55 protein-coding genes and 3 pseudogenes are annotated in these 56581 nt (G+C 55.1%); 36 read left to right on the top strand and 22 right to left on the bottom strand.

Translation table 11 applies throughout. The features are described from left to right. The first annotated feature begins 619 nt into the window (after window positions 1–619). The 5 genes from AC1RM7_RS00290 (at window position 620) to AC1RM7_RS00270 (ending at window position 3455) form a co-directional block, all read left to right on the top strand. Window positions 620–1015 (top strand): response regulator, encoded by a 396-nt coding sequence (locus AC1RM7_RS00290; RefSeq protein ID WP_425989925.1) that lies wholly within the window; start codon window positions 620–622, stop codon window positions 1013–1015. Then, on the top strand, window positions 1012–1401 hold the full coding sequence (locus AC1RM7_RS00285) for a response regulator (protein WP_492838209.1): 390 nt from the start codon (window positions 1012–1014) through the stop codon (window positions 1399–1401). The genes AC1RM7_RS00290 and AC1RM7_RS00285 overlap by 4 nt, the downstream gene beginning before the upstream one ends. Before the next feature lie 11 nt (window positions 1402–1412). Continuing rightward, window positions 1413–2369: a sensor histidine kinase gene (locus AC1RM7_RS00280; RefSeq protein ID WP_492838207.1), complete on the top strand. Its 957-nt coding sequence runs from the start codon at window positions 1413–1415 to the stop codon at window positions 2367–2369. Between the two features lie 339 nt (window positions 2370–2708). Beyond that, window positions 2709–2975 (top strand): DUF3551 domain-containing protein, encoded by a 267-nt coding sequence (locus AC1RM7_RS00275; RefSeq protein ID WP_492838762.1) that lies wholly within the window; start codon window positions 2709–2711, stop codon window positions 2973–2975. 207 nt (window positions 2976–3182) lie between these two features. Next, window positions 3183–3455 carry a SemiSWEET family sugar transporter gene (locus AC1RM7_RS00270; RefSeq protein WP_492838205.1) on the top strand — a complete coding sequence of 91 codons (273 nt, stop codon included), beginning with the start codon at window positions 3183–3185 and terminating at the stop codon, window positions 3453–3455. A gap of 507 nt (window positions 3456–3962) precedes the next feature. Here AC1RM7_RS00270 and AC1RM7_RS00265 read toward each other — a convergent pair. After that, a complete protein-coding gene (locus AC1RM7_RS00265; protein ID WP_492838204.1) occupies window positions 3963–4247 on the bottom strand; it encodes a DUF3606 domain-containing protein in 285 nt (94 codons plus the stop codon). A 1171-nt stretch (window positions 4248–5418) separates the two neighbouring features. Continuing rightward, complete coding sequence (locus AC1RM7_RS00260) at window positions 5419–6147, bottom strand: Crp/Fnr family transcriptional regulator (RefSeq protein WP_492838202.1); 729 nt, start codon at window positions 6145–6147, stop codon at window positions 5419–5421. A 107-nt stretch (window positions 6148–6254) separates the two neighbouring features. Between AC1RM7_RS00260 and AC1RM7_RS00255 the strand changes: the two genes are divergently transcribed. Further along, window positions 6255–6440: a hypothetical protein gene (locus AC1RM7_RS00255; RefSeq protein WP_024576562.1), complete on the top strand. Its 186-nt coding sequence runs from the start codon at window positions 6255–6257 to the stop codon at window positions 6438–6440. Between the two features lie 43 nt (window positions 6441–6483). Further along, the gene (locus AC1RM7_RS00250) at window positions 6484–7002 is read left to right on the top strand and encodes a hypothetical protein (RefSeq protein WP_492838200.1); all 519 of its coding nucleotides are present in this window, start codon (window positions 6484–6486) and stop codon (window positions 7000–7002) included. Between the two features lie 4 nt (window positions 7003–7006). Here AC1RM7_RS00250 and malQ read toward each other — a convergent pair whose 3' ends face one another. After that, the gene (malQ, locus tag AC1RM7_RS00245; protein ID WP_492838198.1) at window positions 7007–9100 is read right to left on the bottom strand and encodes a 4-alpha-glucanotransferase; all 2094 of its coding nucleotides are present in this window, start codon (window positions 9098–9100) and stop codon (window positions 7007–7009) included. Here malQ and AC1RM7_RS00240 point away from each other — a divergent pair. The 9 genes from AC1RM7_RS00240 to AC1RM7_RS00200 all read left to right on the top strand — a co-directional run bounded on the left by AC1RM7_RS00240 (window position 9094) and on the right by AC1RM7_RS00200 (window position 27700). After that, window positions 9094–11064, top strand: a complete 1971-nt coding sequence (locus AC1RM7_RS00240) for an alpha-1,4-glucan--maltose-1-phosphate maltosyltransferase (RefSeq protein ID WP_492838196.1) — start codon at window positions 9094–9096, stop codon at window positions 11062–11064. The two genes, malQ and AC1RM7_RS00240, sit on opposite strands and share 7 nt — an antisense overlap. Before the next feature lie 8 nt (window positions 11065–11072). Beyond that, entirely contained in the window at window positions 11073–14360 is a 3288-nt protein-coding gene (gene treS / locus AC1RM7_RS00235; protein ID WP_492838194.1) for a maltose alpha-D-glucosyltransferase, read from the top strand. Beyond that, window positions 14357–16507, top strand: coding sequence for a 1,4-alpha-glucan branching protein GlgB (gene glgB / locus AC1RM7_RS00230; protein WP_024576567.1), 2151 nt, complete (start codon window positions 14357–14359; stop codon window positions 16505–16507). The genes treS and glgB overlap by 4 nt, the downstream gene beginning before the upstream one ends. Beyond that, complete coding sequence (gene glgX / locus AC1RM7_RS00225) at window positions 16507–18585, top strand: glycogen debranching protein GlgX (RefSeq protein WP_492838191.1); 2079 nt, start codon at window positions 16507–16509, stop codon at window positions 18583–18585. The genes glgB and glgX overlap by 1 nt, the downstream gene beginning before the upstream one ends. Beyond that, window positions 18582–20339 (top strand): malto-oligosyltrehalose trehalohydrolase, encoded by a 1758-nt coding sequence (gene treZ / locus AC1RM7_RS00220; protein WP_492838189.1) that lies wholly within the window; start codon window positions 18582–18584, stop codon window positions 20337–20339. Before glgX ends, treZ begins: the two co-directional genes overlap by 4 nt. 4 nt (window positions 20340–20343) lie before the next feature. Then, window positions 20344–23148, top strand: coding sequence for a malto-oligosyltrehalose synthase (treY, locus tag AC1RM7_RS00215; protein ID WP_492838187.1), 2805 nt, complete (start codon window positions 20344–20346; stop codon window positions 23146–23148). A 389-nt stretch (window positions 23149–23537) separates the two neighbouring features. Then, the gene (locus tag AC1RM7_RS00210) at window positions 23538–25982 is read left to right on the top strand and encodes a glycogen/starch/alpha-glucan phosphorylase (RefSeq protein WP_492838185.1); all 2445 of its coding nucleotides are present in this window, start codon (window positions 23538–23540) and stop codon (window positions 25980–25982) included. Window positions 25983–26771: 789 nt separating this feature from the next. Further along, window positions 26772–27035, top strand: coding sequence for a hypothetical protein (locus AC1RM7_RS00205; RefSeq protein WP_492943865.1), 264 nt, complete (start codon window positions 26772–26774; stop codon window positions 27033–27035). Window positions 27036–27157: 122 nt separating this feature from the next. After that, window positions 27158–27700, top strand: coding sequence for a DUF4142 domain-containing protein (locus tag AC1RM7_RS00200; RefSeq protein WP_492838181.1), 543 nt, complete (start codon window positions 27158–27160; stop codon window positions 27698–27700). 459 nt (window positions 27701–28159) lie between these two features. On the opposite strand, the gene AC1RM7_RS00195 is transcribed toward AC1RM7_RS00200, so the two are convergent. Next, window positions 28160–28483 carry a hypothetical protein gene (locus tag AC1RM7_RS00195; protein WP_492838760.1) on the bottom strand — a complete coding sequence of 108 codons (324 nt, stop codon included), beginning with the start codon at window positions 28481–28483 and terminating at the stop codon, window positions 28160–28162. Between the two features lie 83 nt (window positions 28484–28566). Beyond that, the gene (locus AC1RM7_RS00190; protein ID WP_492838179.1) at window positions 28567–28911 is read right to left on the bottom strand and encodes a DUF3147 family protein; all 345 of its coding nucleotides are present in this window, start codon (window positions 28909–28911) and stop codon (window positions 28567–28569) included. Between the two features lie 80 nt (window positions 28912–28991). Here AC1RM7_RS00190 and AC1RM7_RS00185 point away from each other — a divergent pair, with 80 nt between their 5' ends. Both AC1RM7_RS00185 and AC1RM7_RS00180 read left to right on the top strand, forming a co-directional pair. Further along, window positions 28992–29585: a phosphatase PAP2 family protein gene (locus tag AC1RM7_RS00185; protein WP_492838177.1), complete on the top strand. Its 594-nt coding sequence runs from the start codon at window positions 28992–28994 to the stop codon at window positions 29583–29585. Further along, complete coding sequence (locus AC1RM7_RS00180) at window positions 29566–30174, top strand: cysteine hydrolase family protein (RefSeq protein WP_006019266.1); 609 nt, start codon at window positions 29566–29568, stop codon at window positions 30172–30174. The genes AC1RM7_RS00185 and AC1RM7_RS00180 overlap by 20 nt, the downstream gene beginning before the upstream one ends. A 419-nt stretch (window positions 30175–30593) precedes the next feature. Here the strand turns inward: AC1RM7_RS00180 and AC1RM7_RS00175 are convergent, their stop codons facing one another. The 3 genes from AC1RM7_RS00175 to ku form a co-directional block, all read right to left on the bottom strand. Then, entirely contained in the window at window positions 30594–30764 is a 171-nt protein-coding gene (locus tag AC1RM7_RS00175; RefSeq protein ID WP_492838175.1) for a hypothetical protein, read from the bottom strand. A gap of 329 nt (window positions 30765–31093) precedes the next feature. Further along, entirely contained in the window at window positions 31094–31315 is a 222-nt protein-coding gene (locus AC1RM7_RS00170) for a hypothetical protein (protein WP_492838173.1), read from the bottom strand. Window positions 31316–31327: 12 nt separating this feature from the next. After that, complete coding sequence (ku, locus tag AC1RM7_RS00165; RefSeq protein WP_492838171.1) at window positions 31328–32254, bottom strand: non-homologous end joining protein Ku; 927 nt, start codon at window positions 32252–32254, stop codon at window positions 31328–31330. Window positions 32255–32880: 626 nt separating this feature from the next. On the opposite strand from ku, the gene AC1RM7_RS00160 reads away from it, so the two are divergent. Further along, window positions 32881–33273 (top strand): response regulator, encoded by a 393-nt coding sequence (locus tag AC1RM7_RS00160; RefSeq protein WP_492838169.1) that lies wholly within the window; start codon window positions 32881–32883, stop codon window positions 33271–33273. A gap of 179 nt (window positions 33274–33452) precedes the next feature. Here AC1RM7_RS00160 and AC1RM7_RS00155 read toward each other — a convergent pair whose 3' ends face one another. The 4 genes from AC1RM7_RS00155 to AC1RM7_RS00140 form a co-directional block, all read right to left on the bottom strand. Beyond that, entirely contained in the window at window positions 33453–33635 is a 183-nt protein-coding gene (locus AC1RM7_RS00155; RefSeq protein ID WP_492838167.1) for a hypothetical protein, read from the bottom strand. Window positions 33636–33689: 54 nt separating this feature from the next. Continuing rightward, complete coding sequence (locus AC1RM7_RS00150; RefSeq protein WP_492838165.1) at window positions 33690–33896, bottom strand: CsbD family protein; 207 nt, start codon at window positions 33894–33896, stop codon at window positions 33690–33692. 266 nt (window positions 33897–34162) lie between these two features. Continuing rightward, window positions 34163–34345 (bottom strand): hypothetical protein, encoded by a 183-nt coding sequence (locus AC1RM7_RS00145; RefSeq protein WP_492838163.1) that lies wholly within the window; start codon window positions 34343–34345, stop codon window positions 34163–34165. 81 nt (window positions 34346–34426) lie between these two features. Next, a complete protein-coding gene (locus AC1RM7_RS00140) occupies window positions 34427–34996 on the bottom strand; it encodes a hypothetical protein (protein WP_492943864.1) in 570 nt (189 codons plus the stop codon). A gap of 266 nt (window positions 34997–35262) precedes the next feature. On the opposite strand from AC1RM7_RS00140, the gene AC1RM7_RS00135 reads away from it, so the two are divergent. The 4 genes from AC1RM7_RS00135 to AC1RM7_RS00120 all read left to right on the top strand — a co-directional run bounded on the left by AC1RM7_RS00135 (window position 35263) and on the right by AC1RM7_RS00120 (window position 37764). Then, entirely contained in the window at window positions 35263–35613 is a 351-nt protein-coding gene (locus AC1RM7_RS00135) for a hypothetical protein (RefSeq protein ID WP_492838159.1), read from the top strand. Between the two features lie 483 nt (window positions 35614–36096). Continuing rightward, window positions 36097–36360 (top strand): LysR substrate-binding domain-containing protein, encoded by a 264-nt coding sequence (locus tag AC1RM7_RS00130; protein WP_492838759.1) that lies wholly within the window; start codon window positions 36097–36099, stop codon window positions 36358–36360. A gap of 10 nt (window positions 36361–36370) precedes the next feature. Continuing rightward, window positions 36371–36664: a LysR substrate-binding domain-containing protein gene (locus AC1RM7_RS00125; protein ID WP_492838157.1), complete on the top strand. Its 294-nt coding sequence runs from the start codon at window positions 36371–36373 to the stop codon at window positions 36662–36664. 872 nt (window positions 36665–37536) lie between these two features. Continuing rightward, window positions 37537–37764 (top strand): hypothetical protein, encoded by a 228-nt coding sequence (locus tag AC1RM7_RS00120; protein ID WP_492838155.1) that lies wholly within the window; start codon window positions 37537–37539, stop codon window positions 37762–37764. 231 nt (window positions 37765–37995) lie between these two features. Here the strand turns inward: AC1RM7_RS00120 and AC1RM7_RS00115 are convergent, their stop codons facing one another. After that, the gene (locus tag AC1RM7_RS00115; RefSeq protein WP_492838153.1) at window positions 37996–38499 is read right to left on the bottom strand and encodes a BLUF domain-containing protein; all 504 of its coding nucleotides are present in this window, start codon (window positions 38497–38499) and stop codon (window positions 37996–37998) included. Between the two features lie 127 nt (window positions 38500–38626). Further along, window positions 38627–40978, bottom strand: a complete 2352-nt coding sequence (locus AC1RM7_RS00110) for a hybrid sensor histidine kinase/response regulator (RefSeq protein ID WP_492838151.1) — start codon at window positions 40976–40978, stop codon at window positions 38627–38629. A gap of 140 nt (window positions 40979–41118) precedes the next feature. Here AC1RM7_RS00110 and AC1RM7_RS00105 point away from each other — a divergent pair. Continuing rightward, window positions 41119–41390: pseudogene (locus AC1RM7_RS00105) on the top strand (DinB/UmuC family translesion DNA polymerase); the annotation flags it as partial. Here the strand turns inward: AC1RM7_RS00105 and AC1RM7_RS00100 are convergent. The 3 genes and pseudogenes from AC1RM7_RS00100 to AC1RM7_RS00090 all read right to left on the bottom strand — a co-directional run. Continuing rightward, a pseudogene (locus AC1RM7_RS00100) lies at window positions 41391–41509 on the bottom strand (glutathione-dependent formaldehyde dehydrogenase); the annotation flags it as partial. Window positions 41510–41621: 112 nt separating this feature from the next. Beyond that, entirely contained in the window at window positions 41622–42608 is a 987-nt protein-coding gene (gene ligD, locus AC1RM7_RS00095) for a non-homologous end-joining DNA ligase (RefSeq protein WP_492838149.1), read from the bottom strand. Then, complete coding sequence (locus AC1RM7_RS00090) at window positions 42608–43240, bottom strand: alpha-ketoglutarate-dependent dioxygenase AlkB (RefSeq protein WP_492838147.1); 633 nt, start codon at window positions 43238–43240, stop codon at window positions 42608–42610. The genes ligD and AC1RM7_RS00090 overlap by 1 nt, the downstream gene beginning before the upstream one ends. Window positions 43241–43753: 513 nt before the next feature. On the opposite strand from AC1RM7_RS00090, the pseudogene AC1RM7_RS00085 reads away from it, so the two are divergent. From AC1RM7_RS00085 to AC1RM7_RS00065, 5 genes and pseudogenes are all read left to right on the top strand, one after another. Next, window positions 43754–44387, top strand: a pseudogene (locus AC1RM7_RS00085) (cysteine hydrolase family protein). Beyond that, window positions 44384–44548, top strand: coding sequence for a hypothetical protein (locus tag AC1RM7_RS00080; protein ID WP_492838145.1), 165 nt, complete (start codon window positions 44384–44386; stop codon window positions 44546–44548). The pseudogene AC1RM7_RS00085 and the gene AC1RM7_RS00080 overlap by 4 nt, the downstream one beginning before the upstream one ends. Window positions 44549–44748: 200 nt before the next feature. Next, window positions 44749–44940 (top strand): hypothetical protein, encoded by a 192-nt coding sequence (locus AC1RM7_RS00075; RefSeq protein WP_492838143.1) that lies wholly within the window; start codon window positions 44749–44751, stop codon window positions 44938–44940. Window positions 44941–45307: 367 nt separating this feature from the next. Further along, window positions 45308–46741, top strand: a complete 1434-nt coding sequence (locus AC1RM7_RS00070) for a site-specific DNA-methyltransferase (RefSeq protein WP_492838141.1) — start codon at window positions 45308–45310, stop codon at window positions 46739–46741. 13 nt (window positions 46742–46754) lie between these two features. Next, window positions 46755–47162: a DUF5681 domain-containing protein gene (locus AC1RM7_RS00065; RefSeq protein WP_492838139.1), complete on the top strand. Its 408-nt coding sequence runs from the start codon at window positions 46755–46757 to the stop codon at window positions 47160–47162. Between the two features lie 108 nt (window positions 47163–47270). Here the strand turns inward: AC1RM7_RS00065 and AC1RM7_RS00060 are convergent, their stop codons facing one another. Continuing rightward, complete coding sequence (locus tag AC1RM7_RS00060) at window positions 47271–47681, bottom strand: hypothetical protein (RefSeq protein ID WP_492838137.1); 411 nt, start codon at window positions 47679–47681, stop codon at window positions 47271–47273. Between the two features lie 77 nt (window positions 47682–47758). Further along, window positions 47759–48631, bottom strand: a complete 873-nt coding sequence (locus AC1RM7_RS00055) for a hypothetical protein (RefSeq protein ID WP_492838135.1) — start codon at window positions 48629–48631, stop codon at window positions 47759–47761. Window positions 48632–48720: 89 nt separating this feature from the next. Between AC1RM7_RS00055 and AC1RM7_RS00050 the strand changes: the two genes are divergently transcribed. The 5 genes from AC1RM7_RS00050 (at window position 48721) to AC1RM7_RS00030 (ending at window position 51786) form a co-directional block, all read left to right on the top strand. Next, window positions 48721–49005, top strand: a complete 285-nt coding sequence (locus AC1RM7_RS00050) for a helix-turn-helix transcriptional regulator (protein ID WP_492838133.1) — start codon at window positions 48721–48723, stop codon at window positions 49003–49005. Between the two features lie 70 nt (window positions 49006–49075). Further along, the gene (locus AC1RM7_RS00045) at window positions 49076–49324 is read left to right on the top strand and encodes a hypothetical protein (RefSeq protein ID WP_492838131.1); all 249 of its coding nucleotides are present in this window, start codon (window positions 49076–49078) and stop codon (window positions 49322–49324) included. A 101-nt stretch (window positions 49325–49425) separates the two neighbouring features. Beyond that, window positions 49426–49776: a DUF3489 domain-containing protein gene (locus AC1RM7_RS00040; protein ID WP_492838129.1), complete on the top strand. Its 351-nt coding sequence runs from the start codon at window positions 49426–49428 to the stop codon at window positions 49774–49776. Continuing rightward, window positions 49773–50261, top strand: a complete 489-nt coding sequence (locus AC1RM7_RS00035) for a DUF2924 domain-containing protein (protein ID WP_492838127.1) — start codon at window positions 49773–49775, stop codon at window positions 50259–50261. The genes AC1RM7_RS00040 and AC1RM7_RS00035 overlap by 4 nt, the downstream gene beginning before the upstream one ends. Continuing rightward, window positions 50251–51786 carry a recombinase family protein gene (locus AC1RM7_RS00030; protein WP_492838125.1) on the top strand — a complete coding sequence of 512 codons (1536 nt, stop codon included), beginning with the start codon at window positions 50251–50253 and terminating at the stop codon, window positions 51784–51786. The genes AC1RM7_RS00035 and AC1RM7_RS00030 overlap by 11 nt, the downstream gene beginning before the upstream one ends. A gap of 234 nt (window positions 51787–52020) precedes the next feature. On the opposite strand, the gene AC1RM7_RS00025 is transcribed toward AC1RM7_RS00030, so the two are convergent. Genes AC1RM7_RS00025 through AC1RM7_RS00015 form a run of 3 tightly spaced genes read right to left on the bottom strand, consistent with a single transcriptional unit; the run spans window position 52021 to window position 53703 of the window. Further along, window positions 52021–52278, bottom strand: a complete 258-nt coding sequence (locus AC1RM7_RS00025; protein ID WP_492838123.1) for a hypothetical protein — start codon at window positions 52276–52278, stop codon at window positions 52021–52023. Window positions 52279–52338: 60 nt separating this feature from the next. Further along, window positions 52339–52923 (bottom strand): hypothetical protein, encoded by a 585-nt coding sequence (locus AC1RM7_RS00020; protein WP_492838121.1) that lies wholly within the window; start codon window positions 52921–52923, stop codon window positions 52339–52341. Continuing rightward, window positions 52924–53703, bottom strand: coding sequence for a hypothetical protein (locus AC1RM7_RS00015; protein ID WP_492838119.1), 780 nt, complete (start codon window positions 53701–53703; stop codon window positions 52924–52926). 1423 nt (window positions 53704–55126) lie between these two features. On the opposite strand from AC1RM7_RS00015, the gene AC1RM7_RS00010 reads away from it, so the two are divergent. Both AC1RM7_RS00010 and AC1RM7_RS00005 read left to right on the top strand, forming a co-directional pair. Beyond that, window positions 55127–55597 carry a hypothetical protein gene (locus AC1RM7_RS00010; protein ID WP_492838117.1) on the top strand — a complete coding sequence of 157 codons (471 nt, stop codon included), beginning with the start codon at window positions 55127–55129 and terminating at the stop codon, window positions 55595–55597. 194 nt (window positions 55598–55791) lie between these two features. Continuing rightward, complete coding sequence (locus AC1RM7_RS00005; RefSeq protein WP_492838115.1) at window positions 55792–56508, top strand: hypothetical protein; 717 nt, start codon at window positions 55792–55794, stop codon at window positions 56506–56508. The last annotated feature ends 73 nt before the right edge of the window (window positions 56509–56581 follow it).

Below are 56581 nucleotides of genomic sequence, written 5' to 3'. Positions count from 1 at the left end.
GTCGTCCTGCCAAGTTCCTGTTTTTTTGGTTTAGTTCTTCTTTTGTACTATCCGAATACTTAAGTCGAAATGTGGAACGTCTTTGCCGACCCGGGGTTTTGAAATCGTTCTGTAGGACGAATATCCCCCATCTCCCGCGCTGGTTTGCCCCCGCTTCCCGGCGCGGGCTTTTTTTGGCGCGGCCTAATCCAAAAATTGGACTCGATTCTCATTCAGCGCACGAACTAGGATAGAGCGATCCTTGGCAGGGTGACCTCGATGCCTATAAACGAGCGCGTTTGTCCGAAGTGCGGGCGGCCCGTGAAGTTGATGCTGCCGCCGGGCGGTAAAGGACAACGCACGTACCAATGCCTCCACTGTGACCGGCCAGACCCAATCAAGTCACCTCAGGTGAAGAGCTTGCTGAAAGCGCTCTTGCACGATGAGAAAAAGTGAGGCGCCAGTACGCAGTCGTCTCCCAATGGATCGCGTTGATCGTCTTCAACGCCCACGAAGCCTGCTGAGATGGGAGAGATCAGATCGCTTCAAGGGGCTGCTCACCGGATGATTATCGCGCAGTCAGCCTAGGCGGGAACCAAAACCTTAGATCCGGCGTTTCCGATGCGGACTGGGGGAACTAATGGAAACACCTGATTTGGTTCCGGCAGATCAAGACGATGCGACCGTCGTCCTGGTAGTCGAGGATGAGTTTGTTGTGCGACTTGCCATTGCCGACGAGCTTCGATCCTTTGGCTTGACTGTTGTGGAAGCCGCGAATGCCACCGAGGCATGGCTTTATGTCAAATCAGGAGGTCGAGTGGATATTGTCTTTTCTGACGTTCAGATGCCGGGTTCAATGGACGGGGTTGAGTTCGCTCGGAGGGTTCGTGCCGACTATCCAGCCATCCCGTTCATTCTCACGTCCGGCAACGTCCCCGAGGAAAGCCTTGGAGGATTAACTCCCTTTGTGCGCAAGCCGTATCGTTTTGAGGAGGTTAAGAGGATCATTCTGGAAATCTTGAGACGAAACCAATGAAGCCATCTGACAAACACTGCATTCTTATAGTGGAATCCGATGTCCTCGTTCGGCAGCCACTAGCTGAGTATCTGCGCGAATGTGGTTATCGCGTTATTGAAGCGGTCAATGATGCCGAAGCGCGGGAGTTTTTCGCCAAAGGCGTTGCTCAAGTTGACGCTGTGCTGGCCGATGTGAACACCTCGGGCGAGGCGCGATTTTCTCTGGCCACTTGGATTCGGCATAATTACCCGGGCACGCGAGTTATGCTTGCGGGTACCCTAGCAACCGCCGCTCAAAAGGCGGGCGATCTGTGTGAAGATGGCCCGGCGCTTTCGAAGCCATATGATCATCGCCTCGTACTGGATCACATCAAGCGCATGCTGGCTACGCGAGACCGTAAGTAGCGCTGCCCATCATGACGAGTTTGCGAGATTTTCGATCAGCATGGCGCGGCGGGACGGCTCCGCTGCATCTGGTCATTTTATTTGGCGCTCTTTGCCTCCTCGTCTGCACCGGCATTCGTGCAGGAATTTCACAACTCCGGCCCGACCTGCCTTTTTCCCCCTACGTTCCAGCAACCATCCTGGTCACGATGTTTGCTGGCGTTCGACCTGGGGCAATAACTGCTTTCATAGGAGCCGTACTCGGGTTCGTTCTCGACTTTGGCCTTTCATCGCACGCGGCCACGCTACCCCTATTAGCCATTTATACTACCATCAGCAGCATTGTGATCTGGGGCATCGAGCATTACCGCTCGATGGCGAAGCAAAACCATGACATCACCGCACGCCTTATCGCCGAGGAAAAATATCGCAAGCTGGTCGTGGAAGAGTTGCAGCACCGACTAAAAAACAAATTGGCAACGATCCATGCTGTTGCCCGACATACTCTTCGCCAGCATCCCGATGCGTGGGCGACCCTGGATGGCCGAATTCGCGCGTTGTCACTTACCGACGATCTGATAGCGAAGGCTGATAACCTCACCTGCGATTTAAAGGAAATCCTGATTGCTGAGCTAGAACCTTATGGCCATGTTCGGTACACCCTGTCGGGCAACTCGGTGGCGCTCCCCCCCAAGCTGGCCGTTGCAATGGCTCTCCTGTTTCATGAGCTTGCTACCAATGCTGCCAAGTACGGCGCATTCGCCCTAGGTAAGGGCGTACTAAACGTATCGTGGACCACAGATCACAATGTCCTGCACATAACTTGGGACGAGACAGACGGCCCCCTTGTGAAGACACCTGCAAACGATGGTTTTGGATCTAAGCTGTTTCATTCGGTTCTTGCAGGGTTCGACGGAAAGGTAGACCTTCACTTTCTGGAAACAGGACTTCACTGCAAGATCCGGTGCGCTATACCGCAAAGCGAATAGCAATCAAACTGGCACCGGCCGGATTCAGCCGCTGGATACAAGCCACCTTGAGATGATGCGCCCTCGTGGCTTTGATTCCGGGCGGCCGTTACGCAGGTGAGAATGGTGCAGCTGAGTACGTCTTCACGCGCAGCCCATCACTTCCAGTTGTTAGGAGAGTTGCGCGGCGACGGCCATTAGCCGGAGCGGGCGAGTAGGCTCTCTGCCCTTTTCCAAGAATTGGGCCTATTGATCATTTCCATTCTCATTCGCGCTTAAATCACCGATTAGTTCCCATCGGAACCTGCTGGGGCCCTGTTCAGGACGAGTTTTTTGTTCTGGAACACCGCGCAAGGATCGATGTTGAGGAGGAGGCAGGATAACGGAAGAGGATCGGCCATGAAAATTCTGACAGCAGGAGTTTGCTTAGCGCTTTTGGCGTCGAGCGCGACGGCGCAAAATGCAGGTAAGCGGGAACGCAGTACCACTGGACAGGCAGCCGGATACTCGTATTGCCTCCGGACCTCAGCAGGCCCAGGCGACTGCAAGTACAAGAGCTTTCAGCAATGCCAGGCAGCGCTATCTGGCACGTTGGGATCGTGTGAACGAAATACTGGTCCCCGATAGGAAGACCTTGAAATGAAACAGCCGAGTCCATCTCCGGGATTATAGCTGCTCTGGCTGTTTTCTTAGTCGTGACACTGACTATGACAACGTCTCAAGGGAGTAAGAAAACCATTAATGAGAGCATCCCTTACGGTGCGAATGAGAAGCCGATACGTAAGTAGTGAGAAGAAGTGCGACGTGATGGGCTAGTAGTTGTCAGGAAGTGTGATGGCATCTGAATCTTGGATGACAATCCTTGGCCTCGTAGCAGCGACATTAACGTCTCTCTCTTACGTTCCCCAAGTGATTAAGGCAGTTCCCCGAGGTGCAACTGACGACATTTCGCTGAAGATGCTCATAGCCTTGCTCTCGGGCCTTCTCCTTTGGGTGTTCTACGGCCTGTTAAAAACTGACATGGTTATTGTCGCGGCCAACGGTGTCGGGTCTTTGCTTGTTGGAGCCGTGCTTGCTTTCAAGCTCCGCGACATCGCCGGCGCATAGTCGTTCGGCTGTGACCTTTGATTTGAGTCATTCAAACACGACGAAATCTCTGACACGAAGGTGAACGAAGAGAAGGCAGCAACACGAAGCTTGAACACCGTTGTGTTGCGTAAGGGCATTAACCCAAAGGCGACAGCGACCCGACAGGAAGGGGATTGGACCTCGTTGGTGTGGCTTCCTCATCTCCATCCTCGATCACTTTTCTTCAGCAAGAGGTTGCAGATAGCTTTTGTAACTGGTCGGATGCTTATTTCCGTCGAGAAGAACGGTCACTTTCCCCCTTTGCTCACGGAAATCACAGTGCCAAGCTTGTCTTTAAGTTATGGGCTGCTTTCGGAACGAAGAAGCTATCCGCCGCTATCGAATCTCTGAGAACCCTCGTTGACGGCGCAAAGAAGCCCGGAATGCCGCTAAGTGTCCTGAGCAATATTGCGCGCAAGGCGCCTCTTGGATCGCTTTTAGTCGCATTTCATGCTCAGAGTAGCCATCGGTAGGCGGCGTTAGTTCCTAAAGGGGCTGATCATCCTCAGGAGACGGTTGCGACACAAGGGAGACGATGTCGCCCCCACCAAGATCCTCCTCCGGAGGCGGCTGTTCACAGTTGGTCGCAGATCGTTTTCTCGCGTCTAGCTCTTTTCGTACTGCGCCTGCCGAATTCCCGACGCGCTCGATAACGTTCCGAAGTTCCTGTTCCGTCACGTGAAGATGTTTCATCCAAAGACGCAAGTTCTCTTTGTCGTCGATCGCGATTTGAGAGCGGCTTAGCGGGCTCCTGCTGCTGACCCGGTTCATCTGGCTTCCCTCGAAGCACGACGGTCGTGCGAGAAAACGCTGCTCCGAGATTCCCGTTCCAGCACCGGAACTTCAATTTGCCTTGTTTGTTAGTCTATCACAAAAAAGAAGGCTGACGTGGGTTTTGGTAAAGGCGTATTGCTTTGGCTGATGACGGCCAAGATCTAGATCCGAACAATCCCGGCCCCGAGAGGCCAAACAACCAAAAGCCGCGCCACCCCGAGGGATGACGCGGCCGACTCTTTTAGTTTCCGCTTCCGCGAGTTTTACTCGCGCCCGGTTGCTAGTATTGGGCCCGGCGATGTTCCGCCTTATCCACCCCAGCCGGATTAGTTTGCATTTTACCCTGGCGAGCGCGTTGAGCGAAGGCGTAGTCTGGGATCGCATTAGCCTAGAAGCGGCGCACAAAGCGCCTGATATCGTCGGTCTTCTTATCGATCTGGATAGCTACCCCTCGCCATCCCGTTTGTCGATATTGACCGCTAAATGCTAGCAAATCGACAATTCCTGCCGCGATTATCAAAACGAGCATGACCGGGATAATTCGCATCTGCCAGCCCTCACATTTGCGTGGACCTCCGACATGATGCGCGCACCGCCGATTCGTTCAAAACTAATCCGAGAAAATCTGCAGGCCGTCCACGAGGCCCGCGCAATCATCGGTTATTCGTTGCTGCGAACAGGCTCTGAGTAACATCCTGAGCGTCATGGATTATGCCGATCTGGTGCCAGTCCGGAGCGGCTCGCGGCGAAGCGCCGTCGAGCTTGTGAATATCGATCGCCGCTAACAAATGCCGCGCCACCCCTGAGGATGACGCGCCGGGGGCTTTTTTAGTTTCCGCTTCCGCCTGTTTGCTCGCGCCGGGCTGGCTAGTGTTCGGCGAACCGGGCGATGTCCCGCCTTCCCTTAGAGATCCTGAAACGGTGGGGCGATCACGATTGGAAGCCCCCGAGTCGTTCCCCACATGGCTAGGTCTTTCTCGTCGAGGCGAAACAAATCTGGATCCTTCACGTCTTGCCGCCCAAATATTTCCTCAACTGCAATGCAACCAACCTAGCCATGTTCGCGATGTCGCTAACCTTTTCGAATTGATTAGCAGCTCAAATGCTCGCGTGCCACGGATCGATATGTCTTTAATCGGCGAAAAGCTGTCAAGCGACTTGGAAACTTTCAGACCTTAGGTTGGACTTGCAGATGAAGGTATTTCGGATCGAAATCTGCTATCGAGCTTAGCTTCGGGAAATTCGCAACTACGAGCCGGCCGTTCCTCAAATCAGCCGCCCTGCTCCTTCGCAGTTTTTGCAAATGCCGATTCACCGTTGCGATCGACATACCCAATGTTTCTCCGAGTTGCATCTGACTGAGAGGCAGCGGACAAGAGCTTTTCTCGACTAACCCGTTCGCGTTCGATCTGAAATAGATCTCCGAAAAGAAATGAGCTAACCGGGTCATTCCGGCGCGGCTGCTGTTATTCGTAACAGCCTCTCTAAATATCGAAGCATCGATCAAGGTTTCGCGCCATACTGCAAACCCGACGTTCGGCCGGGCGCGAAACGTAGAAATAAGATCCTTGTGCGGTATGGCGCATAAAGAGGCCGTGTTTACCGCGCAGACTGAGTGATCCATTTCCTCTAGAAAAAGCCCTTGGGCGTCGGGCCAGTCGCCCGAGAGGTGTAGCGAGATGTATTGCCTGCCGCCGTTCGCCAGTGTGTGATACCGCGCCACCATTCCTTCCACCACAATTGCCGATTCGGTCGGCTTGTCGCCTTGCCGGATGAAGTCTTCACCTGGCTGCAACTCCCGAAACCGGCATTCCAGCGAGCGGATCGCGGCGACGTCCGCGCTATCCAGTTGGGAATGATGTTTGAGCTTCTTGATAAGGATATCTGATGGTTTCATATGCCACCAACGCGCCACAATACCGTTGGTTCGGCTTGATCAATTGATAAAGCAGCCCTGCTCCATACCTGTATTGTTCGGTTATCAACCGGGCTTTTAGGCGGGTTATGAAGAAGGACGATCTCTCTTTTGGAAACGACGCTAAAAAGCGCGCGGAGGCACTGCGCGCGGAGGCGGAAAAGCTGCCATATGGGCGCGCTCGCGACGGTTTGCTGAAACAGGCGCGTCAGCTCGATCCGCTTGCCGAGTGCGCAAAATGGGCCAATTCCCCGGCGCTGCGGCCTCCAGAGTGAGCCGTCCGTCTTTCGAGGCCGCTGGGCGCGCGCCCTTTTAAGCATGCTGCACGCAGCAGTGATCGGTTCTCAATGTCCAATCTGCCGGAAACAAGAATGGGTCGGATCACAAAAAAAACCTGGACGCCAGAACAGGAAGCCATCCTGCGGCGGCTTGCCGGCGACGGCGCTTCAGTCCTTCGTATCGCCGCAGCAGTTAGAAAGTCCACCAGCGGCGTGGCTTGCAGAGCCCGCGCGCTTGGGATCAAAATCCGATCCAATCGGGAAATCAGATCTCATCTGCGGGAGCAGCAACGAGCGTTGCAATAAATCCTCTTTGATTCAGACAAATGCCGCTTCAAGAATGATTCGGATTCAGAAGTACTTCGAACAACGCGACAACGGCCATAGAACTGGTCGGGTTCTTTATTCGGTCAATGGAAACCTGCCCGCCGCAGCTGCAGAGTGCCTTTGGGAAATTGATCCATTTTTCAAAATAGAGGACGATATAACCCATGATCCTGAGAAGCTAAATTACTACCGCAAGGCTCTGACCGATGGGTTTGTCATTATTCCAGACTAGCTGACTAGCTGTTATCATGATAACGGTCGGCGGCAGTTCGCATCAGATCGACATCGATTTCACTTTCCCAGTGTTCGATATTGATGGGAAGTCGACGCCGCCAGTTGGGATGTTCATCGACTGTCCCAGGGACGTTCGGCTGGTCTTGAACCTTCAACAGGTCTTCGATTGATAATGCGAGTATTCTGGATCTGGTTCGGGCCAGGTAACTTATTACAGAGTAAAAGTTAAGCTCGGGCAATTGGGCGTGGCCGACTGCCGCCGCCAACATGTTGACCGCATTTGCACGGCCTTGGTTATCTTCGCCCGGATCGATCCCAAGCGCCTGCTTCAACGCGATGTCGTGAGCCGAAGTCCAGCCCAGAAATGTGGGGAGATCGTGGGTATTGAACGTCACGAGCGCATCTTGCGCATAGGCGTTGGGGGAATGAAATGATCCGTCATGCCCTCTCTCGAACATCATGACGCGATACGACCATATTCCCCAGCTTGCGAGGCGTTCACGGAAACCGTCTGGTACGGTGCCCAGGTCCTCACCGATAATGACACAGCTATTTACCACGCTCGTCAGGGCAGCAACAGCCAAGAGAATTTCAGTGGGCATTTCAACGTAAGCCCCCTGGTGCGGCAAGTAGCCCTCGGGCACAAGATAGAGTCTCCTGAGGCCGAGCACATGGTCCAACCTTAGGGCGCCAGCGTACCTCATGGAGGCGTTCAGTAACTCCATGAAGGGCTGATACGAGCGCAACTCCAGGCCAGCAGCATTGAAACCGGCCAACCCCCAATTTTGCCCTGCCGTATTCAAAATATCGGGCGGCGCGCCGACGCCAAGTTTCCGGGAGATTGCAGCTTGTTCGTTCCAGGCATCAAAGCCATCCGCTTTAACCCCCACGGCAATATCCAGATAAAGACCGACCAGCATTCCCGATTGTTGGGCCATATCCCGGCACGCTGCGAGCTGCTGATCGGCATTCCACTGGATGAATTCAATAAACTCGATCTCTGGGCGATCTGGTCCGTTCCGCAGCACACTGAGGGCCGCTTCTCCCGGTGACGACCACTCCTGTGACCACGTCCACCACGGGCCCCCGTATTTCCGCCGCAAGACCTCGAAGCACGCGTAACGCGACAAAAGTTCGCCCTCGCGTTGACGATAAGTTTCAAAACTTTTTCGTCTTGTCGGCGTCGCTTTTGCCTGAAACGAATCGAACGCTTGTCGCAACGCTCTGAGCTTCAGTTTTGCGACATTCTGGTAATCCACGAATTCGGCAGACCGCAGCCGGTCGATTTCGTCGGCATGATCAATGACGAATGCGCGCGGAAGTTCAGGGACCTGCTCGACATCCAGATAGAGTGAATTCAGAAACAGCCGACTATTTGGCGAATAGGGACTGCATTCCTGTGGATGATTATCGAACAGGGCGTGCAGGGGATTCAGGCCGATGCCTGCAGCCCCGTACGTGGCCGCCCATTTGATGAGCGTAGTAAGATCGGCAAAGTCACCTATTCCCCAGTTGCGAGATGACCTCACGCCATAAAGTTGAACAGCTAAAATCCATACGCGGTCGAAGTGGCCTGCAAAGGCACGTTTCGGAGCTGAAACAAGGCTCACCTCCTCATCCCCGATCGCATCCCTGGCCTGAAGCCGATAGATACCGAATGGCAACTCCTGCAATGCAAGCAACTGATCTTGCGATATTCCGCAGGCTTTCTCATCTCCTCTTAGATCAATGACCTTCCAGATTATTGGTGGATTTGCACTGACCGCGAAAGCCTGAGGAATATCGCCACCGCCGTAACAGACGAGCGGACCGGAAAAGATGCGGAGCCGAGGTCTGTCCGGCAATGATTGGACAATAAGCGCAACCGCTTCCGCGCTGACCGTGCGGCATATTCCGGTGGCATCGACAAAGGATGTTCCGACTCCCAGTCTTGCGGCCTTTTCATGCAAATCCATGTATCCGCCGCTGTACGAAATGGCCGGGAAAACTCCAGAGGAAACTTCGTTTCCAGCAACAAGTTCCATCGGAACCAGATGCGTCCGGATCACTTGGTACAGTGATTGTTCTCGCGGCCGAGCGATGGGGCCTGATGTCATCACTTCCTCCCTTTAAAAAGACCGACGCGGAGAATGCGTTAAACGTTCTCGGATCATTTCACATCGAGGATGTCTATCCTGCGGTTGACGCTGGACGTTATCCAGTAAAGCGTCCTGCTGGCACGGCGATCGAAGTCTGGGCAGACATTTATCGCGACGGCCATGATGTCGTATCGGCCCATCTCCTGTGGCGGGAGGAAAACTCTACAGGGTGGAATTACGAGCCCATGGCTCACCATAGTAACGATCGATGGTGGGGCTCGTTTTTGCCCCGACTGCCTGGCCGTTATGTATACGCGATCGAGGCATGGACCGATGAATTTGCGACTTGGCGCCATAGTACCATCCTGAAAAGTGAGGCCGGTCAGGATGTAACGTTAGACGCGCTGGAAGGCGCGGCCATGATCACAAAATCTCGCCCGACTGACCGGCCCGCAGCGGCTGTGTTGACGGCCGCTTGCGAGAAATTCCTTGCGACGGGTGATTACGTCCCCTTGCTTCATGAGGACGTTCTCGCGGCGATGAGCCGAAGCCAGGTTCGGTTCGACACAACGCGTTCATCCAGCTTTCCTCTTGTCGTGGATCGCCTGCGAGCGACTGCAGGGGCTTGGTACGAAATGGTCCCGCGAAGCCAAGGCTGTAATCCCGGACAGCACGGCACCTTTCGCGACTGCATTTCGCGAATGCCAGATATCGCAAACATGGGTTTTGACGTCATATATTTCACGCCCATTCATCCGATCGGGCGCATCAATCGAAAGGGGCGTAACAACTCCCTCACCTCCCAACCCGGCGATCCGGGCAGCCCCTATGCAATCGGAGCGGCCGAAGGCGGCCACGATGCGGTCCATCCCGAGCTTGGAACTCTGGAGGACTTTCGCGCAGTGATCGCTGCTGCGAAGGCGCTGGATATGGAGATTGCGCTCGATTTCGCCGTACAATGCTCTCCCGATCATCCTTGGCTGCAGAAACATCCGGATTGGTTCAAAAGGCGTCCTGACGGAACGATCCGGTACGCTGAAAATCCTCCAAAGAAATACGAAGATATTCACAATCCGGACTTCCGCAGCGGGAACGCAGCTGCCTTATGGACGGCATTGCGTGATGTGATCCTGTTTTGGGTCGATCAGGGTGTGAAAATCTTCCGGGTCGATAATCCTCATACGAAGCCGTTTCCGTTCTGGGAATGGCTGATCAAAGATATCCAGCAACGAGATCCGAATATCATCTTCCTGGCAGAGGCCTTTACACGACCCAAGCTTATGAAAGGTCTCGCCAAACTCGGCTTCACACAGTCGTATACCTATTTCACGTGGCGAACCCGAAAAGCGGAAATCGAAGAGTATCTGCGTGAACTAACCGGTTATCCAGAGCGGGAATATTACCGGCCCAATTTCTTTGTCAGCACGCCGGATATTTTACCGTTTCATCTCCAAAACGGTGAACCTTGGATGTTCAAAGCGCGAGTCGCATTGGCAGCAACGCTGTCTGCAACGTACGGCGTGTACAATGGCTTCGAGCTTCTTGAACACGACCCGGTCCCGGGAAAGGAGGAATACCTCAACTCGGAAAAGTACGAGATCAAGGTCCGTGACTGGAATCGCCCCGTAAATATCAAGGATTACATTCGTGATCTAAACGTCGCACGCCGTTCAAACGCCGCACTTCTGCAGACATCCCGTCTGCAGTTCGTCCACGTCGAAAATGATAACGTCACCGGCTTCGTGAAATCCGACGCGACCAACAGCAACGTCATAGCGGTCTCGATCGCTCTTTCCCGCGACATCCACGAGTTCTGGTTTTCTCTTGATGGCATCAAAATCGGCCCGCCCGATGCGCTCAAGGATGTCGTGGCTCTCGAAAACATTATTACCGGTGAGCGGCACGCGGTGGAATGGGGCGGCGTGCGGCTACGAATTGACCCGCAGCGCGATCCAGCGCTGATGTTCCGATGCTTGGCGTGAGGGCATCGATGAACGTGATGTCGACAAACTCCTTTGCGAGCACAACCGGTGACGATCTTTGGTACAAGGATGCGATCATCTATCAACTCCATGTCAAAGCCTTCTCCGACAGCAATAACGATGGAATTGGCGACTTTGCCGGCCTGACGGAAAAGCTCGACTATCTGCAGGATCTGGGAGTGACCACGCTCTGGCTTCTTCCGTTCTTTCCATCCCCCGGGCGCGATGACGGGTACGATATTGGCGACTATGGAGCCATCAATCCCGATTTTGGCTCCATGAAAGATTTTCGCCGTTTCATTGCGGAGGCCAAGCGGCGTGGACTTAGGGTTATCATTGAACTCGTTATCAATCACACATCGGACCAGCACAGCTGGTTCAAGCGCGCGCGGCGCAGCCCGCCTGGCTCCAGCGCGCGAAACTGGTACGTGTGGAGCGACACGGATCAAAAATACCAAGGCACGCGGATTATCTTTACCGATACCGAAAAATCAAACTGGACATGGGACCCGGAAGCCGGCGCTTTTTACTGGCATCGCTTTTTCTCTCATCAACCCGATCTGAATTTTGACAACCCTCGCGTCGTCAGCGCTGTAGTGCAGGTCATGAAGCGCTGGCTCGACGCAGGCGTCGACGGTTTTCGGCTTGATGCAATTCCCTATCTTTGTGAACGGGAAGGTACTAACAACGAGAATCTTCCGGAGACTCATCGCGTCATAAAGACTCTGCGAGCTGAACTCGACGCCTATGCGAAGGGCAAGGTTCTGCTGGCGGAAGCCAATCAATGGCCAGAAGACGTCCAACAGTATTTCGGCAGCGGCGAAGAATGTCATATGGCATATCACTTCCCGCTGATGCCGCGCTTCTATATGGCGATCGCCCAGGAAGACCGCTTTCCGGTCACCGATATCCTGCGCCAGACACCGGAGATTCCAGAGAACTGTCAATGGGCGCTCTTCTTGCGCAATCACGACGAGCTTACGCTCGAGATGGTGACGGACGTGGAGCGTGATTACCTCTGGTCCACCTATGCCAACGATCCACGCGCCCGTATCAACGTGGGGATTCGTCGCAGGCTCGCGCCGCTCATGGACAATGACAGGCGTAAGATCGAATTGATGAACTCGCTTCTTCTCTCATTTCCGGGAACCCCGATCATCTATTATGGAGACGAGATCGGGATGGGCGATAACATCTATCTTGGCGACCGTAACGGCGTGCGCACGCCAATGCAGTGGACGCCGGATCGCAACGGTGGCTTCTCGCGGACAGATCCAGCTAGACTTTACGCACCAACGATCATGGACGCAATCTACGGCTATGAGTCCGTAAATGTCGAGGCGCAGTCCCGAAGCCTTTCATCCCTGTTAAGCTGGACCAAGCGTCTCATTTCCGTGCGGAAATCCACACTCGCGTTCGGCCGGGGAAGCATGACGTTTATCCGGCCTTCCAACAGGTCTGTCCTTGCATACGTTCGCCAGCATGGCGACGAGGCCATTCTTTGCGTGGCAAACTTGTCCCGCTCGGCGCAGGCTACAGAGCTGGACCTCGCACATTGGAAGGAGCGCGTGCCTCAGGAAATGCTAGGCAGAACGAACTTTCCACCGATCGGCGATCTCCCCTACCTCGTAACCTTGGCGCCGTATGGATTCTACTGGTTCAGACTGAATGAAAAGCCAGCTTCGGCCCCTGAGCAAGCCGTGCCGGTCCCGGAATTTGAAACGCTGGTTGTTCCGTTTGGCTCAACCTGGATGACGCTGGACCGGACGCGCCGAATTTTCGAACGGGATGTGCTTCCCGCTCACCTCGCGCGAACGCGATGGTTTCCGCAACGCTCTGCACGCGAAATATCAGCAAAAGTCATCGCGGCGTTGCCCTTCAGCAATGAAGATGCCTCGCGACCGTGGCTCACCATGTTTGAGTCCGAGCAAGGTGGAGAAATCTCCCGATACGCGATGCCTGTGCGCATTGATTGGGTCCGCTTCGACCGCGAACGATACAACCCGAAGGCTTTGGCCGCAGTCCGACAAGGCTCACGCGAGGGCACCCTCTTCGATATCGCGACAGACAAGGGATTCGTCGAGCACATCCTCGAGCTAATCCGGTCGTCAGCGACGGTGGCGAGCGAAAACATGACGTTGGAATTCCGACCCACCACGCGGCTTGGTCTGTTGCAGATATCGCCGATTGAATCGGTTCGTGCGGTTGAAACCGAACAATCCAACACCACCGCACTGGTAGATGAAACCCTTGTTGTGAAGCTTTACCGACGTCTGGAGTCTGGCGAAAATTCAGAAATTGAAATGGGCGTATTCCTGACGGATATCGCCAACTTTCCGAATACACCAGCCGTGCTCGGACACGTCAAACTCGTCGAAGAAGAGAAGCGGAGCGCGCTCGCGATCGTTCACGAATTCGTGCCTAACCAGGGGGACGGATGGTCGCTCAGCGCCGGATATCTCGACCGCTTCGTCGATGAGTTGCGCCTCCTTGATGTCGGCAACCAGAATGGCGAGAGCGAGGAATTGGTCGCCTACACGCGCTATGTATCGCAGATCGGAAAACGGGTCGCAGAAATGCAAATGGCGCTTGCAAGCCGCGATGACATTCCTTCATTCAAGCCAGAGAGGGCTGCTCCAGCAGATATCGACCTCTGGATCACCAATGTCGCGGAGCGCGCCGAGCACGTCATGGACGGATTGAACCGTTTTCGCGCGGAAACGAGCGACTCCGATCGGCAATTGATCGACGAGCTAGCAGCTCACGGATCGCGTTTGCGGCCTTTCATGAATTCTCTCCTTCGCGATAGCGAGGATGTGTTGAATATCCGGCACCATGGTGATCTGCATTTGGGGCAGCTCCTGGTTGCAAAAGACGATATCTTTATCATCGATTTTGAGGGAGAGCCGCGACGCAGCCTCGCCGAGCGCCGGCGCAAATCCCCTGCCGCGCGGGACGTTGCCGGCCTGATACGGTCAATCGACTATTCCACATCTGCCGCGTTCGAACGGGCCTTGCAGGTTGCACCCGATGACCACGGGCACATTGCAATAGGGCTTGAGCAGTGGCGGACAAACGCAATGGCTGCACTGCTTTCTGCTTACCATGACGGATTAAATGACGAACGCCTGTGGCCGTCCAATCCCGATGCAGCCTCGAGCCTGTTGAATTTCTTCCTGATTGAAAAAGTCTTTTACGAAATCGAGTATGAGCTCGCTTACAGACCGCACTGGTTACCAGTGCCGCTCAAAGGTGCGCTTCGTATCCTTACTAATCCACGCGGTGGCCTTGCATGACCCTATCTGCGGAAGCGTATGCAATTATAGAAGGGCGCCACTCGGATCCCTTCAGGTATCTCGGCGCTCACACTGAGGGTGACAGGAGAATCGTGCGGGCTTTTCTTCCGAACGCTACCCGCGTGGAGGCCGTCTCGGAAAATGGCGATTTTGTCGCTCTCGACAAGATTCACGAAGCCGGACTTTTCACGGGCCCAGCTCCTCGCGGGGCCAAGCATTACAAGCTTCGGGCAAAGTTCAGCGGCGCCAGCAACGCAGTCGAACTTTATGACCCCTACTCATTCCCGGCCATTCTGACCGACTTCGATCTATATCTTCTTGGCGAAGGAACGCATCAGCGGCTTTTCGATAAGCTCGGAGCGCATGTACTCAACCTCGATGGGGTGCAAGGCGTTGCCTTCGTAGTGTTCGCGCCGAGTGCACAACGCGTCAGCGTGGTGGGCGATTTCAATTTCTGGGACTACCGTCGGCACGCCATGCGCGTGCGAGGTACCGGATACTGGGAAATCTTTGTGCCGGGTGCGAAAGCAGGTGAACGGTACAAATTTGATATCGTCGGCCCTCAGGGTCAGGCGATACCCTTGAAGGCAGACCCCCTCGCTTTCGCAAGCGAACTGCGGCCGAGCACAGCGTCCATCATACTTGGCGAGCCGAGTTTTCGGCCCGCCCCCCTGCCGTCAAGCCAAGCGAATGCACTGAATGCGCCGATGTCAATTTATGAGGTCCATCTCGGATCTTGGCATCGAACACCGGACAACCGGTGGCTAACCTACCGTGAACTGGCCGAGGTTTTGCCTCGTTACGTAAAGGATCTGGGGTTCACGCATATTGAGTTTCTGCCCGTCAGTGAGCACCCGTTCGATGGATCGTGGGGGTATCAACCCACGGGCCTATTCGCGCCAACGAGCCGGTTCGGAAGTCCCGAGGATTTTGCGGCTTTGGTGGAGGCCTGTCACGAGGAAGAACTCGCGGTGCTCCTTGATTGGGTGCCGGGTCATTTTCCAGATGATCCACACGGTCTCGCTCAATTTGATGGAACAGCACTGTACGAGCATGCCAATCCGCTGCAGGGCCGGCATCTCGATTGGGGAACGCTGATTTACAACTACGGCCGGACTGAAGTTGTGAACTTTCTGGTGGCCAACGCTCTGTTCTGGCTTGAGCGATACGGTATCGATGGTCTGCGTGTCGATGCCGTAGCATCAATGCTTTATCTCGATTACAGCCGTCCTGCGGGTGGATGGATTCCAAACAAGTATGGCGGACGCGAAAATGTTGAAGCGATCGAATTTCTCAGGCGCTTCAATAAGGACGTGTTCGCTAAATTTCCGAACGCCACCACGGCCGCGGAGGAATCAACCGCTTGGCCGCAAGTATCTCGGCCTGTCGAACTTGGCGGTTTAGGCTTTGGCTATAAGTGGAATATGGGCTGGATGCACGATACCCTGAACTACATCAGCAAGAACCCTATCCATCGCAAACATCACCACGACCAGATCCGGTTTGGTCTGCATTATGCGTTCTCAGAGAACTTCATCCTTCCGCTTTCTCACGACGAGGTCGTGCATGGCAAAGGATCGATTTTAGCCCGCATGCCCGGAGACGATTGGCAGCGCTTCGCGAATTTGCGGGTCTATTTCTCGTTCATGTTCGCTCACCCTGGGAAAAAGCTGATGTTCATGGGATCTGAATTCGGGCAAGAGCGTGAATGGGACCACGATCATTCACTGGATTGGCATCTGCTAGATCAGCCCCGCCACCGAGGAATCCAGAGCGTTGTTCGCGATCTAAACAGGTTGCACCGCTCGCTGCCCGCCTTGCACGAGCTCGACTGTGATCCCGCCGGGTTCGAATGGGTCATAAACGATGATGCCGACAGCAATGTTTTTGCCTGGATCCGCAAAGGCAACGCTGCGCGAGACAGGTGCCTCATCGTGCTGAATTTCTCACCAAACGTATACAGGACCTATGAAGTGAAGGTCCCCTTCCCCGGAAAGTGGCGGGAAGTGTTCAACTCCGATTCCGTACATTACGGCGGCACGAACGTTGGAAACGTCGGCGAGATTCACACGTCAACAGAACCCATTCCACATCTCAGACTGACAATTCCACCACTCGCAGCGATATATTTGGTACCGAGTCTGTAATGCGCTTATCAACAGGGACCAACAGCCGGCTGGGAGCTACTTGGGACGGGCGAGGGACAAATTTCGCACTGTTCTCAGCGAACGCGCAAAAAGTCGAACTCTGCCTTTTCGATAGCCAAGGAAGGCGTGAAGTAGAGAGGATCGAACTGCCGGAGCGGAACGAAGATGTATGGCACGGCTATCTTAACGACGTCTCACCGGGGCAACTGTACGGCTACCGTGTTTATGGTCCTTATGAGCCGGATCACGGGCATCGCTTCAATCCTCACAAGCTCCTGCTCGATCCTTATGCCAAACGCCTTGCGAACCGTCTTGTCTGGAGTGACGCGCACTTCGGTTACCGAGCCGGCAGTTCGCGAGAGGATCTGTCCTTTGATCGCCGTGATAATGCCCGGGGGATGGTCAAGGCAGTTGTGGTCGACGAGACTTTCAATTGGGGCCGGCGTGAAAACCGCCCCAATGTCGCGTGGCAGGACACCATCATCTACGAGGCGCATGTAAAAGGGCTTACCCAGACCCGGCAGGACATCCCACCAAATCTGCGAGGTTCTTTCCGCGGACTATCGTCACCTGCCATGATCGAGCACCTAAGCCGTCTCGGTGTCACAACAGTCGAACTATTGCCCATACATGGCTTCATCGATGATCGTCATCTCGTGGAGAAGAAACTTTCTAACTACTGGGGTTACAATTCGATCGCGTTCTTCGCGCCCGAGCTGCGGTACGCGCCGGACAATACGCTCGATGTTTTACGAACAACGGTGGCAAGGCTGCATGACGCTGGAATCGAAGTCATGCTCGACGTGGTCTATAATCACACGGCCGAAGGCAACCACATGGGGCCGACCTTATCCTTTCGCGGTATCGACAACGCGTCCTACTACTGGCTGATGCCGGAAAAGCCGCGCTATTACGACGACTTCACTGGATGTGGAAATTCTCTGAACTTAGCACATCCGCGCGTACTGCAGCTTGTCATGGATTCCCTGCGTTACTGGGTTGAGGTTTGCCATATCGATGGCTTCCGGTTTGATCTTGCAAGCACTCTCGCGCGCGGGGCCAATGGCTTCGACCGCGGAAGTTCCTTTCTCACAGCAGTTCGCCAAGATCCGGTTCTCGCTTCCGTGAAACTAGTAGCAGAACCATGGGACGTTGGTCTCGGGGGCTACCAAGTCGGTGCCTTCCCTTCTCAATGGTCGGAGTGGAATGATCGCTATCGGTCGACACTGCGCCGCTATTGGTCCGGAGAAGGCAATCTGATTGGCGATGTGAGCCGCCGAATGACTGGATCGTCAGATCTATTTGATTACGATGGCCGAACGCCCCGCGCGAGCGTCAATCATGTGACGGTCCACGATGGTTTCACATTGCTGGATTTGTTTAGCTATAACGAAAAGCACAATGACGCCAACGGCGAGGACAATCGCGATGGCTCCAATGACAACAACAGCACAAACTGCGGCCACGAAGGTCCCACGGATGACGCCGAAATAGTTTCACTCAGACTTCGGCTTCGAAAAAATCAACTTGCCTGTCTGTTTCTCGCACAGGGCGTGCCGCTGTTGCTCGCCGGTGATGAAGTTGGCAACAGCCAGAATGGCAATAACAATGCGTATTGCCAGGATAACGAGATTGGTTGGGTCAGTTGGGACGGTCTTGGGAATGATAAAAACGATCTCGTTGATTTTGTCGGCAAACTTACGGCACTGCGAAGCCGCTTTCCGCAGATCAAAGCACAGCGATGGGTCGACGGCAGGAGAGCAGATGGATCCTACGGCGTTTTATGGCTGACGCCCCGAGGCGAGGAGATGTCGGAAGACGACTGGAATTTCCCGGAAGGAAGGTTTCTCGCTTATATACTTAGCCCTACGGCGGAAGGGGTTGCCGCGGCTTTCATCGTCCTGAACGCGGCCCCGGAGGCGATCCAGTTTACGCTGCCTCCAATGCCGGAATACAAGCGATGGGAGTGCGTGCTCGATACGGCGGTCGAGGGACCAAAGGATGCAAACTTCCATTCCCCAGGTGAATCCGTGGAGGCGCCGCCCCGCTCGGTACTTGTATTCGCGGGGTCAATATGACCGGGCATCGGTTCAGTGCCGAGCCAAGCGGCGATGGCGTAACATTCAATTTATGGGCGCCAGCGGCCGATACGGTTGACGTCGTCATAAGAGAACGCGCGACTGCAATGGATCGTTCAGATCATGGCTGGTTTCGTCTGCACGTCCAAGAGGCCGGACCTGGCACACTATATCATTTCCGCATCGACAACGAAGTCGATGTTCCGGATCCTGCGTCCCGTTTCCAGCCGACGGACATGGCCGGTCCCAGCGAAGTTATCGATCATTGCAGTTACAAGTGGAGATCTCGAGAATGGCGCGGACGGCCCTGGGCGGAGGCTGTTTTTCTGGAGTGCCACGTCGGCACGTTTACTAACCAAGGGACATATCTGGCGATGATCGACAAACTCGATCATTTGGCGGCGACGGGTATAACGGCGCTTGAGTTGATGCCGATCGCGGACTTTCCTGGCAGATGGAATTGGGGTTACGACGGGGTCCTTTGGTATGCACCGGACAGCACCTATGGGCGTCCGGACGATCTGAAGACCCTAATTGACGAAGCGCATCTGCGGGGACTGATGGTGTTTCTGGATGTGGTTTATAACCACTTCGGTCCAGAAGGTAATTATCTGAGCCGATACGCCCCTACATTTTTTTCCAGCTCCCAGACGCCATGGGGAAACGCGATAGATTATCGCCAACGGGAAGTCCGTCAGTTTGCAATTGAAAATGCACTGCATTGGATCAAAGATTATCGCTTTGATGGCCTTCGCCTTGATGCAGTCCACGCGCTTACTGAGCCCGGCGAGCCGCATCTCCTCAACTCGCTGAGCAGCGCGGTTGGCGACTTTGCCAAGATGAATGGGCGGCATGTTCATCTTGTTCTTGAAAACGATGACAACATCGCTGGGCTGCTGAACCCTTCGACCGACCCTCCGCGCGGCCAATACCGCGCGCAATGGAACGATGATTATCACCACGGATGGCACGTTCTGGTGACGGGCGAAACCCACGGATACTACAGTGACTATCTTGAGCCCGAGAAAGCCTTGATCCGGAGCCTCGGATCGGGTTTTGCATATCAAGGAGAAGCCTCAGTTCATCGAAACGGTGTTCCACGCGGCGAGTCCAGCGGTCACCTTTCACCGCTCGCTTTTGTAAATTTCCTTCAGAATCACGATCAAATTGGGAATCGCGCATTGGGCGATCGCCTCGGAATGGGGGCCAATCCGCGAACCATTGAGGCCGCGCTTGCAATTACGCTTCTTTGTCCCATGCCACCGCTGATGTTTATGGGCGAGGAATGGGGAGCTACTTCCCCATTTCCGTTCTTTTGCGATTTTTCAGGCGATCTGGCGGACGCTGTTCGAAGAGGACGTCGCGAAGAATTCCAGGCGGCCTATGAGCAATCCGGGGATGAGATACCCGACCCGTTGGACGAGACGACATTCAAGTCGGCGCGCCTCGACTGGTCTTTAGCGACAAAGCCCGCTGGGAAAGATCGTTTGCAACTCGTTCGCAGACTTCTAGCCGTGCGCCATGCCGAAGTTATTCCTCATCTTGCCCACTGCCAGTTCGACCATGCAAGTATCAATCAACATTTGCTCGTAGCGCAGTGGAGGCTTGGGGGCGGCAAGCTGCTATGCCTTACCGCTAACCTGTCTGACGAGGTGATCGCGTCTCCTACATCGATAACTGGACGAACGATTTGGGGGAAAATAGAGCAGCGCAGGTTGCTTCCCTGGAATGTCGTCTGGTGGGTGCGAGGCTGACAAAATGGTCCGGCCTATTCCCCTTGCGACGTATCGTCTGCAACTTACCTCGAGGTTCGGCTTCGACGAGGCTGCTGAGGTCGTACCCTATCTGAAGGAGCTCGGCATCACGCATGTTTATGCTTCACCGTTCATGCGGGCACGCAAGGGCAGCACTCACGGATATGACATTATCGATCACAACGTGCTCAACCCCGAGCTTGGCGGCGCTGAGGGATTCGAGCGGTTAAGTGATGCACTGAAGGCGAGCGACCTCGGTCTCATTCTTGATTTTGTTCCAAATCATATGGGTGTTCATTTTGCTGACAATCCATGGTGGCTGGATGTGCTCGAATGGGGCAAGGCATCGCCCTATGCTCCCTTTTTCGATATCGAGTGGGACACCCCCTCCTACCGTGGAAAAGGCGGGATCCTTGTGCCTATCCTGGGAACGTCTTATGGCGAAGCTCTCGAGAGTGGCCAGATCGAGCTTCGTTTTGATCCCGACGGAAGTTTTTCCGCTTGGTACTTCGAGCATCGTCTCCCGATTGCCCCGCAACGATACAGCGAAATCCTGCGGACAATCGTGGCAGCAGCCGGCGTCAACAAAACCGCAACTGGCGACAGGATCCATGAAATTGCGAGTCTTTATGCCGGGCTCCGGCGTCCGGACAGGTCGGAAGCCCCCGTCCTAAAAAGGCAGCTGCTTGAAACTGCGGATATTCGATCCGTTATCGATCGAGGGCTGGATGCTTATCGCGCGGGTGCGCAATCATCCTCCGCCACCCAAGCATTGCACTCCCTGCTTGAGAGACAGCACTACAAACTTGCCCATTGGCGGTTGGCGACCAGTGACATCAACTACCGGCGCTTTTTCGATGTCAACAGTCTCGCCGGGCTTCGCGTGGAGGATAACGCCACCTTCGACAGCATTCATGGTCTGACCAAACGTCTCATTTCCGCCGGTCAATTGCAGGGACTGAGGATTGATCACATTGATGGCCTGCGGGATCCTGCGCAGTACTGCCGACGATTGGCACGCCTGATTGCGCAGGCGCGGGGTCATTCATTTGACCCATTCTATCTGCTGATCGAGAAAATCCTTGGAGAGGATGAGATTCTACCTCCTTTCGAAGGGGTTCACGGTACGACCGGATACGAATGGCTGAACGCCATCACGCAAGTCTTGCTGGACACGCCAGGCCTGGAAACACTCGACGAGGTCTGGCGTCAGGCAAGCAATATCCCTCCGAACCTCGCACCGATCCTCGAAAGCTCGAAACGCCGAGTGCTGGAGACCTTGCTGGCAAGTGAGTTCACCGTTTTGTCACGCCTGCTGGTGCGAATTGCCGGTGGTCATTATTCAACACGAGACTTTTCTGCGGATAGCTTGCGCCAGGCATTCGAATTGTATGTCGTGAACTTTCCAGTTTACCGCACGTACATGACGTCCGCTGGCCCCTCGTCTGCCGACCGCGCGCTGATATCGAAAACAATCGAAAAGGCGCGGGCCCGCTGGTTCAGCGCCGATGAAGGCATTTTCGATTTTTTGCGCGATGTTCTCACAATGGACCTCGCAAAAACCGGACGCCGCGCGCCCGGCAAACCACGCATTCGCCGCTTTGCGCTCAAGGTGCAGCAGTTCACCGGGCCAATGATGGCCAAATCTCTTGAGGATACGGCTTTCTACAGATTTCACCGTCTTCTTGCTCTTAACGAGGTGGGAGGGAATGCCGGGAGCTCTGGTATGCCAATCGCATCATTTCATTCGCTGATGATCGAAAGGTCAAATTCGTCACCTCATGGCATGAACACAACCGCCACCCACGACACCAAGCGAGGCGAAGATGCGCGGGCGCGTCTTCTCGCACTGCCGGAGCTTGCGAGCGAATGGGCCGGTCTTGTCGGTCGCTGGAAGGAGTTGAATGCCCGCTATATCACTCACCAGGAGGGTTCCCGCAGCCCTTCGGTTGCGTTTGAGTACATGCTTTACCAGGCTTTGATTGGCGCGTGGCCGGAGAAAGTGGATGCGGACTTCACAAAGCGCATGCAGACATACGCCGTGAAAGCGGCCCGTGAAGCCAAACTCGAGACGAGCTGGCTCAATCCAAATGAACCCTATGAGCGGAACCTCGAATCCTTTATTGCGGCAATCCTCGATGCGACTCGTTCCAGCGCCTTTCTCGACTCATTTGAATCGTTCAGTAACAGGGCATCCCTTGTTGGTGCCTTGAACAGCCTTAGCCAGATTACACTCAAGACGATGATGCCGGGCGTACCGGATTTTTATCAGGGCACCGAGCTTTGGGAGACCTCGCTTGTCGATCCCGACAATCGGCGCCACGTCGATTTCAACGCGCGTCGATCCGCCTTGGAAGCGACGCATCTGCCCGACTGGAAAAATCTGACGGCGAACTGGCGAGATGGCCGACTTAAGATGGCATGGACCCGGCAACTTTTAAGGCTGCGCGCCCGCTTGCCCGACCTCTTCACACGGGGGGGCTATATGGCAGTACCGGTCGAGGGCCCCGACAAGGATCACGTTCTCGCGTTTGCGCGCTGTTTGGACGACCATGCGGTGATCGTCGCAGTAGGTCGGAAATTTGCAGGTATCACTGAGCAAGGAACAGTATGGCCGAGGCGTACGTTCGACGCAGCATTAAATCTGAGCGGGTATGAAATTGATTCCTCAATGACCGCACTGGAAAATGGCCGACTGTCGATCTCCGAATTATTTGCCCATTTCCCCGCAGCTACTGTGAACGCAACCGTGCTGCGACCAGGCAATGGACGGAAAAAGGCCGCCCGGGAGCATGGCCGGACGGCCTAGCGGGCGTTGTGCCGATTCGAGATCGGTTCCCTCCTACCGCAGGAGCTAGGCTAGGATTATGAGGCCGTGGCGTGCAACCTCCGGCTTACTTACTGCCCGTTTATCAACAGAACGCGGTATTGCTGAGCAGCATTCGACGCTTCACGACGACCTTGGGACGGCAGACAAACCATTCCGGTTCCAGATGCACGGTGTTCGGCCGGCGTGCGCTCCGTGCTGATAGCATGATGCTGGCGCATACCACATCAAGGGACGTCGACTATGAAGCCTCCCCTTCCAATGCGATACTTGCCAAGCACAACTTAATTGCGGGAATCGCCGGAAGAGCGATGTTAACGGGTCCGTTGAAGCCGCAGCATCGTCTTCCCTTTCGAATAACGGGCATATGAATGCATTACAGCGAGCAATTTCCGGAGGATGTCGTAGCAGATATCAAGAGCGCTCTGCTGTCAAAAATTGTTTTGATGGCTGGAAAGGATGCCAATCGAGCGACAAAACGCGACTGGTATCATGCGACTGCTCTCACGCTCCGTGATCGTATTGTTCATCACTGGCTTCAATCCAATCAGGCCTCCCACAGCGGTGGCGAAAAACATGTCTATTATCTCTCGCTCGAATTTTTGATTGGAAGATTGCTCACAGACTCATTAAGCAATTTGGCTCTTACCGCGCCCTTTCGACTAGCGCTGGAAGACTTCGGAATCGACTTCGATGAGTTGCGGGAAATAGAACCTGATGCCGCGCTCGGCAATGGTGGCTTGGGGCGGCTCGCAGCCTGCTTCATGGAGAGCATGGCGACGCTCAGTATTCCCGCTCAGGGTTATGGAATCCGATACGAGCATGGCCTCTTTCGTCAGATCATATCGAAGGGACGGCAGGAGGAATTTCCTGAACAATGGCTGCTCTCCGGCAACCCCTGGGAATTCGAACGGCCTGAATGTACCTACCGGGTTTCCTATGGCGGCCACATCGAGCGCAAAAGCGCAAATGGATTCGGTCAGGTCATCTGGATTCCTGAGGAAACCATCGAAGCTGTTGCTTACGATACACCGATCGTTGGATGGGGAAGCCACCACGTCAATGCGCTGCGTCTTTGGTCGGCGAGAGCCGTAGATCCCTTGAACCTGAATGTTTTCAACAGCGGAGATCATCTCGGAGCGATGTCGGAGATGGCGCGTGCGCAGGCCATCTCCAAATTCCTGTATCCCAGCGATGAGTCGCCCTCAGGCCGCGAGTTGAGACTTCGACAGGAGTATTTCTTCGTCTCGGCGTCGCTTCAAAATATCATTGATTATCAGTTGCAAGGCGACGGCGATCTGAGAAATCTTGCCTCCAATGCAGCTGTACAATTGAACGATACCCATCCCAGTCTCGCAATTCCCGAACTGATGCGGCTTTTGATGGACGACCACAGAATCGGTTGGGACGAAGCCTGGCAGATCACCAACAAGACGATCTCGTATACCAATCATACCCTGCTCCCAGAGGCACTTGAAACCTGGCCAATCGAATTATTTCAGCGGCTGCTACCGCGGCATCTCGATATTATTTACCGCGTCAACGAGGAAAATCTTGCCGCGGCGGAACGCCACGCGCCAGGCGATATTCGGTTTCGGGCCTCAGCGTCCCTGATAGAAGAGACGGGCGGTCGTCGTATCCGCATGGGCCATCTCGCCTTTGTCGGTTCGCATAAGATCAACGGCGTTTCCGCCATGCATAGTGAATTGATGCGTGAGACGGTATTTGCTGATCTCAACAGTCTTTATCCCGGTCGTATCACGAATAAAACCAATGGAATTACGTTCAGGCGCTGGCTCCATCAGTGCAATCCCAGGCTTGTCAGCTTATTGCGTGAGGCCTGCGGCTCGGCCGTTTTGCATGATCCGGCGCATTTGAAGGAGCTAGAGAAACTCGCCGACGACCGGGAGTTTCAGCGCCGTTTTATGGCAGCTAAACTTTCCAACAAGGTCGCACTCGCCGACATCATAGCTAACCGGTTAGGGGAACGCGTTGATCCGTCCGCGATGTTTGACGTGCAGATCAAACGAATCCACGAATACAAACGCCAACTTCTGAACGCCCTTGAAGCGGTCGCACTGTATCTTGCAATCAAGGCAGAGCCTGACCGCGGCTGGACACCACGCGTCAAAATCTTCGCCGGCAAGGCAGCCGCCAGCTATCAGCAAGCAAAACTAGTCATCAAATTCATCAACGACATAGCAGCAACGATTAATAGCGATCATGATGTTCGCGATGTTCTCAAGGTTGTATTTGTTCCAAACTACAATGTTAGCACAGCCGAGATCATTATCCCGGCGAGCGACCTCTCCGAGCAGATTTCGACAGCAGGAATGGAAGCTTCTGGCACCGGCAATATGAAGCTCGCCCTGAACGGCGCGCTAACCATTGGCACGTTTGACGGGGCCAACATTGAAATCGGCGATCACGTTGGCGCCGATAATATCTTCGTCTTTGGCCTCCGTGCGGATCAGGTCGTGCAGCGGCGCGCGCAGGGATTGGATTCGGAACACGAGATCGCCAGGTCAGCTGAACTTCGAGGCGTCATCGACGCAATTGATCGGGGTCTATTTTCGCCAGATGATCCTTCGCGGTTTGCTCCTATTACGCACAGCCTGCGCTATCTCGACCACTACCTCGTGGCAGCGGACTTCGACGATTATTACCGGACCCAGCGCATGGTCGACAACCAATGGCAAACGCCGGGCTGGGCCCGCTCGAGCATTCTCAACGTCTCTCGCATGGCCTGGTTTTCGTCGGACCGCACGATCGCCGAGTACGCTCAGGACATCTGGGATGTGCCTGTAATGCGGTGATGCGTTTAGTTCTGGAACTACAAACCTGCACGGTACGGAACAAACTCAAGTTCGAGTCCGTTAACAGTCGGGACGTTGGGCCGATTACCGTCGAAGGCAGCGCTCGTGAAGCCGAAGGACCCAGACTATTCACCGCTTGAACAGTATTCAGACGGCCTCGATGAGGAGCGAGACTATATACTCAAATGTCCGCGGTGCGGTCACTGGTTTGATAGCCGCGATCCTCCCTCTCTGATCGGGCACATCGGCCCTCTCCCACATAAGAACGAAACCAACTAACGCTGCCGCAAAGCTGCGAGCGAGAACGATCTGAACAGGAGATTCTGCGCTGAATAGTATGACCACAAGGAGTGAGTATGAGAGCGGGCGCGCTCCGCCTGCCTCCCCGTTGCTTAGCCTGCGATCCACTCGCGCGACATAGCCCTGTGGTTCGTTCGTTGGTCTAAAAACGAGCCGACTTGAAAGGTCTGATTTGATGCACCGATTCACGATCGTTAAGTGCGAAACTGGTTACATCGTGCGAAGCGAAGGCGAAAACATCCTTCAGTGCAAGACAAGAAAAGACGCTCAACGGATCGCCTCCGAAGCCGGCAAACTTATCGCGCGGCCGAAAAGCTTACTCAGTGCGTGCCGGGAAGCCACAACCGATCGCAGGTAGGCGTCGGCTGATTAGCCGCAATCACTCAGCAGTTCGGCAACGGTCGCCAGTTCCATCCTGCGTTCACATCCGTGGATAGCGGCTTCGAGGACGGGAACCGCACATGCACGAACTCGTTTCATCCGCCGAGCATGCACCTTATCGAACTGCTTTTGCCAATTCAGGACAATCACGGGACGCCGTTTCCGCGCGGCCTCTTCCGTGCCATTCAGGAGCACCTGACCGAAACTTTTGGCGGAGCGACAGCCTTTACCCGCGCTCCCGCCGAGGGAACCACGAGTGGAAACGGGGAAATCGAGGAAGACCAGATTATCGTTTTCGAGGTGATGACGGAGGAACTGGGTCGGACTTGGTGGAGGAACTATCGCTGCCAGCTCGAACAGACTTTTAGGTAGCGGCGGATCGTTATCCGGACCCACCACGTGGAAGTGCTCTGACTTCGAACCCCCTTTCGAGGTCGAGCGGGGAACACGATGAAAGTTAGAGTGTTCTATGCGCACCATGGGAGGATTTTCAAATGAAGCGTCTTGTCGTCGCAATCGCTTGCCTTTGCCTGGCAGCCTCAACAGCTTCCGCACAGTCTGTCGGTGAAAAAACAGGTATAAACTCAACACTTGGGATCAGCCCTCGCACGCCCGATTTCGTCAAGCAGGTCGCCGTAAGCGACATTTTTGAAATCGCGTCCAGCAAGATGGCGCAGGAAAAGGGCGCCCCTTCGGACAAAACGTTTGCCGCGCAGATGGTGACAGATCATACCAAGACCAGCAACGAGTTGAAGGCTCTCATCAGTTCTGGGAAAGTAGAAGCCCAAATTCCCTCCGGCTTGGATAATTCCCACCAAGCAAAGTTGGATAAGCTTAAGAGCCTGAGTGGGGCGGACTTTTCATCCAGCTTCCGATCAATGCAGGTGGATGCCCACAAGGACGCCGTTGATTTGTTTGAGCGGTATGCCAAGAGCGGAGACAATTCTGATCTGCAGAAGTGGGCGCAAAATACGCTCCCCGCTTTAAAGCATCATCTGGAGATGGCGCAGGGTTTGGAGAAGCAGAGCGCGAAGTAAGATCGTGTCACATAACTTCGAATCGGCGGCCCTCATGGCGTTCGGTACGTTCACAGCGTATGCAGCATTGATGAGAGTTCGCCTCCGCACTCCCTTGGAAGCTCTCGCCTATTCCGAGGCATTGCCGGCAATCACACAAGCGCGCCCACACTGGCAGGCAGCAATAACGGCTATGCGTAATGCCAACGACACCGAAGCCCTATTAGACAATGCTCGGGATTCATTTCGTCGGGCGCTGAGCTTGGATGGCCTCTTGGTGGATTGGTCCGAAAAAGGTGATTGGCTTTAGTCACTGCGGCCGCGACACCGAATAGAGTGGCAACGGGGGAAGGGCTGAATGGAAGCCTACCGCCTTTGAGGGGCCTGTCACATGGGTAGTCTCTGCAGTCGCAGCAGTTCTCACGATAACCGAGTTCTTTAGCCGAACTTGGGGATTTCTGTGTCACCAAGTTTGTAATGTTAAGACCGCAAAGCCCGCCACAAGCCATATGAAATCGAGGACCAAGCTATGAGGCCCGATACTAAAGAGGTAGTAGGTCGCATTGCAAACAGGAAAACGCATATCCCGAACGCCGCCAACCCTATGCCTGCGATAGCCGCGCCGTTCGAATCGAGAGCAGCTGCAAGTTTACCTCGACGCTCGCCCGTCAATCCCTTCTCGGCTTTCCTGCGTTGCTCATGCCGCTCGACCAATGAGACGCTCGCACAGAAAACTGCAGGGAAAGCAAGGAATAACCCTCCATATTCGGGTCCGAAAACGTCCGCTACAACACCGGCTAGCATCGTTGCGATTCCGCCAAGCAGAAAGCGGACCACATATTCATACCAGCGTCCCTCCTTGAGAGCGGCGACTTTGACCCTTTCGATCATAGGCGTACCGGGAAAAGCGTGAGAAGTGACAGGGATATAATGAGCCAGATGGGAAAGGAGATAAGGCTCGCGGACAGAGCGGATAGTCGCGTACGCACCAGCAGATAGCACACCATGGTGCTGTAAAAACTAAGCGCGACACTTCCAAAGATCATCGAGCGGCCTTCGATGGACGCGTAAGCCGGCTCCCTGTTAGCGAACGTAATCGAGAGGGTGACTAGAGCAACAGCCGGTGACGCCGAAAGAAGTCCTGCAAGACTTTTTGGCCGAATAATATCTGCCAACATCGCGAAAACAGACACAACCACGCCGCCGGCGAGAAAACGGACCAGATACTCCACTTTTCTGCTCCTTTTTTTAAGCTCTTGGGAAACCAGCCGCGTTTATCCGAGTTCCATCAGAAATCGGGAGAACTACCGGGATGGGACTTTTGCAGATAAAGCCCACGGATTTGGACCGGAGCATCGCCGAGTCTGTGGCTAAATATACAAATCCAGACATCGAAGCCGCCGCGCGGTTTTTGACCTGGGGCGCTGATGAACACCTTTTGTTGTTGGCGGCGGGCGTTGCTTGGCTGGCTACAAGGACTTCGACTTCGTTACCCCACCAAAAGCTCGGTTCGCACCTTCTGGTTACCAGCATCGTGGCGTCTATACTTCCCCACGTTCTTAAAGCTGGCATCGATCAGAAACGGCCTGACCGCCAGTCCTCTGAAGCACAAAGACATGGTGTTCACTTTTCCGGGCGAGCGAATGATGCTTTTCCCTCGGGACACGCGATCCATATGGGAGCGGCTGCGGGCGCGGCAACCCTGCTTCCTCCAAGGAAGCGTGACGCGGTGTGGCTCGTCGCGGGTCTTCTCTCGGCAACACGCATCGCGATTCTCGCTCACTGGGCATCAGATGTTGTGGTCGGCTTCGCCGTCGGAGCGGGAGTGGAACGCCTGATTCGCAGAATGACGAAGCCGATGCATTTGAGCGTCGAAGGCGAGCAGGATGGGAAAGCTGCGGGATAAAATCACTGAGCAAAGCATTCACCTTTGCATCGACATGCAGCGAATGTTCGGGGCAGATGGTCCTTGGGCCGCGCCTTGGGTCGAGCGCATTCTGACGCCCGTTTCTCGAGTGGCGTCGCATTCGCCAAGACGAACCGTCTTTACGCGGTTTATTCCAGCTAGGTCCGCGGAAGAAGCGCCCGGTATGTGGGCGAGATATTACAGAAAATGGGAAGCGGTCACGCTTGAGCGACTAAACCCGGAAATGCTGGAACTTATCCCTCCGCTACAGAGGCTCACGCCGCCGGCGGAAAAATTCGACCGTACCACCTACTCGGCATTTGCTGATGGACGGCTCCACAATTGGCTTAGAGGGCGCGGGGTTACCACCCTCATCATCTCGGGCGCAGAGACCGACGTTTGCGTGCTAGCAACCGTCCTCGCTGCAGTTGATCTAGGGTATCGGACGATCGTGGTACGCGATGCCTTGGCGAGTTCAGCCGACCAAACTCATGACTCGCTGCTCTCTCTTTACGATAGTCGCTTCGACATCCAGATCGAACTTACTGAAGTGGCGGAACTTAGGGAAGCCTGGCGCCCGCCCGATTAGCCGCCGCAACTGCTTCGATTTCTAACGCTACCGACGGTCATCGGGCAAGTCGAGCGGCTCCAGCGGTCGCGGGGCGGTGAAAAGACGCTCAGAAGTCCAGCGCATGACCTCTTCGTGTCAGCCGATCGGGAAGATCGGCAGCGGTGTACGCTTTGAAGCGCATCTCTCGTTCTGCGAGGCGCTCGGTGCCACCCGTTCATGTCCTCAAAGGAATAGACATAGGTGGGACACCCGCTAGGAACAGAGTGCCCGTGATTGATCCGATACCCGCTGTAAAGCTTCCGCAGAAACGGCTGGGCGTTTTGCCGCTGCAGCTGACATAGAATTGCAGGCTCTTTCAAAAAGCCTGATCGGTAGCAGCTGGCGTCAGCCCGCAAAGGGGCTGCTGATGCATTCCATAAACGCTCATTACGCGAATTTCAGCTGTGTTTTCCTGCACAGAGGTTTTTCCAAAGGTCGCTGAATTTTGAATCGTATTCATCGGCTTTAAATACAAGCGCGTTAATTTCGGAAATCATGACGAACCGTTTCATACCGCTGTAGCCTCCGAAGCCATTCTTGCCGTTAACCGCCCCGCACACCACGGTCACCTCCTTTCCTTTGTATTTTCGGTCAGTATACCCAACGCAAAGCTCAACTCCTTTTGTTGATGCTGAGATTAACTTTGATCTGCGTACGGCTGTGCCGTGGGAGGGCAAGCCCAAACAGCAACCCGTGTGGGCGGAAGCAGCGTTCCAAGCCTTCAAGAGGAGCCGGGGCACCAACTATCAAATACAAGTCGGTGTCAGATTTCCGTATGCTCACTGTAAAGAGCTTGCGCGACCGGATTCACTGAATCTCATAGAAAGAGCTTTGCTGGCCTGCGAACCCTTCGCTGCCTCAGGCAAGTAACCGGCCGGACCGCTGCATAACCTGTCCGCTAATCTGCACTTGGCAAGCGCTTCATGGTGAACTCTATCTCACCGCCCGGTAGCTCTCGCCACGTTTCTACAACGCTCATGTAAGCCTCTTTGGGGTAACGCCCGAAGAACTCCTTTGCTTTGGCGCGCGCCTCCCACCTTCTCAGAGTAAAAGTCTCACGAACAAAGCCGTCATTGCGCTGCTGGCGCATTCGATTGGCAAGGTCGCGTGGCGTCTTCATGAGGCGCTAGCCCTATCCAGCCTTCCTTGACCTCGCAGTTGAGCGCGAGGGCTTGGCAGGCTTCCGTGGTATGGCATCTTTATTACTGATGGGAAGCAGCATTTCCTTTTGACCGGCAACCCGCTTCTTGCCCTTCTTCAGTTTTGCAGCCGGGGCTTTAGGCTCACCCTTGAGGCTCTTTCTCAACGCGTCCATCAGATCGATGACATTACCAGACGTGCGGGATGCTGTAGGAGCACTGATAGTCTTCCCTGCGCGCTTCTTATTTATGAGTTCGATAAGGGCAGATTCATAATGGTCCTCAAATTTCTCAGGTTCGAATGACCCGGACTTTTGGTTCACGATGTGTCGCGCAAGGTCCAGCATTTCCTTGGTGACTTTCACATCCTGAATGTCGTCGAAGTATTCTTTCTCGTTGCGGACCTCGTAAGGATAGCGCAACAGATTTCCCATGAGCCCTCTGCCCATCGGCTCAAGCGCAATGATGTGCTCGCGGCTTGTCAGCACGACGCGCCCCAGCGCGACCTTGCCCATGTCGCGAATTGTTTCGCGGATCACCGCGTAGGCGTCGTGCCCAACCTTACCGTCGGGCACCAAGTAGTACGGTCGGATGAGATAACGCGTATCGATTTCAGATTTTGGAACGAACTCGTCAATCTCAATCGTGCGAGTGGACTCAAGCGCGATGCTTTCGAGCTCGTCCTTGCTGACTTCAATGTACGTGTCTTTATCGACCGGATAGCCCTTGATGATGTCGTCGTTTTCAACTTCATCGCCGGTTTCGGCATCCACCTTCTTGTACTTGATGCGATGGCCGGTGTTCTTATTGATCTGGTTGAAGCTGACCTTTTCCGCATCGGAAGTGGCGGGATAGAGAGCAACAGGGCAAGTCACCAAGGACAGACGAAGGAAACCCTTCCAATTGGCGCGAGGGGCCATCAGCGATACTCCGGTTACGCAACTGAACTGAATTGTGACTCAAGTCCTGCTGTGCTGCCAGGTTCCTGCCTTGGTCCAGTTCTCTTTACGTTCCCATTCGGTTGCCGATACTGGCCTGTTTTAACCCTAGTTGCCTGCTTCGAATGGAGTAGGCAGGAACGGATTCGCCAATTCCCGGTTTTTGAGTCGTTCAGTAGGACGAGCATTACCCCCTCGACCTCCCCGCGTCGGTCGCCTCCCAGCTTCCCGGCGCGGGGCTTCTTTTGGGCGCACCTAATCCAAAAATTGGACTCGATTCTCATTCTGCGCAGGAATTAAATAGGCTCATCCTTGGCCGGATGACCGTGATGCCTATAAACGAGCGCGTTTGTCCGAAGTGCGGACAGCCCGTGAAGTTGATGCTGGCGCCGGGCGGTAAAGGCCCGCGCACCTATCAGTGTATCCATTGCGACCGGCTAGACCCGATGAAGTCACCTCAGGTAAAGGGTCTGATAAAAGCTCTCCTGCATGAGGAAGAGAAGTAAGACCATCTTCGATAGCGGCAACCCCATGTTTGCCGGGAACTTTTAGTTCTCCCCGCTCTTACCGCACACGGCATCAATTCGCATGCCATGGGGGGACGAGCTTTGAACGATTTGCTGATTATTCTCGTCGTCGAAGACGAAGTTCTGATTCAAAGCATGCTGAGCGAGGCACTTCACGAGGGCGGGTTTGCGACGAAGATTGCAGACTCGGGAGAGGAGGCTATTAGGCTCCTTGACGCTACCGAGCCAAAATATCGAGCGCTCGTTACCGACATCAACCTGGGTCGCGGAAAGCTGGACGGTTGGGAGGTCGCAAGGCATGCGCGCGAAGTCGATCCAGAGATACCGGTGGTCTACATGACTGGTGACAGCGCGGCAGATTGGTCATCGAAGGGTGTTCCGAACAGCATCCTAATCACCAAGCCATTTGCCCCGGCGCAGATACTCACAGCAGTGTCACAACTCTTGAATACAGGGACGCCCCCTGCAAGCTGAGGGGCCTCAGTTGGCGGAGGCTTCCTTACAAGCGAAGCTAAAGCCATCCGTTGTCCGCGGATCGTGCTTTGAAGCATCCGCTCGGTCGCTTCAAGTCCGACAAATCCTTTGGTCGTTCGGGATGTTGGAATCCACTACCGTGCATCCCTCCCCAAACATTTATTTCCCTCCCTAGCATCTTACCGACGGCGCGCGTCTCGTTCTTTCCGGTCCTCTTTCTTGTAGAGGTTCTCGGTAGCGTCTTCTGTCATCCTCACGCCGCGCGCCGTCCGTTGACGGTTTCGCATGATGCCGAAAGCCAATGCGGCGCCGACCAGCGCGATAAAGATTGCCCAGATCCACTCGGGCGATGTGATCTGCATTGTGTTTCACCCAAACATGAAAAGGCCGCGCCGAAGCGAGGCCAAGTTTTGTTACTAACCCGGCCAGCTTGTGCCGTACCAATCGTCCACTTCCTTTTTTGTTTGATCTTTCGCGTAGCCATACCGCTCTTGAAGTTTGCCTTCGAGTTGCTCACGCTTGCCGTTGATCTCATCAAGGTCATCGTCAGTGAGTTTGCCCCACTGTTCCTTGACCTTGCCCTTGACCTGCTTCCAGTTACCTTCGACTCTATTCCAATCCATCACAGACCTCCTTGTGGGAGGAGAGAACATTCGAAGTAACGGCTTGTTCCTAAGTCGATTAGTCGCAGGCTGGCCAGTCGTCGGAGAGGCTATCAAACGCCTCATCTACGGCTTCGACGCATTTCAGCTTGCTTAGGCGTGGGTATCGGTCGTGCTCAGCGAGAGCATGTAACCGTGATCCGGGCAGGGCGCGATTGCGTGTGCATGCAATAATATTCGGATCGCCCACTGCTCGACGGTTTCCTTTCGTCGCGACATAATTAATCTCAGCCGCCCTTGATAGCTTTATTCCAGCGGTCGAGGTCGGGCTCCGGCGCGTCAGGCTCGCCCGGGTTTTGCGATTTCTGCCCGGGACGTTTCCACGGCTCGGTCGTACCTTTAGTTGGCGCGGGATCGTTCTTCTTGTCTTGAACGTGAGGCTCGCTCTGAGGGTCGTTCTTCTCTGGCATGTTTGCTCCTCCACTTGTTCAAGACGAACAAATTGAATCAGTAACAGTTCCCGCATGCCCAACCGCTAGATTGGATATACGTTAGAGCCAGCCGTTATCTCGTCCGCAGTTAATTCTTTTTGGTAGAATGAGGCTCGGCAAGTCTTTGGGGCGATCAGGATATAGAAACTCCGAACCTCTCAGCCATCGACCTTCGAACACGTCCCAAAACTGAATTGCATCCAACTGCCGTTCGAACTCATAGACGCACCACAGTCCGCCATCCGGTATCTTCTCGCCTGTGGCGTTAAAGGGAACCCCGTTCAACTTACAAGTAGTGTTAATATAGTCCCATTGCGCGCGGACGTAACAGTCTTCCAAAGCAACATGATATGGACGGCTCGCTTTCCAGCGCGCGCCTCCTCCACGTGCGTAGAAGCCCCTACGCTGCATTAGAAACTCGGGTAGCCTCGATATAGCTTTGGCGATCCGCCGCGCTTCGTCGGAGGTCAGATGCTTCCTGTAGTCGTCGAGCTGCTGCTCGTGCATATCGTCGCGGCAATAGATCGACGCCAGCACAACGCCGTTCGCATCCCTTACGACATAGCCATGCTGCGTCCTTTCCACCGGCCAAGGCGGCGGAAATCGGCGTTTTTCGTCCCTTGACTTCATGAGAACAAAATAAGAACATGCGGAGAGACGGTCAACGAGGAACAGCGGCGTGTCGCCACTTCCCGAACCAAATCCACAGACGGAAGCCGAGCACCTTGAGACCGCCGTCGATCAGGCAATCGCCGCGTGCGGTGGTGATCCCCGCGCTACGATCAGAGCGTTGATCTTGGCGAATGAGTTTCTAGAGGCAAGCGCGTCGAAGGGTTTCCGGCGCGGCATAGACTATGGAAGGCTCAAGACTTACTCGGGCTAGTGTGGAGCGTGTCATGTTTGATGTTGCGAACGACCTGAGAGAGCGGTTCGACTATGCGGCTTACTTCTATCTAAGCGCATGGGAGCGTGATCCCAATATGGTCATTGAAGGCAACACGATCATCCGAGAGGAAGATGACTTCGAAGAGATAATGATCGACACGTTTGAAGCGCTGCGAGATTCGGTTAGCGCATTGCCTGATGAACTGATCAACGAGACCCAGGAATTGCAATCCCGCATAAGCCCGGAGCGCTTTGAGCAGATCGTAGTCGAAAGTATTCAGGCGATTGGCGCGGGGTCTTTGCCACGAGACGCCACTGAATTCCTAGAAGCGCTAAACCGCTCACTACGAGGCATCCCTTAAGAGATATCGCATAAGATAGAAGACCCCAACTGCCAGGGCGAACCAGAATGCACCGCCTACTGTCTCAATCGCCTTGTTGGAGGCATCGGTTCGACCGAAAAGCCTAAGTATTCTTCGGCCGGTGCCCATAACGATCACTTCGAAGATGATAGTGATCAACAATCCAACAACCCAATCAATACCTAGAAACTTTGCTCTTTGGCCAGGCATCCATAAGTCTCCACCGCAGCCCCGTGTCAAAAATCCTGCGCTACCGAACCTTCATCAATTCCGTGACGCGTTCCACGAATTCATCTTTCGCCTTGGACGAACGCTTACGCATCCCGTTTGCGTCAGTGTCTTCGACAGTCATATCAATCGGAATTTGAAGATCAGTGCCGTTTGGCCTCCTGTTAAAGGCTACAGTGAACTTCTCCTTCGCGAGAGCGTCCAATAGCGTTTCGAATGTTCCATCTATCTTGAAGATTGTGAAGAGCGCGCCGGCTGGCAGCACGATGGCTGCTTCCGAGGCTGTTCGATTTCACCGAAAGACATCCCGACATCGAAGTCGATGTCATAACTAGTCCTGAGCTGGCTAATTTTCAAAATGACGGCATTGACCTGGCCGTGCGCTTCGGAACGGGTTCATGCGCGGGGCTGCAATCCGTGAAGCTCCTAGACGAGGAATTTTTTCCAGTATGCAGCCCGCACTTCCGGGAAAGCACACGGTCTGTGAACCTGCAGATCTCACCCGCGTGCCCTTCTTAAAGATGATTGGGTGCCCTGGGATTTCTGGTTTCGCGCTGCGGGGGTGCCGGTAACGACTCCGATACACGGAACGTCATTTAGCGACGCCAATCTCATGTTGCAGGCCGCAGCGGAAGGTCGAGGCATTGCGCTCGGCCGCGCATCACTTCTAAGCGAAGACATCGTGTCTGGGAGACTTATCAGGTTATTTCATCAGAGCGCCCGCGGAGCGGCTTGCTATTTCCTCGTGTATCCCGCCGCCTCGCATGAATTGCATAAAGTCCGACTATTTCGCGACTGGCTTCTTGAGCAATCCAAATCGTAGACGCTTGAGGCGAAAACATAACCGAGTGGATCCAGTGCGGTAATCAACGTCAGCAAATGCTACGCCGCCCGTTCCAACCCGGTTCACCGTGAGGGGGTTACTTCCGTAAACCATCCAGCGATCCCAGACCCATCCGAGGCGGCCACGCACGCTGGCGAGCCAATTGATAGACTTCACCGGCCTCGCCGTTAGCGTACCCGGATTCAATACGGTCACGACCTATGAAAACAAGATCCATGTCGGCCGCGCGGCTGTGAACTACAAGTTCTAACCGCGAAGCAAACTCTCCTTCCGTTGAACTAGAGCCCGGCCTTGTGCCGGGCTTTCTTATTCCCAGTTAGATAAAGCCTGCAGTGCTGTCATGAGCACCGTTTACAAGGGCTCTCAGTACATGGCGATTCATCGCCGGGAATGACTTCACCGGAAACCTGCAGAATTATCTGGCGATCAGCCGCAACCCGTCCGAAGCGGTGCCCGCAGCCGGTGTTGACCCCTAGGTGGTGGCCCATGTTGAGTGTATGGTGGACGTGATCTTAAACGGCTGGCTGTACTATGTGGGACGATTGGTACGAGCGCAATTTTGCACTTGTTATAGCGGGACTCGGATCCCTTACCATAGTGCTGCTCTTAGGGGTGTTACTGTCGCCCTAAAGCACCCACGGGTCCTGCGGGACGCCTATTACCGTGTGCCACCGAAATATAGGACAGCCGGTCGCCCCGTTTTTGCGCCGCCGAAATTATAATAGCAGACGTCCCGCGTGCGGAACACCTTCCCAGATCTTCTGCAAATTGAGTGAGAATTGCTGTCTTTTTATTTCTGATGGTTCCCGGTTAGATGCTGACGTCAGCATTCACGTTCAGGGGTGCCTTCGATGATTACATCCAACGCAGATCCGAGAATTCAAGTCGCGATGAAATTCGCGCTCGATCAAGCCTGTGAAGTTTTGCCTCCAACTTTGAACAATCATTGCTATCGGTCTTTCGTTGCTAAAAAGATTCTTGAACGCGCGGTGCAAGGCGACCTCAGTCAAGGCGCCCTTGTAAGAGCAGGACGTCGGGCGATCACCCAGCTCTTCGCTATGCAGGCAAAAAGTGCTTAATCTTACATAGCGTCGACTCAGCACAGACTAATTCGGGACGCTTTTGCGTCGCTTATCTCCGCCCTGATCGCTTTGATGCCGCGATTCAACGCTCGCCGCGCACGCTCGAATCATGATTGCCATTAACGGTCTGGAGGAGCGGGTGACCGGCCAGCAGCATGGTCCTCGACGGCCTGCGCCGCGGTCATCACCGATACGAAATACGTTGATTTGGCGAGAAAGCTGGCTGCCTCAGGTGCGTTCTTGCGATGTCGCCTTAGCCGTCTTAGCCTGCTTACTAAGCATCGGAGCATGGGCTCGCAGTAGGTCCGGTCCGTGACTTGAGGCGAGGGTGAGCAGGTGTTGGCGTAGCGCCCCCGCCGATGCCGCGAAGAGATCGAAACCTATGTCCCCAGGTTGAAGAAGCAGATTGTCCCTGCCTGACAGGTTGAGCGCACACATGGACCAGTTGGGGAAAAGGCGAGCGTGGGACCAACTCGTGTCGCGAATCGTTGGCAACGAGTTGCGCCGGTCCGCACAGATGCGCGAGAAACACTCCCGGACCTGCCGTTCCGGTCCCTCCAGCAACTGCACGAACGCGTAGCCGTCGCTGAGGAGAAAGCCGGTGATTCCGTCGCGGCGGTTGTTGGCATCTGATGCAACGAGAATATCCTGCATGGTATCGGCGAGCGCCATGGCGACAGACACGCTGGCCGTGCTGACGTAGAGCAAGCTGAAAATCGGAGGCTGATCCAAGACCGCAAATCCATGCCGTTTTCATCGACCCTTTGTGGGTCCTTCATTCAATTTGGAGACGCTAACAAGGAAGCGGCTACGATGTCGACTCGTCTCATGAGTCCACCGAAGGATTGAATTTCCCCCTTTAGTCCAGCACTCGGACCAGATCCGCCGATTGGTACGGTTTCGGCAACAAGGTCGCGCCTATTTCCTGAGCGTCTTGAGCAGCGCCAGCATCGCCGGTAGCGATTATGATCCTCAAGTTCGATGATCGCTCGCGAGCCTGCCGAGCTAACACCGTACCTGAGACCCGCGGCAGCCCCACGTCGGTCAGGAGGGTATCGACGGAGTTCGAAGCGAGCATGTGCAATGCGGTCGGTGCGTCGGGCGCTTCCAGCACCTCGTGGCCCAAGGTTCGCAGCATCTCGCAAGTCATTGAGCGGATCAGTTCGTCGTCTTCGACGACCAAGATCGTGCGAGGACGCGAAGCGATCTCAGACTGCGGCCGCGCGCTAGTCTTTTGTTCCGCGGCCACCTGGCGCTGAGCCTGATTCCCGAGAACATGGCGGATTTTCCGTGCCAATTGGTCACGGCTGTAAGGTTTGCCCAGGAGTTCAACCCCGCGGTCAAGCCGGCCGCCGTGCACAATGGCGTTCTCCGTGTAACCCGACGTGAACAGGACCGCGAGATTAGGTAACCGCTCCTTGGCGGTTCGGGCCAAGTCGGGGCTCCGCACTGGACCCGGCATCACCACGTCGGTGAAAAGCAGGTCTATAGGAAGACCGCTCTCGATCACCCCCATGGCGCTGGCTCCGTCTTTGGCCTTCAGAACGCGGTAGCCGAGGTCGCTGAGGAGCGCCACGGCGCCCTCGCGCACCTCCTCATCGTCTTCAACAACGAGGATGGTTTCGGTACCGCCACGTAGAGGGGTGCTTGAGCTGTCGATGATAACGTCTTCGCTCTCATGGGCCCGCGGGAAGTAGAGCTTCACTGTCGTGCCATGCCCGAGCTCACTATAGATTTTGATGTGCCCGCCCGACTGCTTGACTAGGCCGTAAACCATGGAAAGCCCCAGGCCGGTGCCCTTTCCTTCGGGCTTCGTGCTGAAAAAGGGCTCGAACACCCGTTCAACGATGTCGGCAGGCATGCCCGAACCGGTGTCGGTCACGGCCAGCAAAACATACTGACCGGGCCGCACCCCTTCGTGGCGGGCCGCATACCTGTCGTCCAGGAACGCGTTTCCCGCCTCGATCGTGAGCTTTCCGCCCTCCGGCATGGCGTCGCGGGCGTTGATGGCTAGGTTCAGGAGCGCGTTCTCGACCTGGTTTGGGTCCAGCAACGTGTTCCACAATCCTCCCGCGATAGAGGTCTCGAACTCGATATCCGCGCCGATCGTGCGGCGCAGCATGTCGTCCATGCCTCTAACGAAGCGCCCGACGTTGATGACCTTCGGTTCGAGGGCCTGCCGCCGGCCAAACGCCAGGAGTTGCTGGGCGAGCCTCGCTCCGCGTGAAACGCCGGCGAGGGCATTTTGAATCCGAACCTCGGCCCGCGGATTTCCTGCGACGTCTTTGGCCGCCAAGTGCAGGTTGCTGCTGATCACTTGCAGCAGGTTGTTGAAGTCGTGTGCCACCCCACCCGTGAGCTGGCCTAGCGCTTCCATCTTCTGCGCTTGCGCCAGGGCGGCCTGCGCCTGCTGTAGCGACTGCTCAGCCTCTTTTCTCTCCGTGATGTCGCGGGTGACCTTGGCGAAGCCAATGATCTTACCGCCTTCGTCGCGGATGGCGTCGATGACCACGTGCGCCCAGAACGTGCTTCCATCCTTTCGCTTGCGAAGGCCCTCTGCCTCCCACCGTCCATCCCGGGCGGCCGTCGCGAGGCCCCGCGTCGGGACGCCTTCGGCTAAGTCTTCTGGGGTGTAGAAGCGGCTGAAGTGCGACCCGATAATCTCGTCGGGCGCATAGCCTTTGATGTGCTGCGCACCGGCGTTCCAACTTGCGACGTTGCCTTCTGGGTCCAGCATGAATATGGCGTAATCGGTGACACCTTGAACGAGGAGGCGAAATTGCTCCTGGCTGCGTCGGAGGGCTTCTTCCGCTGCCTTGCGTTCCGTTAGATCGCGAGTCACTTTTGCGTAGGCGATGGTCTCTCCGGAGGGCGACCGGATAGGGTCGATCACTACATGGGCCCAGAACCGCGTGCCGTCCTTGCGCACGCGCCATCCCTCGCGCTCGAAACGGCCCTCGCTGGCAGCGACCTTCAAGGCGAGGTCGGGAATGCCGGCGTTTCGCTCTTCCGGCGTATAGAATTCCGAGAAGTGACGGCCGATGATCTCGTCAGCTTCGTAACCCTTGAACCGCGCGGCGCCGGGATTCCAACTGGATACGATGCCCTTCGCGTCGAGCATGTAGATTGCGTAGTCGGTAATGGCATCGACCAGGAGACGGTAGCGACCGTCATCGCTTGCAGAAGCTTCCAAGTGATTTGCAAGATTCATCAAGTACTCTGAGCAGGACCAACGGGCAGGCGAACGGTGAGACGTGCGGAATTGCGACGGCAAACTACATCAATCGTCGGGGGTTTCAACCTCGGAAACTTCAAGTGATAGAGGGCCTTGCGGAACCCACGCCATGGTTGGAACTGCAGCCACTGATCGACAAGGTGTGGCGACATTGTGAGGACAAGGGCGCCCAGGGCCGGACCGTGACGCGAAGGTGAAATTCGCCGAGTTCGAGATCATCACTCGGAGCAGGTCAGTCTCCACTGCGGTTTCGAACCGTAGTGAGTTTGAAGCATATCGAGAGCCCTGCTCGAGAGCGACAGCCGCCAAACCGGTACGCCTTCTGGGAATCTCGCTGTCATCGCTGCAGAGCGAAAACCAGGAACAGCAACTCGGCTTGCCAATCTGAGGAGCCGCAGATTGCACAGGCCGTGATCTTGATGATCGCTCCCTCGAATGCTGGATCTTTTGGATCAGGAACGGTATCGACCCTGACGCGCCTTTTCCGTGCCAGCATAGAGCGCGCATGATGATTTCCTCCGAAATACCCGCGCCAACCGGTGAGATCGTGAAGAGTTCCAATGAGGACGCTCAGTGCTCAGCAGCCGGACCGGCACTTAGGTGTTCCGAGAGGGGTCGATTATCGAGATGGCTCTGAAGCGGTAGCCCGCGCCTTCTTGTCTGACCTGTGCTCTTCCCGCTCGCGCGTCACTTCTTCTGCCCGCTTGTCCTCGCGAAGTCCCAGATAAACCGGATGCCGCATCTCGCCGGATGTAGTCCACTCAGTGAACTTCACTTCCGCGACAAGCTGCGGTTTGACCCAGGTGGTAACGGCCTCGTCCTTCGTTTTCTTTCCAAAAGGCGACTTCACGGTCTTCAACTTGATTAGCTTGCCATGCAGCTTATTCAGTGCGCCATGGCTAAAGCCCGTGCCGACGTGGCCGATATAGCGCCAGCCTTTGCCTTCCCGCAGGGCCAGGGTAAGAGCACCGAAGAATGGCCGCGTACCCCTCGGCGCGGTGAAACCGGCGATCACAACTTCCTGCCGCTTCGATGTTTTGATCTTCAGCCAGTTGTCTGTGCGAGCACCTGACAGATACTTGCTGTCCGCCCGCTTGGCCATGATGCCTTCAAGACCTCTGCGCTCTGCCTCGTCGAAGAACTTTGTGCCGGATGCCGGTCTATGGCGGCTGAACGCAATCAGCCTGTTTTTCGGCAAGATCGATTTGAGGCGCTTCTTACGCTCGATGAGTGGAAGGCCACGAAGGTCTTCTCCATCCTGAAACATCAAATCGAACGCGCAGTACTGGAGCTTCGCCTTGCTGCGAAGAGCGTTCTGCAGCAGCTGGAAATGTGAGACGCCCTCCTTGTCCAGGGCGACCAGCTCGCCGTCTATGACGGCATCGCCCTTGACGCCTTCGAGCGCTTGCGCGATCTCGATATAGTTGTGGCTGATGATCTTGCCGTTGCGGCTGTGCAGGATGACGCTGCAGTCCTTGATCTTTGCAACCATGCGGAAGCCGTCATACTTATCTTCGAATATCCAATCCTTGTCGTCGAACGGGGCGTCCGTCAGGGTGGCAAGCATCGGCTGCAGGCGTTTTGGTAATGCGGAGGTCCGAGCCATTATGATGCACTTCCCTGGATGACGTTTCGAAACGTAATCGAGTAGCGCAGGCTCTCGACTCCGGGAATGCTGTGTTCCCATTCGGTGCGGGAGGGGCCGCGCAGAAGATAAACTGAGCGCGGTTCGGCGACGAGGTTTTGACGCGTGAAACCCTTGAGCGCTCTCTTGCGCAATCGGAAGGTACATGCCGAGCGCAGCGAAATGCCGACGACGTCGCCAAATACGGCGCGGTCCTTATGCCAGCCGATGCCGGCTCTAGGCCCATATTCAGTGTTAAGCACCTGCTGGAAGCTCCCAGGCGCGTTGCCTGCGAAGGACTCGGCGCGCGTGCGAAACCTGAACAAGAACTCCGGCATACCGTCGGTCTTTGTGAGCCCGCCCCCATTGAAATCATAACGCCAACCATAGGAAATGGTGCGGCGACTGCCGGTGAAACCTCGAAATTCGAATGGACGAAATGGAAGGTTCTCGAGCTCCCGTAGCAGGGCCCTCTCTTCCTCGATGCTGAGAAAGTCCGGTCGATATTTCATGCCTCCCGGAAGAGTGTTGTGGCCGAAAAGATGGAGCGCGGCGTTACCGGCGCGCACTCGATTTTTTCGGTGCAGGCGCTTTGGCAGATTTGCGGTCGCCACGGTCGCCCTGCCCAGCCTTGGCCGCGGTCTTTGCCTTCCGGCGCCGATCCTGAGCCAGGGAGCGGCTGACGTCGTCGCTCTCCGTGATGCGACCCTTGTCGTCGCGGCCGATATAGCGCTTGTCACCGCGGCGCGATCAGCTCGCGCTTTGAGGCCGATTTTTTTGCGGCAGGTTTCCTCGCTGTCTTCTTCACAATGATCTCCGGCGTTTATCAGTTTGCGGATCCCAACACGCTCAACACGCTGGCAAGGCTAAGAGTTCCCTTTAGGCCTGTCGCGACTTGCGCCGCGACCGGGCCGCGGCACACTGAAGCGCAGCGAGTCTGTGGGCCGGCCATACGACGACGATCACTCGCGCACCTGAACGGCGACTCCTTAGGCCATCCAGGGCGAGGCTCACCGCGCTCGGCCCGCTGCACCCGTGACCGCCTTCAACCGCTCAGCCGCGATCCATATTCAGGCAGGAACCAAGCAGGGTGCCGTACGTTGGAGCTGACTTTCAAGGATGGTTCGATGCCGAAGAACGACGAACTGCGTTACGGACCGCCCGGTAGCAGCGCGGTGCATCTGTGCGTCGACATGCAGAGGATGTTTGCGGAAGGCACCGACTGGAAGATGCCGTGGCTGCCCCCGCGTCCTGCCGAATATCGTAGCCATTACCGCGGCTCATTCCGAGAAGACGATCTTCACCCGCTTCATTCCGGCCCGAAAGCCTGGCCAGGGCGCCGGCATGTGGCGGCACTATTATGAGCGCTGGGGATCGATGACCATCGACGAGATCGGCCCTGAAATGGTTGGGCTCGTGCCGGAGCTCGCGCACCCGCCTGCCCGCACCTTTGACAAGCCAGTTTACTCGCCATGGACCGGCAGCGATCTGCACCAGCAGCTGCGCGCTGCAGGTATGGATACCGTCATCATCACCGGCGGCGAGACGGATATCTGCGTGCTGGCGACCATGCTGGGCGCAATCGGCTGGGGTTTTCGCGTCATCCTCGTTACGGATGCCTTGTGCAGCTCGGCCGATGAGACCCACGACGCGATGATGAACGTTTATTTGAACCGCTTCGGCGAGCAGGCCGAATGCGTGACGACGCTGACCCTGCTAGAGAGCTGGGCCAGCGACGCCCGGACGGCGCGGGCGTCATGAGCGGCTCTTATCTTGTTCAGATCCTGCTGCCGAAAGAGGCTGCGGCTGGGGAACCCGTCTCGCAGGAATGGTTCGACAATTTTCTGAGGAAGCTGACCGATAAGTTCGGCGGCGCGACCAGTTTTGTGCGGTCGCCGGCGCAGGCCTGTGGCGCGCGATAATATCGCTGTCGTTGAGGTCATGGCGGCGAAGCTTGCCAGCGACTATTGGCGGTCTCTGCGCGAGCGGCTGGAGCGAGAACTCTCGCAGGAAGAAATCGTCATCCGCGCACAGGAAATAATCCAACTTTAGGAGTAGAGATGGACGCGATGATGCTGCTCAGAGCGTTGGCAACCGTGACAACTATCGTGCGGCAGGGCTGGTGGCAGCAAATTTGAACGCCAGGGTCATGGTTGCGGGATTCATGATCTTCATCGTGGGGTCTCTTGCCTGGATGGTGGACGGCTGGCTGGAGGGCAGAGCCTCGCTTGTCATTCAAAATGTCATTCTCCTTGGGATCAATCTCCTTGGTGTCTGGCGCTGGTTTCCTAAGGTCGAGAAGGAAATGGGATAGGACGCTTTCGGAACAAAAGGCTTTCGCGGTGCAGGAACTGCAAGAATCTGCTCACGTCAAGCCGGCAAATCTAATCGCTGCAATCCTTAAAAGTCTAATCAGTGATGGCGTTATTCCATAATCGCTCATTCCGCGAATCCGGGCACGGATCTGAGCGTCCGAAACTTTTCCACAGAGCTCCTTTTTTATGACATTTGATATTGACGTCTGAACTTGCAGTTGCGATCCCCGGCATACGGTCGAACTATGAGCGGGCTCGGCCGGACTAAATAGCATCAAGGAGGGTGCACACGTTTCGGTACCGGTTTATCCGGCTACCGGTTCGGTGCGCCCGCTCACTGAATCGGTAGCCCTTTAAGAGGGCGCGATGCCAGTCACCATTGTTGCGAAGAAGTCCAAGCCCAAGATCATCCACGTTGCAGATGACGTAGTCTCGGGCGACAGCCCCCTGCTCGACCAGGACAGATCACTGCTGGCGAATGCCAGTATGACACCGCTGGAATATATCCACCTGAACGATCTCAAGCCGAATCCACGATCCGCAAAGAAGCATCCGGAACGACAGATCGCGCTGATCGCCGAAAATATGGCCCATTTCGGCTGCACCCAGCCTCTCGCGATCGATGAGAACAACGTCATCGTGTTGGGAAACGGTCGGTACGAAGCTGCGCGCCGAGCGAAGCTTGAATACCTGCCCGCGATCCGGCTGCTGCATCTTTCACCGACGCAGAAGCGCGCTCTGGCCATCGCAGACAACAAGTTGTCCGAGATCGGTGAATGGGATGAAGCAATTCTGGCTGAAGAACTGCAGTTTCTGAACGATCCTGTCCTTGAACTTAGTTTCGATACCCAGATTCTTGGGTTCGAAACGGTGGAGATCGACAATATCCTTGAAGCCGCAAAGCCGAAAAACACCTCCGCTTCGCCCGATGATACCCTCCCCATTATCCCTCAGCACGCCGTCTCCGCGCGTGGTGACATCTGGATCATGGAAGGTCATCGGCTCCTGTGCGGTGACGCGCGTAACACCGATGACTATCGCACCTTGATGGGTAACGATGTTGCGGACATCGTCTTCACCGATCCACCATACAATGTGCCAAATGCCGGTCACGTCACTAGCCGCCGCAATGTGCGTGAATTCGCCATGGCTGCCGGCGAACTGTCGTTTGCGGAGTTCTCGGAATTCCTGAACAAGAGCTTTTCTGCGATCGCTAAGCATATCAGGCCCGGTGCCGTCGTCTTTGCCTGCATGGACTGGAGCCATTTGGGTGAGTTGCGGGTCGCTTGTGATCAGATCTTTGGCAAGCCGCGAAACACGATCGTTTGGGTCAAGTCCAATGCCGGCATGGGTTCCTTCTATCGGTCGCAGCACGAATTGATCGTACCTTATGTTCTTCCGGGTGCCCGCCCGGTCAACAACTTCGGTCTTGGAGGCAAGGGTCGCTACCGTACCAACGTCTGGCAGTATCCGGGAGCGAACGCCTTTGGCCGCAAGCGGGACGAGGAGCTGGCAATGCACCCGACCGTAAAGCCGGTGGCACTTGTCGCTGATGCACTCAAGGATTGCTCTCATCGTCGTGATATCGTCCTTGATCCTTTCGGTGGATCTGGAACGACAATGATCGCGGCAGAGCGTACCGGTCGCTGTGCCCGGCTTATCGAGTATGACCCGCTCTACTGTGATGTGATTGTTCAGCGCTGGCAGTCTGCCACTGGAAAGACGGCTCGTATCGCCGAAACAAATGAAACTTTCGAGCAAATGCAGGCTCGCCGCATCACCCTTGCGGCCCGGGCCTGAAGGAGGTCTTACCATGAAGGACCGCAGCAACTACGATGTTGGATACGGCAAGCCGCCCGAGCATGGAAAGTTCAAGCCCGGGCAATCGGGAAATCCACAAGGCCGAAAAAAGGAAAAGTCTTACGCCAGCTTCAATGATCTTATTCGACAAGAGTTGGTGTCGCTCCACAAGTTACAAATCAATGGAAAAACGAAGAATTTTCGAGCAGTCGACATCATTGTGAAGCGAATCGTAGGGCAATCCATGAAGGGGGAGTTTCGTTTCGTAAAGCTTATGATGGAAACCCCCGCCTTCCGAGAAATCCTGGAAAGACCAGAGGGACGCCCCCTCAACGGCGCGGAAAAGAAATTTATCGACGACGTTTTCCAGCAGGCCCGGGACCTCGCGGCAAAGTACAACAAGAAGGACCCCCCGTTCTAGGTGGCTCTCAGCAAGAGCCACCTGTGCTCTAAAGGTATACTTTTCGGACGGCATTCCTCGCAGACAGCCATCGGCGTTGTGCTGATGTAAGTTTAATTTTGACCGAGCTTATTTTCTGACGCGTTGAACCACGGTTCCTGCCGGCCCCGTCGCGCAGAGAAATGAATAGGTCTCGTTTTGACCGGCCGCGACGACATCCATGTCCACCATGATAGGCGGCACGGGACCTGGCCAGTTCGCCGGCCGCGGCTGCACAGCTGTCCGTGAGCTCTTGATTGCTAGTCCCGGAATTTTCGGCAATACCTCTGCAACCTTCAAAGTGCAGGCTTTAGAATCGGGATCTTCTGGACTTGGCTTGGCGGCCGTTTTGGCCGGCTTCTTCTGTGGGGGTGGTGACTTGGAGGCTGCGTCAAAACAGGCGAGACGCGCAGCCGTATCCTGGATTCCCTTGCAATCTGTCTGAGCGTAGATACTCGTGGGGTAAAGCAAAGCCGCAAATACGATAAAACTCTTCAACATCAGAAACTCCCTCTTCTAGGTCCAATAATTGATCTTTAGCCAGTTATGCGGAAACCTCAGTCCGACCCTTCTCTTATTCAATCGGCGTGACACACCGCCTCGAATCCAGTTCCGCCATGAACTTCGATTTGATTGCGAAAGCCGGTCAGCAGCCGCAGAAGCGTCTGGTCACCAGCAGACGGTGAGCAGAGTTTCTCTTCGATCGATTTGAGTTCCTGTACAAGCAATGACCAGGACACGACGTTCATTCTTAGCCGCGCAGCGATACGGCGCACATCAGCCGGATTTGCTTCGAATAATTCGATGATCCGGCGAGGCAGCTTGTCGGCATCAAGCCTGCCGATAAATCCGCTATCGATTTTTGCTGTCTCAAGTCCCAGCGTTGTCCAATGGCTTTCGAGTGCTGGCTGGGGAACAATAAAGAGCAGACCGAGATTGGCCCGCTGAGCAGTTTGGCGCTCCTCCCAGAGCATCAGGGCAATATACTTGGCGAGTTGCTCGGGCCAGGACGTCGATGTCAGCTTGAGTTCTACCGCGATCAATGATCGGGCGGACAGGAAGAAGCCGTCCGGCTGGGTTACGTTCTCGCTCGGCTTCCAGCCATATCGCAAGGCAAGGTCACGCCCCAGACTGTTAAAGGGGCCATGATCTTCGATCGACAGCGGCTGACACAGCAGTCGTGCAATGATCGCGTCCGGCATAATCGAGAAAGCCAAATTGAAAAAGTGATTCAGCACTTCTTCCTGACCATTCAGATAGGTTCTTAGATCGGACAGTTTCCGGACACGGGTATAAAGTGGACCATTGGAATTCTCGACGAGATCTCGCGGAATCGAGATCACTTCGTCACCCACCTGCCATATCTTTTGTGGAATCGACTTCAAGCCGAGGAAACGCGGCGTCCAGTAGATATTGCCGATCATATCCCAGTATTTGTCGTTCCATGACATTCGGACTGTTCCAAGGGTCCCTGTCCATTGCCATAATACCATGTCTATATCCAGTGGTTTAATAGCCTCTGGAATGGCCGTCTTGGCGCATGAAAGCTCGTGCGCTCCTGGCCTGGAATCTGAGGAGAATCCGTGTTGAACGGGGTCTTTCCCAAGATGCGCTGGCCGATGAGGCCGGGGCGGATCGGGCTTATGTGGGCAGCCTAGAGCGCGAGAGGCAGAACCCCACCATTGACCTTCTGGATCGGCTGGCCAAGGTTCTTAAAGTCGACATTTCCGAGTTCTTTGCCAAGGTCCCAAAGGGCGCCCCGCGTCCCAAACCCCTGCCTGCCGGCCGGAAAGCCGCGTTAAACCCCCGCCGCAAGAAGCAATAAGATTGCTGCAAATCCACTGGACTTCAGTGTTTTGTGGAGCATGCATGGACGCATCAAACGAGAGCGTGCCATGTCCAGGAAATCCAGCAGTACAAAGAAAGCCAGCAGCACCGTCATCTGCGCCTTGATTAGCGAGGTCCGCAGTTGCGCCGAAGAAGCCACCATAGTCGCTGAAGCGGCCGACCGGTTGGCCCAACGCGGCCAAGCTGAAAAGGCATTGCGCCTTCTAATGGACGTCGAAGGACCTACTAACGAGATCCTTTACCTCTTCCGTGCGGCACTCAAGGTCAGGATTACCTTGCTTCCGGATACCAATTAGGGCGCGTCAATCTAGCTTCCTCTCGCCGCTCGGCATTTGCCGAGGACGGCCTTGCGGCAGTGGCAGCACATAATGCTGTCGTGCCACGCAAGGAGGGCCAAATGGCCACCATCCGAAAGACAAAGCCGAAAACCCAACGTAAGTTGGCTACCGCAGCTAGACGAGGCACCACGTCTTCAGCGAAAGCTCGATCACCCTCTGCGCCGAAGAAAGCACGAACGTCAAGCGCATCCACCGCTGCATCGTCCAAGCAGGCCAAAATCCTGGACATGCTGCATGCTCCAGCCGGAGCCACCATTGCCGCCATCATGAAAGCCACCGGTTGGCAGCAACATTCGGTGCGCGGCTTCTTCGCCGGAACCGTGCGCACAAAGCTTAAGCTGAATCTTACGTCGCAGATGGTGGGTGACGAGCGCGTTTATCGCATCGTCAAAGGTGAGCCCACAAAATGACCCAAGCCCCCTCGCCCATAAAGCCGGCCGATCCTGCAGTGGAAGCTGATCTGGACCGGCTGGCGAAGGAACCCGTCGCTTCATTGCGGCAGCGGTACCGCACGCTATTCAAATCCGAACCACCTTCGGCGTTCGGTCCTGATCTACTACGGCGGAGTATCGCCCAGCGGATTCAAGAAAAAGTTTATGGCGGGTTGTCCGGTCCAACCAAACGCCTGCTCGACCAGCTTGTGAAGGCCATGGCCGCCAAGCCCAATGGACGGCTGGAGTTGCCGCGCCGGATCAAGCCCGGCTCGGAACTGATCAGAACATGGAAGGGGAAAACCTACCGCGTCGTGGTCCAGCCGGATGGCTTTGCCTATGACGGCAAGACCTATGACGGTCTTTCAGAAATCGCCTCCCTGATCGCTGGCACGAACTGGAATGGACCGCGGTTCTTTGGGCTCCGGTCCAAACCAGAAGGGGTTTCTTCCGATGGCAAGTAGCCTTCCCAAAACCCTGCGTTGCGCCATCTACACCCGAAAATCGACCGAGCATGGCCTTGAGCTGGAATTCAACTCGCTCGATGCTCAGCGCGAAGCCTGTGAGGCTTATATAAAGAGTCAGGCCTCGCAGGGCTGGAAAGCACTCCCACAACTCTACGATGATCCTGCCTTCTCGGGCGGCAATCTTGAGCGCCCTGCCCTCAAGCGGTTATTGGCCGACATCGAATCCGGCAGGGTCGATGTAGTTGTCGTCTACAAGATCGACCGCCTCACCCGCTCGTTGGCTGACTTCGCCAAACTGGTCGAAGCATTCGATGCCAGATCAATCTCATTCGTGGCCGTCACCCAGCAGTTCAACACCACCACCTCAATGGGCCGGCTAACCTTGAACGTCCTGCTATCCTTTGCCCAATTCGAGCGAGAACTGTCGTCCGAGCGGGTCCGGGACAAAATCGCGGCGTCTCGCGCCAAGGGCAAATGGACCGGTGGCAATATTCCATTCGGGTACCGCACCGAAAACAAAAAGCTGGTCATCGACGATCAAGAAGCCAAGGTCGTGCAATACATTTTTAAGCGTTACCTTGAACTCGGCAGTTTCGGCTCACTGGTCCTGGACCTCGATGCAAAGGGCATTCGGTCGAGGATAAAGAAAGCAAAAAAGTCAGACGCTCGCGTGGCCTCGCGGTTCACCTACGGTCCCCTCGCCTATCTGTTGAACAGCCGCATTTACATCGGCGAAGTGCCGCACAAAGGCAAATGGCATCCGGGAGAGCATCCACCCATTGTCACGAGTGCCATGTATGACGCCGTCCAAGCAAAACTGGCCTCTAACTCTGTTACTCGAAAAAATCGACGATCAGAGAGCGGCGCGCTGCTGATGGGCAAACTGTTCGACGACCGCGATAACCGCATGAGTCCGAGCTACTCGACCAAGAAGGGCGTCCGCTATCGGTTCTACGTCAGTGCGGCGCTATTGCGGGGACGCAAGACCGAGGCTGGCTCTCTCACCCGGATTTCTGCCACGGAACTCGAGGCAGCTGTGCTCCAGGCGGTCCGCATGGAATGCGATCGACCAGATCCTGTTGTGACTCCGGATGCGGGGTTGATTGAGAACCATGTTGAACGCGTGGTCGTCTCGGAGACTACGATTACGATTGTCTTCCCGCCTCAGACTGGCCTTCAGAATTTATCTATCCCTCAGGTCAACGCGAGTGGACCAAAATCCTCTGCCTCTCGAGCCGACGATAGTAGCGAAGCTGACCCGATCCTTTTACATGCCGTCGCCCGGGCACATGCCCGCCTCAAGGATCTGGCCGGTGGCCACTTCCATACAGTCGAAGCATTGGCTGCCGCTGCAAAGGCCCATCCGAAAATGCTGCGGCAAGAATTGCGGCTGGCATTTCTTGCGCCCGACATCCTCGCGGCGATATTGCAGGGCGACCAGCCGGCCGGCCTGACGCTGACCGCGATGCTGCCCACCCTGCCCTTGTCATGGGCGGCGCAGCGACGCGCCATCGGACTTTGATCACCGCGCTGTTCGCTGATCGGATGTTATGGAACATCCCTAGGACTGCCGAGAAGGTTCGGCGCGCTTACGCAATCTAGGATCGATTGATTGTGGTTCACTCCAGAACGATCCCCCTGCCGGAGATGTCACTAGCACCTGCCAGTGCTGAACATATCTAGATTAAGAGCATCAGCGCGGCCCTAGACGGAGTGAAGCCTCATGAGGTCTATGCCGAATACGGGAACGGCGCTCTTACTGCCAATCAAGCGATAACGGCGTTGAACTTTGGGCGAGGCAGAAATGATAAACGCCATCGAAAAGCGAGAGCCAGGTTGAGGGCGATCTTTCTGCCAACCGGCATGCCTCTGGCAGTTCGGTCAGCGGGTTAAGCTCGCCCTTGATGACGATGTCCATCAGCTTTTTAAGGTCGGCTTTGACACTCACCGAGCCTTTTGCCCTGCCAGCTGGATTACCGGATTGGTCCGGCTGAAACGGCGTTCCGACGGGCATGCCGTCCTTCCGCACTTCCGCTGTTCACGCGGCTATTATGCGCACAGGACCATGCGCACATCAATAAGCGTTGCGATACTCGCTGAGCATGTCGAGTGAAGCACCACAGTAGCCGGTGACGTGATCGTGCGCCTTGACCAGTCCTTCGAATCCAACCCTTGTGTATTCGAACGGCTTGCCGCCGAAGCTGCGCGGATATCGAAAGGCGTCACCTTTTGGATCGATGTTATGGATGTGGGCAATAATTTTCCCCACGTGCACGCCCCATACGTCTTCCCTGCCTGGCAACTCCGCGTAATCGAATTGCTGTTTCTGCAGCTCACGCCACAGCGGCAAAAGCTCGTGTCTCGCTTCAGGTGAATTCTCGCCCGTGTACTCCGAAAATTCTTCTATCGCCCACTTCAGGTGTAATTCCATCGAATGCCGCCCGAGCAAAAACAACGGTGCTTGCATAAGGCCATTATGAACCCAGTGTCCACGCATGCTTGCCGCAAGTTGCTCGAAGGCAAGACTATACGAATAGGCAAAATAGCCGAGCGTTTGTTCTGACGCGGACGGAGGCGTTTCGCGATGAAGAAAGCGCTCCATCTTCTTCGGAATCTCGAATCCGCCGACTTCTTCAAGCAGATCGGTTAGATCGACCACCTAAGCGCCAAAGATTTTCAGCAGCACTTCGGCAATCAATCCGCTACCCACGGAAAGACCAACCTCTTTCGAGAAGTCTACCAAGCGTGCACCCCAACGCTGCAGTTTGCCAACGTCAGGATTCTGCTTTGCCGCCTCAGCCTTTACGACGTCGGCAATATCGATGAATCCATTTTTGGCATCGGGGAATAGTGCTTCAAATTCGTTAGATGCCATAACCTGATCGATTACTTGCACCAGCTGAGTTTGTTGTTGAGTGAATGCTGTTTGAGAAAATATCCCGGTGCCCACTTGAGCAACAGCGCCAGGACTGTTCGTTTGATGAATAACCGCGCTTACCACTGGATCTTTTTTCAATCGCTCGCTCCCATGCATCCCATGTGCGAAATCATCGAGCATTCCCTCTTTAATCCGTTCCAGCTTGCCACGCACTTTCTCGAGATGGTTCGGCGTGACTTGACCCAACCCGAGCCTTGATGCTTTCTCGGTTATCTCCGCCATAACAATTTGCTGCACTCGTTTAGCAAAAGACTCCAAATACTCCCGAGCAGGTTCTTCGCCATCCGTCAGTTCGAAGGCAAACTTGGACGCATCGCCGACAGCGGCTTTCAATACATCGACTGAGATGTCCTCAAACGCAATAAGGGTTGCTCCGCTTTGCAGCCTTCCCATGGCAGCATGCTTGTTCTGCAGGGCCTTTACCTCACGCACTACATTTTCCTGCACGTCATGCAGACGGCCATCAAGCGAGCGGCCCAAATACGCCGGATCAAATGCCATGAAGCATCCCGATAGCAGTGCGCCGAATTACCATCGCCAATAAGCTCCCGCCGCCGCAGAAAAGATTGAAATCAAAACGCCCACAAGTATGCTTCGCGGCCTTATACCCGAAAGCGCCTTCCAAGTCAGGATGGCGCCTAAGATCGGCCCATAGGCCTTCCGCAGCTGCGGGGCGTTTTGCAGTACTACGCCCACCTCAGAACGCCCCTCTAATTCGCTAGACATGGCCTCTCTCCGCGTCAGCGTTTGACTCACCAACTGTTTGCAACTCTGCAAATTGTCTTTGCCTCGTACAATGCACTCAATTATCTCGGTAAATCATCTAGGATTGGTCGAAGTTCGCCAAAAACCGCGACCGGCGTAACCCTGACAAGTGTCAGGGTGGCCGATTCCCCTCGGCGTTAAATGCGATGGTAAGCCCTAATGGTTGTCGTCAACCGTGGCACCACAATTGATTTCCTCATTATTGAGTTGACGTGGATTATATTCCTATGTCAATGCGGCGGAATTACGGGGGTACGGCTATCCTCGATCTGTTTGCTACGCAGAATCCGGACCGCTAGATTCCACTTCTTTGGGGATTTCAAATGCGCGTCTGGCGATTTTACTTTGCTTGATTTTCGCCAGTGTCGCCCAAGCTCAATCGGCAGAAGATACAGTTGCCTTTCTGGTGTTTGGCCTTGAAGACAGGACAAGTTCTATTGCAGCACCGGGCAGCAAGCCATTCGCCTACAATAAAACCTCTAATGGGTGTTTTCGAGGCAACCAATTCGAATGGGCAAAATACCTTTGGAATCGCTGTAGCAATCACATCGAAGGGCAAGTGCCTTTACGATGTCGATTTTACCGCTCGCACCAATGGCAAGGCGACTATCCTTCACTACCGCACAGATTTCTCAAAGGTATCCACCGTTTTGGTTGAAAGCGGACACGCGGGCGACTTCAATCTCACTGGTGACACCGGAGCAATCTGTCTCGTCGGTATAGAACCCCTGAGGCGATCCCAGAAGAATTAAGGAATGGTCTACGCCTACCCACGCAGGCAGCGAAACTTGGCGCATTAAAGCTACTTGGAATGAATTCGATCACTCCCCCACCTCAGATCGATCGAGTAAAGGCCGCGGAGGCCTATTTAAGAAAACGTATTGTCCCATGAAGGCCTTCTAACCCAAAAATCCATTCAGATACCCGGCAGTGCAGATCGGGAAGATTGTAAAGGTCGTAAAGGCTGGCGAATTTCTCGGAGTCAGATACTTCGCCAACGAGCGGGACTTTTGGCAGCACCGCAGCAATGAGCGCCACCACAAAAGCTACATCGTGAACGTCAACGGCAAGCTCTATTGGCCGCTTGTGAAATATCTGAAACTAAAGGCATAGTATGTTGTTCGACCAGCCCCCAATACGGGGGCTTTTTGGTGGCCAGATGACCGACGCGCACACTGTCATACGAGCAGCGACCCAAGCGTTCTACGACGCGACTGAGATTGTCCGCATCATTGATCTATTGAGGGCCGGAAATGAGCCGTCCCTTTTCCCACAAATTAACAAGCGCAACGCCGCGCCCAGCGTGAAGACCATTCAACTTTCGCTGTTCACACGTTTGCACATGGTCGTTTGTCGACATTATGGGCCAGTTCGAAAGGGAGATTACTCCGCCCGTGCAGCCTCCGAGTTGCTCGACAAACCAGACGTGCTCAAGCAAATACTCGATGCTGGAGCGGATGAGCCACTTCTTAAAGATGCTCAAATCGTTTGGCGCGTGAGGAGCAAATACCCAGATCTTCAAGCCTACATGCACCTTCGAAATAAGTTCGTAGCACATCTCTCAGACGAAGACTCACATCAAGGTGCCAATGATAAGGGAGATTTTTGGCATGGGCGAAGTGAGCGCTAGGCTTTTTGACCAGCTAGCCAGGGCGGTGCATTGCACAACGACGGATTTCGAGTTCGAGCGAAAAGAGCAGCGCAAGTGCGCGGAGGCCTTTTGGTCTGTATGGCAGCAGAAGCAATGACCCCACCCGCTTGTAAAGAACTTGTCGCTCAAGTCATAACGAGAATCCCCGCACGGGGTCTTTTATTAGGTGACTTATGAAGCTGGAGTGGGGGAACGTCCCGCAGTGGGTCTCAGCCATTTGCGCGCTCGCGCTCGCGGCGCTGGCCTTTTATGGCGTTTTCTTCTCCACGACATCCCAAGCAATCGTAGGTTACCTGCAATCTGAACTTACGTTACGGAATATTCGTATTGTCGGCCTTGAACAAACTGAGAAGGATTTGCAGAGGTCAATTGCAGAGAGCAAGGTCAACTTGAATGGGTTGGCGGAAGAAAAGCTCACTCTCGAAAAACAGATTGCCGACCTCAAATCAACCCAAGAGAGTTTTTCACGTCAGGTAGATAATTTAGGTACCAAGCTCGCGGGGACCACTTTTTCCCTCATCCGCGAGAAAATCTCGGGGAGTATGGCGGGATTTTTATCTGAGCTAGACGTAATCTCTTTGAAAATGTCTGATTGGACCGACAAGGGCGTGGCGGCGCGTACTGTTAAACCCTGGGAATCATACTTACGGCGGATACAAGACAAGATTGCCGCATTGCCCATGGCGGATCAGGAAATGGGCCGCCTAGTCAGAGATAAATTCATTGAACAATGCGGCCGGTTTAGCTCCCTCACCATTCAGATCCCGGCAATGCGAATGTCGCCTGCTGATGATCTTTCGAAGTACAGTTATGACATCGAAAAGCATCCGCTAGCCATTCGCGCGAACGCAATTTCAAAGCAGATCCGCAAAGCGCAAGATGATATCTGACCGGCCCCCACTGAGTGGTCCGATCGGAATGTTAGTTTAGGGATTGCATTTTGACTACCTCCTTTGGTGCTGG

The organism is Afipia sp. GW822-FHT03D08 (assembly GCF_058801645.1).
The sequence above is the reverse complement of the archived record's forward strand: the minus strand, read 5'-3'. Positions and strand labels throughout refer to the sequence as shown.

What these genes read in the sequence shown, in the direction of transcription:
- AC1RM7_RS00280 (WP_492838207.1), top strand. Translation starts at nt 1,413, where the DNA reads ATGACGAGTTTGCGAGATTTTCGATCAGCATGGCGCGGCGGGACGGCT.
- AC1RM7_RS00055 (WP_492838135.1), bottom strand. Translation starts at nt 48,631, where the DNA reads ATGTCATGGAACGACAAATACTGGGATATGATCGGCAATATCTACTGG.
- AC1RM7_RS00025 (WP_492838123.1), bottom strand. Translation starts at nt 52,278, where the DNA reads ATGCCCGTCGGAACGCCGTTTCAGCCGGACCAATCCGGTAATCCAGCT.
- AC1RM7_RS00045 (WP_492838131.1), top strand. Translation starts at nt 49,076, where the DNA reads ATGTCCAGGAAATCCAGCAGTACAAAGAAAGCCAGCAGCACCGTCATC.
- AC1RM7_RS00205 (WP_492943865.1), top strand. Translation starts at nt 26,772, where the DNA reads ATGCACCTTATCGAACTGCTTTTGCCAATTCAGGACAATCACGGGACG.
- AC1RM7_RS00270 (WP_492838205.1), top strand. Translation starts at nt 3,183, where the DNA reads ATGGCATCTGAATCTTGGATGACAATCCTTGGCCTCGTAGCAGCGACA.
- treS (WP_492838194.1), top strand. Translation starts at nt 11,073, where the DNA reads ATGAACGTGATGTCGACAAACTCCTTTGCGAGCACAACCGGTGACGAT.
- AC1RM7_RS00060 (WP_492838137.1), bottom strand. Translation starts at nt 47,681, where the DNA reads ATGTTGAAGAGTTTTATCGTATTTGCGGCTTTGCTTTACCCCACGAGT.
- AC1RM7_RS00040 (WP_492838129.1), top strand. Translation starts at nt 49,426, where the DNA reads ATGGCCACCATCCGAAAGACAAAGCCGAAAACCCAACGTAAGTTGGCT.
- AC1RM7_RS00260 (WP_492838202.1), bottom strand. Translation starts at nt 6,147, where the DNA reads ATGAAACCATCAGATATCCTTATCAAGAAGCTCAAACATCATTCCCAA.
- AC1RM7_RS00285 (WP_492838209.1), top strand. Translation starts at nt 1,012, where the DNA reads ATGAAGCCATCTGACAAACACTGCATTCTTATAGTGGAATCCGATGTC.
- AC1RM7_RS00140 (WP_492943864.1), bottom strand. Translation starts at nt 34,996, where the DNA reads ATGAAGTCAAGGGACGAAAAACGCCGATTTCCGCCGCCTTGGCCGGTG.
- AC1RM7_RS00015 (WP_492838119.1), bottom strand. Translation starts at nt 53,703, where the DNA reads ATGGCATTTGATCCGGCGTATTTGGGCCGCTCGCTTGATGGCCGTCTG.
- AC1RM7_RS00210 (WP_492838185.1), top strand. Translation starts at nt 23,538, where the DNA reads ATGCATTACAGCGAGCAATTTCCGGAGGATGTCGTAGCAGATATCAAG.
- AC1RM7_RS00290 (WP_425989925.1), top strand. Translation starts at nt 620, where the DNA reads ATGGAAACACCTGATTTGGTTCCGGCAGATCAAGACGATGCGACCGTC.
- AC1RM7_RS00265 (WP_492838204.1), bottom strand. Translation starts at nt 4,247, where the DNA reads ATGAACCGGGTCAGCAGCAGGAGCCCGCTAAGCCGCTCTCAAATCGCG.
- AC1RM7_RS00170 (WP_492838173.1), bottom strand. Translation starts at nt 31,315, where the DNA reads ATGAAGACGCCACGCGACCTTGCCAATCGAATGCGCCAGCAGCGCAAT.
- AC1RM7_RS00180 (WP_006019266.1), top strand. Translation starts at nt 29,566, where the DNA reads ATGGGAAAGCTGCGGGATAAAATCACTGAGCAAAGCATTCACCTTTGC.
- AC1RM7_RS00150 (WP_492838165.1), bottom strand. Translation starts at nt 33,896, where the DNA reads ATGGATTGGAATAGAGTCGAAGGTAACTGGAAGCAGGTCAAGGGCAAG.
- AC1RM7_RS00275 (WP_492838762.1), top strand. Translation starts at nt 2,709, where the DNA reads ATGTTGAGGAGGAGGCAGGATAACGGAAGAGGATCGGCCATGAAAATT.
- AC1RM7_RS00080 (WP_492838145.1), top strand. Translation starts at nt 44,384, where the DNA reads ATGAGCGGCTCTTATCTTGTTCAGATCCTGCTGCCGAAAGAGGCTGCG.
- ku (WP_492838171.1), bottom strand. Translation starts at nt 32,254, where the DNA reads ATGGCCCCTCGCGCCAATTGGAAGGGTTTCCTTCGTCTGTCCTTGGTG.
- AC1RM7_RS00255 (WP_024576562.1), top strand. Translation starts at nt 6,255, where the DNA reads ATGAAGAAGGACGATCTCTCTTTTGGAAACGACGCTAAAAAGCGCGCG.
- AC1RM7_RS00135 (WP_492838159.1), top strand. Translation starts at nt 35,263, where the DNA reads ATGTTTGATGTTGCGAACGACCTGAGAGAGCGGTTCGACTATGCGGCT.
- AC1RM7_RS00250 (WP_492838200.1), top strand. Translation starts at nt 6,484, where the DNA reads ATGCTGCACGCAGCAGTGATCGGTTCTCAATGTCCAATCTGCCGGAAA.
- AC1RM7_RS00035 (WP_492838127.1), top strand. Translation starts at nt 49,773, where the DNA reads ATGACCCAAGCCCCCTCGCCCATAAAGCCGGCCGATCCTGCAGTGGAA.
- AC1RM7_RS00185 (WP_492838177.1), top strand. Translation starts at nt 28,992, where the DNA reads ATGGGACTTTTGCAGATAAAGCCCACGGATTTGGACCGGAGCATCGCC.
- AC1RM7_RS00010 (WP_492838117.1), top strand. Translation starts at nt 55,127, where the DNA reads ATGACCGACGCGCACACTGTCATACGAGCAGCGACCCAAGCGTTCTAC.
- glgX (WP_492838191.1), top strand. Translation starts at nt 16,507, where the DNA reads ATGCGCTTATCAACAGGGACCAACAGCCGGCTGGGAGCTACTTGGGAC.
- AC1RM7_RS00050 (WP_492838133.1), top strand. Translation starts at nt 48,721, where the DNA reads ATGAAAGCTCGTGCGCTCCTGGCCTGGAATCTGAGGAGAATCCGTGTT.
- treZ (WP_492838189.1), top strand. Translation starts at nt 18,582, where the DNA reads ATGACCGGGCATCGGTTCAGTGCCGAGCCAAGCGGCGATGGCGTAACA.
- AC1RM7_RS00030 (WP_492838125.1), top strand. Translation starts at nt 50,251, where the DNA reads ATGGCAAGTAGCCTTCCCAAAACCCTGCGTTGCGCCATCTACACCCGA.
- AC1RM7_RS00005 (WP_492838115.1), top strand. Translation starts at nt 55,792, where the DNA reads ATGAAGCTGGAGTGGGGGAACGTCCCGCAGTGGGTCTCAGCCATTTGC.
- ligD (WP_492838149.1), bottom strand. Translation starts at nt 42,608, where the DNA reads ATGGCTCGGACCTCCGCATTACCAAAACGCCTGCAGCCGATGCTTGCC.
- AC1RM7_RS00155 (WP_492838167.1), bottom strand. Translation starts at nt 33,635, where the DNA reads ATGCAGATCACATCGCCCGAGTGGATCTGGGCAATCTTTATCGCGCTG.
- AC1RM7_RS00110 (WP_492838151.1), bottom strand. Translation starts at nt 40,978, where the DNA reads ATGAATCTTGCAAATCACTTGGAAGCTTCTGCAAGCGATGACGGTCGC.
- malQ (WP_492838198.1), bottom strand. Translation starts at nt 9,100, where the DNA reads ATGACATCAGGCCCCATCGCTCGGCCGCGAGAACAATCACTGTACCAA.
- AC1RM7_RS00240 (WP_492838196.1), top strand. Translation starts at nt 9,094, where the DNA reads ATGTCATCACTTCCTCCCTTTAAAAAGACCGACGCGGAGAATGCGTTA.
- glgB (WP_024576567.1), top strand. Translation starts at nt 14,357, where the DNA reads ATGACCCTATCTGCGGAAGCGTATGCAATTATAGAAGGGCGCCACTCG.
- AC1RM7_RS00200 (WP_492838181.1), top strand. Translation starts at nt 27,158, where the DNA reads ATGAAGCGTCTTGTCGTCGCAATCGCTTGCCTTTGCCTGGCAGCCTCA.
- treY (WP_492838187.1), top strand. Translation starts at nt 20,344, where the DNA reads ATGGTCCGGCCTATTCCCCTTGCGACGTATCGTCTGCAACTTACCTCG.
- AC1RM7_RS00195 (WP_492838760.1), bottom strand. Translation starts at nt 28,483, where the DNA reads ATGCTAGCCGGTGTTGTAGCGGACGTTTTCGGACCCGAATATGGAGGG.
- AC1RM7_RS00070 (WP_492838141.1), top strand. Translation starts at nt 45,308, where the DNA reads ATGCCAGTCACCATTGTTGCGAAGAAGTCCAAGCCCAAGATCATCCAC.
- AC1RM7_RS00145 (WP_492838163.1), bottom strand. Translation starts at nt 34,345, where the DNA reads ATGCCAGAGAAGAACGACCCTCAGAGCGAGCCTCACGTTCAAGACAAG.
- AC1RM7_RS00065 (WP_492838139.1), top strand. Translation starts at nt 46,755, where the DNA reads ATGAAGGACCGCAGCAACTACGATGTTGGATACGGCAAGCCGCCCGAG.
- AC1RM7_RS00120 (WP_492838155.1), top strand. Translation starts at nt 37,537, where the DNA reads ATGATTACATCCAACGCAGATCCGAGAATTCAAGTCGCGATGAAATTC.